This is a genomic window from Enterobacter sp. MGH 37 (genome assembly GCF_000534515.1).
In the GTDB taxonomy this organism is placed as follows: Bacteria; Pseudomonadota; Gammaproteobacteria; order Enterobacterales; family Enterobacteriaceae; genus Enterobacter; species Enterobacter kobei.
In genome coordinates, this window is record NZ_KI973207.1 from 1 (window position 1) to 56957 (window position 56957).

General features: G+C 50.2%; 60 protein-coding genes and 7 pseudogenes (1 of these 67 running past the window's edge). 18 read left to right on the top strand and 49 right to left on the bottom strand.

Features of this window, described 5'->3' with window-relative positions; genetic code table 11:
• From L383_RS26225 to L383_RS26145, 4 genes are all read left to right on the top strand, one after another.
• A partial coding sequence (locus L383_RS26225) for a hypothetical protein (RefSeq protein WP_219810768.1) occupies nucleotides 1-209 on the top strand: 209 nt, incomplete at its 5' end.
• Nucleotides 210-404: 195 nt separating this feature from the next.
• Nucleotides 405-983, top strand: a complete 579-nt coding sequence (locus L383_RS00945; RefSeq protein WP_023332878.1) for a recombinase family protein — start codon at nucleotides 405-407, stop codon at nucleotides 981-983.
• Nucleotides 984-1045: 62 nt separating this feature from the next.
• On the top strand, nucleotides 1046-1399 hold the full coding sequence (locus tag L383_RS00940; protein ID WP_023332877.1) for a hypothetical protein: 354 nt from the start codon (nucleotides 1046-1048) through the stop codon (nucleotides 1397-1399).
• A 229-nt stretch (nucleotides 1400-1628) separates the two neighbouring features.
• On the top strand, nucleotides 1629-2381 hold the full coding sequence (locus L383_RS26145; protein WP_023332876.1) for a HEAT repeat domain-containing protein: 753 nt from the start codon (nucleotides 1629-1631) through the stop codon (nucleotides 2379-2381).
• 129 nt (nucleotides 2382-2510) lie between these two features.
• Here L383_RS26145 and L383_RS00935 read toward each other — a convergent pair whose 3' ends face one another.
• The 5 genes from L383_RS00935 to tap all read right to left on the bottom strand — a co-directional run bounded on the left by L383_RS00935 (nucleotide 2511) and on the right by tap (nucleotide 7790).
• Nucleotides 2511-4241 carry a DUF262 domain-containing protein gene (locus L383_RS00935; RefSeq protein WP_015632415.1) on the bottom strand — a complete coding sequence of 577 codons (1731 nt, stop codon included), beginning with the start codon at nucleotides 4239-4241 and terminating at the stop codon, nucleotides 2511-2513.
• Nucleotides 4242-4255: 14 nt separating this feature from the next.
• Nucleotides 4256-5164, bottom strand: coding sequence for a helix-turn-helix transcriptional regulator (locus L383_RS00930; protein WP_015632416.1), 909 nt, complete (start codon nucleotides 5162-5164; stop codon nucleotides 4256-4258).
• A 163-nt stretch (nucleotides 5165-5327) separates the two neighbouring features.
• Entirely contained in the window at nucleotides 5328-5651 is a 324-nt protein-coding gene (locus tag L383_RS26150; RefSeq protein WP_157833877.1) for a Tn7-like element transposition protein TnsE, read from the bottom strand.
• Between the two features lie 1190 nt (nucleotides 5652-6841).
• Complete coding sequence (gene repA, locus L383_RS00925) at nucleotides 6842-7735, bottom strand: incFII family plasmid replication initiator RepA (protein WP_086538487.1); 894 nt, start codon at nucleotides 7733-7735, stop codon at nucleotides 6842-6844.
• Nucleotides 7716-7790 carry a RepA leader peptide Tap gene (gene tap, locus L383_RS25480; protein ID WP_071594637.1) on the bottom strand — a complete coding sequence of 25 codons (75 nt, stop codon included), beginning with the start codon at nucleotides 7788-7790 and terminating at the stop codon, nucleotides 7716-7718. The genes repA and tap overlap by 20 nt, the downstream gene beginning before the upstream one ends.
• Nucleotides 7791-7872: 82 nt before the next feature.
• Here tap and L383_RS26600 point away from each other — a divergent pair.
• Nucleotides 7873-7983: pseudogene (locus L383_RS26600) on the top strand (replication protein RepA).
• A 23-nt stretch (nucleotides 7984-8006) separates the two neighbouring features.
• On the opposite strand, the gene L383_RS00920 reads toward L383_RS26600, so the two are convergent.
• The 35 genes from L383_RS00920 to traM all read right to left on the bottom strand — a co-directional run bounded on the left by L383_RS00920 (nucleotide 8007) and on the right by traM (nucleotide 41763).
• Nucleotides 8007-8276, bottom strand: coding sequence for a replication regulatory protein RepA (locus L383_RS00920; protein WP_001568069.1), 270 nt, complete (start codon nucleotides 8274-8276; stop codon nucleotides 8007-8009).
• A 136-nt stretch (nucleotides 8277-8412) separates the two neighbouring features.
• Nucleotides 8413-8949, bottom strand: a complete 537-nt coding sequence (locus L383_RS00915; RefSeq protein WP_001568070.1) for a phospholipase D family nuclease — start codon at nucleotides 8947-8949, stop codon at nucleotides 8413-8415.
• A gap of 3 nt (nucleotides 8950-8952) precedes the next feature.
• Nucleotides 8953-9741 carry a DsbA family protein gene (locus tag L383_RS00910; RefSeq protein ID WP_023332874.1) on the bottom strand — a complete coding sequence of 263 codons (789 nt, stop codon included), beginning with the start codon at nucleotides 9739-9741 and terminating at the stop codon, nucleotides 8953-8955.
• 118 nt (nucleotides 9742-9859) lie between these two features.
• A complete protein-coding gene (locus tag L383_RS00905; protein ID WP_023332873.1) occupies nucleotides 9860-10444 on the bottom strand; it encodes a fertility inhibition protein FinO in 585 nt (194 codons plus the stop codon).
• Between the two features lie 98 nt (nucleotides 10445-10542).
• Nucleotides 10543-11265: a type-F conjugative transfer system pilin acetylase TraX gene (gene traX / locus L383_RS00900; RefSeq protein ID WP_023332872.1), complete on the bottom strand. Its 723-nt coding sequence runs from the start codon at nucleotides 11263-11265 to the stop codon at nucleotides 10543-10545.
• An 80-nt stretch (nucleotides 11266-11345) separates the two neighbouring features.
• The gene (gene traI, locus L383_RS00895; protein ID WP_023332871.1) at nucleotides 11346-16601 is read right to left on the bottom strand and encodes a conjugative transfer relaxase/helicase TraI; all 5256 of its coding nucleotides are present in this window, start codon (nucleotides 16599-16601) and stop codon (nucleotides 11346-11348) included.
• On the bottom strand, nucleotides 16601-18808 hold the full coding sequence (traD, locus tag L383_RS00890) for a type IV conjugative transfer system coupling protein TraD (RefSeq protein ID WP_023332870.1): 2208 nt from the start codon (nucleotides 18806-18808) through the stop codon (nucleotides 16601-16603). Before traD ends, traI begins: the two co-directional genes overlap by 1 nt.
• Nucleotides 18809-18992: 184 nt before the next feature.
• Nucleotides 18993-19724: a conjugal transfer complement resistance protein TraT gene (gene traT, locus L383_RS00885; protein WP_001568076.1), complete on the bottom strand. Its 732-nt coding sequence runs from the start codon at nucleotides 19722-19724 to the stop codon at nucleotides 18993-18995.
• A 177-nt stretch (nucleotides 19725-19901) separates the two neighbouring features.
• The gene (locus L383_RS25485) at nucleotides 19902-20432 is read right to left on the bottom strand and encodes a hypothetical protein (RefSeq protein WP_001568077.1); all 531 of its coding nucleotides are present in this window, start codon (nucleotides 20430-20432) and stop codon (nucleotides 19902-19904) included.
• A 2-nt stretch (nucleotides 20433-20434) separates the two neighbouring features.
• The gene (gene traG / locus L383_RS00880) at nucleotides 20435-23284 is read right to left on the bottom strand and encodes a conjugal transfer mating-pair stabilization protein TraG (RefSeq protein ID WP_001568078.1); all 2850 of its coding nucleotides are present in this window, start codon (nucleotides 23282-23284) and stop codon (nucleotides 20435-20437) included.
• Nucleotides 23284-24654, bottom strand: coding sequence for a conjugal transfer pilus assembly protein TraH (gene traH / locus L383_RS00875; protein WP_023332869.1), 1371 nt, complete (start codon nucleotides 24652-24654; stop codon nucleotides 23284-23286). The genes traG and traH overlap by 1 nt, the downstream gene beginning before the upstream one ends.
• The gene (gene trbB / locus L383_RS00870; RefSeq protein ID WP_032160235.1) at nucleotides 24641-25177 is read right to left on the bottom strand and encodes a type-F conjugative transfer system pilin assembly thiol-disulfide isomerase TrbB; all 537 of its coding nucleotides are present in this window, start codon (nucleotides 25175-25177) and stop codon (nucleotides 24641-24643) included. The genes traH and trbB overlap by 14 nt, the downstream gene beginning before the upstream one ends.
• Nucleotides 25178-25196: 19 nt before the next feature.
• A complete protein-coding gene (gene traQ, locus L383_RS00865; RefSeq protein ID WP_001568081.1) occupies nucleotides 25197-25430 on the bottom strand; it encodes a type-F conjugative transfer system pilin chaperone TraQ in 234 nt (77 codons plus the stop codon).
• A gap of 10 nt (nucleotides 25431-25440) precedes the next feature.
• A complete protein-coding gene (traF, locus tag L383_RS00860) occupies nucleotides 25441-26190 on the bottom strand; it encodes a type-F conjugative transfer system pilin assembly protein TraF (RefSeq protein ID WP_001568082.1) in 750 nt (249 codons plus the stop codon).
• A 15-nt stretch (nucleotides 26191-26205) separates the two neighbouring features.
• Nucleotides 26206-26538, bottom strand: a complete 333-nt coding sequence (locus tag L383_RS00855; protein ID WP_001568083.1) for a hypothetical protein — start codon at nucleotides 26536-26538, stop codon at nucleotides 26206-26208.
• Nucleotides 26535-26795, bottom strand: coding sequence for a conjugal transfer protein TrbE (gene trbE / locus L383_RS00850; RefSeq protein WP_001568084.1), 261 nt, complete (start codon nucleotides 26793-26795; stop codon nucleotides 26535-26537). The genes L383_RS00855 and trbE overlap by 4 nt, the downstream gene beginning before the upstream one ends.
• A 12-nt stretch (nucleotides 26796-26807) precedes the next feature.
• Nucleotides 26808-28700: a type-F conjugative transfer system mating-pair stabilization protein TraN gene (traN, locus tag L383_RS00845; RefSeq protein ID WP_032629897.1), complete on the bottom strand. Its 1893-nt coding sequence runs from the start codon at nucleotides 28698-28700 to the stop codon at nucleotides 26808-26810.
• Entirely contained in the window at nucleotides 28697-29323 is a 627-nt protein-coding gene (trbC, locus tag L383_RS00840) for a type-F conjugative transfer system pilin assembly protein TrbC (protein ID WP_001568086.1), read from the bottom strand. The genes traN and trbC overlap by 4 nt, the downstream gene beginning before the upstream one ends.
• Nucleotides 29324-29335: 12 nt before the next feature.
• Entirely contained in the window at nucleotides 29336-30307 is a 972-nt protein-coding gene (gene traU / locus L383_RS00835) for a conjugal transfer pilus assembly protein TraU (protein WP_176602138.1), read from the bottom strand.
• Between the two features lie 31 nt (nucleotides 30308-30338).
• Nucleotides 30339-30968, bottom strand: coding sequence for a type-F conjugative transfer system protein TraW (gene traW / locus L383_RS00830; RefSeq protein ID WP_023332867.1), 630 nt, complete (start codon nucleotides 30966-30968; stop codon nucleotides 30339-30341).
• Nucleotides 30965-31342: a type-F conjugative transfer system protein TrbI gene (gene trbI, locus L383_RS00825; protein ID WP_001568089.1), complete on the bottom strand. Its 378-nt coding sequence runs from the start codon at nucleotides 31340-31342 to the stop codon at nucleotides 30965-30967. The genes traW and trbI overlap by 4 nt, the downstream gene beginning before the upstream one ends.
• Nucleotides 31342-33981: a type IV secretion system protein TraC gene (gene traC, locus L383_RS00820; protein WP_001568090.1), complete on the bottom strand. Its 2640-nt coding sequence runs from the start codon at nucleotides 33979-33981 to the stop codon at nucleotides 31342-31344. Before traC ends, trbI begins: the two co-directional genes overlap by 1 nt.
• 462 nt (nucleotides 33982-34443) lie before the next feature.
• Nucleotides 34444-34842, bottom strand: a complete 399-nt coding sequence (locus L383_RS25745; protein WP_001568092.1) for a hypothetical protein — start codon at nucleotides 34840-34842, stop codon at nucleotides 34444-34446.
• Between the two features lie 4 nt (nucleotides 34843-34846).
• Nucleotides 34847-35260, bottom strand: coding sequence for a hypothetical protein (locus L383_RS26465; RefSeq protein WP_001568093.1), 414 nt, complete (start codon nucleotides 35258-35260; stop codon nucleotides 34847-34849).
• Nucleotides 35261-35373: 113 nt separating this feature from the next.
• Nucleotides 35374-35943 (bottom strand): type IV conjugative transfer system lipoprotein TraV, encoded by a 570-nt coding sequence (gene traV / locus L383_RS25500; protein ID WP_001568094.1) that lies wholly within the window; start codon nucleotides 35941-35943, stop codon nucleotides 35374-35376.
• 18 nt (nucleotides 35944-35961) lie between these two features.
• Entirely contained in the window at nucleotides 35962-36198 is a 237-nt protein-coding gene (locus tag L383_RS00805) for a hypothetical protein (RefSeq protein ID WP_001568098.1), read from the bottom strand.
• Entirely contained in the window at nucleotides 36191-37603 is a 1413-nt protein-coding gene (gene traB, locus L383_RS00800; protein WP_001568100.1) for an F-type conjugal transfer pilus assembly protein TraB, read from the bottom strand. The genes L383_RS00805 and traB overlap by 8 nt, the downstream gene beginning before the upstream one ends.
• Entirely contained in the window at nucleotides 37603-38343 is a 741-nt protein-coding gene (gene traK, locus L383_RS00795; RefSeq protein WP_001568101.1) for a type-F conjugative transfer system secretin TraK, read from the bottom strand. The genes traB and traK overlap by 1 nt, the downstream gene beginning before the upstream one ends.
• The gene (gene traE / locus L383_RS00790) at nucleotides 38330-38896 is read right to left on the bottom strand and encodes a type IV conjugative transfer system protein TraE (RefSeq protein WP_001568102.1); all 567 of its coding nucleotides are present in this window, start codon (nucleotides 38894-38896) and stop codon (nucleotides 38330-38332) included. Before traE ends, traK begins: the two co-directional genes overlap by 14 nt.
• Before the next feature lie 18 nt (nucleotides 38897-38914).
• The gene (gene traL, locus L383_RS00785; protein ID WP_024191986.1) at nucleotides 38915-39220 is read right to left on the bottom strand and encodes a type IV conjugative transfer system protein TraL; all 306 of its coding nucleotides are present in this window, start codon (nucleotides 39218-39220) and stop codon (nucleotides 38915-38917) included.
• Nucleotides 39221-39233: 13 nt separating this feature from the next.
• Nucleotides 39234-39602 (bottom strand): type IV conjugative transfer system pilin TraA, encoded by a 369-nt coding sequence (traA, locus tag L383_RS00780; RefSeq protein ID WP_001568104.1) that lies wholly within the window; start codon nucleotides 39600-39602, stop codon nucleotides 39234-39236.
• Between the two features lie 79 nt (nucleotides 39603-39681).
• Nucleotides 39682-40050, bottom strand: a complete 369-nt coding sequence (gene traA, locus L383_RS00775) for a type IV conjugative transfer system pilin TraA (RefSeq protein WP_001568105.1) — start codon at nucleotides 40048-40050, stop codon at nucleotides 39682-39684.
• Nucleotides 40051-40128: 78 nt separating this feature from the next.
• Nucleotides 40129-40293 (bottom strand): TraY domain-containing protein, encoded by a 165-nt coding sequence (locus L383_RS25505; RefSeq protein ID WP_071594636.1) that lies wholly within the window; start codon nucleotides 40291-40293, stop codon nucleotides 40129-40131.
• Between the two features lie 174 nt (nucleotides 40294-40467).
• Nucleotides 40468-41157 (bottom strand): helix-turn-helix domain-containing protein, encoded by a 690-nt coding sequence (locus tag L383_RS00770; protein WP_001568106.1) that lies wholly within the window; start codon nucleotides 41155-41157, stop codon nucleotides 40468-40470.
• 219 nt (nucleotides 41158-41376) lie between these two features.
• A complete protein-coding gene (gene traM / locus L383_RS00765) occupies nucleotides 41377-41763 on the bottom strand; it encodes a conjugal transfer relaxosome DNA-binding protein TraM (RefSeq protein ID WP_001568107.1) in 387 nt (128 codons plus the stop codon).
• 422 nt (nucleotides 41764-42185) lie between these two features.
• Between traM and L383_RS00760 the strand changes: the two genes are divergently transcribed.
• A complete protein-coding gene (locus L383_RS00760) occupies nucleotides 42186-42671 on the top strand; it encodes a transglycosylase SLT domain-containing protein (protein ID WP_032629900.1) in 486 nt (161 codons plus the stop codon).
• A gap of 32 nt (nucleotides 42672-42703) precedes the next feature.
• On the opposite strand, the gene L383_RS00755 is transcribed toward L383_RS00760, so the two are convergent.
• From L383_RS00755 to L383_RS26605, 5 genes and pseudogenes are all read right to left on the bottom strand, one after another.
• Entirely contained in the window at nucleotides 42704-43012 is a 309-nt protein-coding gene (locus L383_RS00755) for a DUF5983 family protein (RefSeq protein WP_023332865.1), read from the bottom strand.
• Between the two features lie 65 nt (nucleotides 43013-43077).
• Nucleotides 43078-43899 carry a DUF932 domain-containing protein gene (locus tag L383_RS00750; RefSeq protein WP_023332864.1) on the bottom strand — a complete coding sequence of 274 codons (822 nt, stop codon included), beginning with the start codon at nucleotides 43897-43899 and terminating at the stop codon, nucleotides 43078-43080.
• 810 nt (nucleotides 43900-44709) lie between these two features.
• Complete coding sequence (locus tag L383_RS00745) at nucleotides 44710-45918, bottom strand: IS256 family transposase (protein ID WP_015386429.1); 1209 nt, start codon at nucleotides 45916-45918, stop codon at nucleotides 44710-44712.
• A 94-nt stretch (nucleotides 45919-46012) separates the two neighbouring features.
• Nucleotides 46013-46111: pseudogene (locus L383_RS0124400) on the bottom strand (Hok/Gef family protein); the annotation flags it as partial.
• Nucleotides 46083-46145, bottom strand: a pseudogene (locus tag L383_RS26605) (hypothetical protein); the annotation flags it as partial. The pseudogenes L383_RS0124400 and L383_RS26605, both read right to left, overlap by 29 nt.
• 100 nt (nucleotides 46146-46245) lie before the next feature.
• On the opposite strand from L383_RS26605, the pseudogene L383_RS00740 reads away from it, so the two are divergent.
• Nucleotides 46246-47280, top strand: a pseudogene (locus L383_RS00740) (IS481 family transposase); the annotation flags it as partial.
• A gap of 50 nt (nucleotides 47281-47330) precedes the next feature.
• On the opposite strand, the gene relE reads toward L383_RS00740, so the two are convergent.
• The gene (gene relE, locus L383_RS00735; RefSeq protein ID WP_000323025.1) at nucleotides 47331-47618 is read right to left on the bottom strand and encodes a type II toxin-antitoxin system mRNA interferase RelE; all 288 of its coding nucleotides are present in this window, start codon (nucleotides 47616-47618) and stop codon (nucleotides 47331-47333) included.
• The gene (relB, locus tag L383_RS00730; protein ID WP_004196370.1) at nucleotides 47618-47857 is read right to left on the bottom strand and encodes a type II toxin-antitoxin system antitoxin RelB; all 240 of its coding nucleotides are present in this window, start codon (nucleotides 47855-47857) and stop codon (nucleotides 47618-47620) included. The genes relE and relB overlap by 1 nt, the downstream gene beginning before the upstream one ends.
• A 24-nt stretch (nucleotides 47858-47881) precedes the next feature.
• On the opposite strand from relB, the pseudogene ydfV reads away from it, so the two are divergent.
• The 4 genes and pseudogenes from ydfV to L383_RS00715 form a co-directional block, all read left to right on the top strand.
• Nucleotides 47882-47980 (top strand): annotated as a pseudogene (gene ydfV / locus L383_RS26475) (protein YdfV); the annotation flags it as partial.
• 127 nt (nucleotides 47981-48107) lie between these two features.
• A complete protein-coding gene (locus L383_RS00725) occupies nucleotides 48108-48473 on the top strand; it encodes a hypothetical protein (protein ID WP_009651956.1) in 366 nt (121 codons plus the stop codon).
• Between the two features lie 43 nt (nucleotides 48474-48516).
• Nucleotides 48517-49254, top strand: coding sequence for a HupE/UreJ family protein (locus L383_RS00720; protein WP_008460272.1), 738 nt, complete (start codon nucleotides 48517-48519; stop codon nucleotides 49252-49254).
• Between the two features lie 13 nt (nucleotides 49255-49267).
• Nucleotides 49268-49957 carry a hypothetical protein gene (locus tag L383_RS00715; RefSeq protein WP_004196322.1) on the top strand — a complete coding sequence of 230 codons (690 nt, stop codon included), beginning with the start codon at nucleotides 49268-49270 and terminating at the stop codon, nucleotides 49955-49957.
• A 30-nt stretch (nucleotides 49958-49987) separates the two neighbouring features.
• On the opposite strand, the pseudogene chrA reads toward L383_RS00715, so the two are convergent.
• A pseudogene (gene chrA, locus L383_RS0124405) lies at nucleotides 49988-51364 on the bottom strand (chromate efflux transporter).
• On the bottom strand, nucleotides 51321-52298 hold the full coding sequence (locus L383_RS00710) for a chromate resistance protein ChrB domain-containing protein (protein ID WP_004196334.1): 978 nt from the start codon (nucleotides 52296-52298) through the stop codon (nucleotides 51321-51323). Before L383_RS00710 ends, chrA begins: the two are co-directional and overlap by 44 nt.
• A 77-nt stretch (nucleotides 52299-52375) precedes the next feature.
• Between L383_RS00710 and L383_RS26025 the strand changes: the two are divergent.
• From L383_RS26025 to L383_RS00680, 7 genes and pseudogenes are all read left to right on the top strand, one after another.
• Nucleotides 52376-52535, top strand: a pseudogene (locus L383_RS26025) (MFS transporter); the annotation flags it as partial.
• 109 nt (nucleotides 52536-52644) lie between these two features.
• A complete protein-coding gene (locus tag L383_RS00705; protein WP_004196359.1) occupies nucleotides 52645-53016 on the top strand; it encodes a hypothetical protein in 372 nt (123 codons plus the stop codon).
• A gap of 62 nt (nucleotides 53017-53078) precedes the next feature.
• Nucleotides 53079-53999: a methyltransferase domain-containing protein gene (locus L383_RS00700; protein WP_004196315.1), complete on the top strand. Its 921-nt coding sequence runs from the start codon at nucleotides 53079-53081 to the stop codon at nucleotides 53997-53999.
• A gap of 53 nt (nucleotides 54000-54052) precedes the next feature.
• Nucleotides 54053-54811: a hypothetical protein gene (locus L383_RS00695; RefSeq protein ID WP_004196325.1), complete on the top strand. Its 759-nt coding sequence runs from the start codon at nucleotides 54053-54055 to the stop codon at nucleotides 54809-54811.
• 233 nt (nucleotides 54812-55044) lie between these two features.
• Complete coding sequence (gene nirA / locus L383_RS00690) at nucleotides 55045-56343, top strand: nickel resistance membrane nickel efflux protein NcrA (RefSeq protein ID WP_004196314.1); 1299 nt, start codon at nucleotides 55045-55047, stop codon at nucleotides 56341-56343.
• Between the two features lie 105 nt (nucleotides 56344-56448).
• Nucleotides 56449-56718, top strand: a complete 270-nt coding sequence (locus tag L383_RS00685; RefSeq protein WP_004196355.1) for a nickel-sensing transcriptional repressor NcrB — start codon at nucleotides 56449-56451, stop codon at nucleotides 56716-56718.
• A 12-nt stretch (nucleotides 56719-56730) separates the two neighbouring features.
• Nucleotides 56731-56957, top strand: the beginning of a protein-coding gene (locus tag L383_RS00680) for a Ni(II)/Co(II) efflux transporter permease subunit NcrC (RefSeq protein WP_004196366.1). Its footprint extends 904 nt past the window's final position; 227 of the gene's 1131 nt are visible here — the first part of the coding sequence; it begins with the start codon at nucleotides 56731-56733; the stop codon falls past the right edge of the window.

A 56957-nucleotide genomic window follows, 5' to 3' on the forward strand; every position in this document is an offset into this window, starting at 1 on the left:
CGCTGAAAATGCCGGCCTTTGAATGGGTTCATGTGCAGCTCCATCAGCAAAAGGGGATGATAAGTTTATCACCACCGACTATTTGCAACAGTGCCCTGACGACTACAGGCCAGAGCCAGTTCGGATTCATCCAGCGCCAGAAACTCCAGCCGCTGTGTATCATCGAAATCAGGAAGACTATACAGCGCTTCCTGCTCAGCACTGTTTAAAACCGCCAGTCGTTCACTTTTGCCTGTAGCTTGATCACGAGTTGTCATCCTGACCTCGATTAATCGTGTCCGTAAGAGGATCGTTCAACGGACAGTTAAATAAATTTTCGCATCTGCCATAAATCGCTGCTGAAGTTGTCTCATATAACTGGTACGGTATCAATCTCTTTCATGGCCCCTTAAACGTACACATTTATGACTGAAATACGGATCGGCTATGCTCGGTGCTCCACTGATAAGCAGGATTTGACCGCACAGCAGGAAGCGCTGGTGAAACTCGGTGTTTCACCGGACAGGATTTACCTCGACAAAGGGCTGACCGGTTCAAACCGGCAGAGACCGGGTCTGGACCAAGCACTGGCCGCTGTTCGCAGTGGTGACACACTGGTCGTGCCAAAACTTGACCGTCTGGCCCGTTCGGTACCGGATGCGCGTCAAATTGCCGATGCCCTGCAGGCCAGAGGCGTAAAACTGGCACTGGGAACCAGCATCTATGATCCGGTAGACCCGATGGGGAAAATGTTCTTCAACGTACTGGCCACTTTCGCCGAGTTTGAAGGTGATCTGATAAGGCTGCGCACCCGGGAAGGAATGGCCATTGCGCGTGCGAAGGGAAAGTTACGAGGAAAACAGCCAAAATTATCTGATAAACAACAAAAAGAATTGTGCCGGATGCATGAAACCGGGCAGTACTCGATCAGCGATCTGGCTGAATTATTTTCTGTTTCGCGGCCAACTGTTTATCGAACGCTTGCTCGTAAGGTAGTTGGGTAGGTGTGATTTAATGTAATTTCAGACTTAACAATAAAATTAACTACATTATTTTAGAGGTAAAAATGGATTCGCTCTTAGCGATTTTAGGTGGGGTTGGTTTAGGCGCTATTTTAAAATCAATTGTGGATTATTTTTTAAATAAAAAATCCGGAGGAAATAAAACTCAATATGCCGAAACATGTGATACATATATCGGGATTATTTTGGCGTTACATAAGATATCAGTCATAAAAAATCACGAGACATCTAAAGATTTCGGGCTTGCACACATGAAGGTCAAGCTATTTGGTTCAGACAAAGTTGCAAGTCTGATAAGTGAAGCTGTTTATACTGATGATGAAGCTAGGAAAAATGAAATCTTAGAGAAAGACATGATTGATGCGATGAAAGATGATTTACGTAGTAAAAGGACGTAATCAAAATCCCTATCTAAAAGGTGACAAAATTTTGGCAGATTACGGCTTACAACCCTATTTCTTAAATACATTGAAAAAAGCTGGCTACCTTGTTCAGATAAGCGATCGTCAGGCTTGGAATGTGGATGTCGATAAGTTGTAGCGCTTCCACAAAAATCTTATATAATTCAAATTTTAACCTCATGTCAAAGTGGGGTTTGTAACCAAATTTGGTGTGGAGAAAGTGACTATGAGTAGACAACGGGTATCAAAAGGTAGTGTTATACCGAAAAAAGAATTCAAAATAGCAACTGTGCTATCTTCCCTTCCTGTTGGTTGTGATTTCGATTCTTTCTTTTCTGAGTTTAAACGTGTCTATCCGAAGGATTGGGAAAGAGTTAATAAGCGCTACCAGGAGCATGAGAGGTTAACAAAACCTGGTAAATCACACCCGATGGCTCATCCTTTATCTTATATGCGAACTGCATTTCGTAGCTTCCAACAAAATTTAGTTAAAAATTCCATGTCAGCAGCGGATTACTTAGTTTCACTTGAAGAATCTAAAGATAAATATATAGAATCTGAGCCAACAGAAAAAGCAAGGAAAGAAATAATAATAAATAAAAACATCGTATATTCATTTGAGAAAAGAATGCTGGCTGTTCATTTGCTTGGAAAATATAAATGTCAGCAGTGTATCGATACCCTGATTGATTTGATGAATAACGACCATATTTTTGATGTGAGAGAGTTAGCTTATGAAAAATTGATTCGGTTCGGGTTAGACGTCGGCCCTCAATTAAAAAAACCTTCACATCACACGGATCCTCAGATAATGCAAAAAATAGCATCGGTAGGTTTTTCCTCTGAGCAAGTGAAAACAAAAGAAGGGTGTGAGCGAGCAATCAACGAGTTCCGTAAAAAGTACCCTATTGAATACGACCTGTACACTCACTCAAAACGCAATCAGTTCAAGGCTTGGTTTAGAAAGCAGATCAGCTAACTCGGAGGGGGGGCACTATTTCCGTTCTCCAAACAGTCCCTTGGATGCGCTAGCAGGCGGGCTGAAATGGCGTAACGGAAATTTCGGCGGTTCCGGCGTAGAACCCCTTCTTATGCATCGATACTTACCTTAATTCGCCGCTGAGGCGCTGGCATTGTCTGTGGTGACGGCGAGTTTCCAATGATTTTTGAGTTCGCCCATCAGGCGTTTCTGACGCTCAGCCAGAAGGTTGGGTGTCCACTCGTTTTCTGACCTGACTTCCTGCGTTAGCACGAAGGGCGACGCCTTGCCCTTACCCCTGAAGTAGGCATCCTTCTTCTTGGAAAAGTCGTAGTTGCTGGCAGATGAGTTCTTGTTCCTATCCAGCGGAACTAGATTGGCCAAACGGTGCGTCCAGCAATCTCGCTCGTCTTCATCCGGGAACCACTTGATCCAGTCCGAACCGTCAGGCGGGTTTTGCGGCAGCACATGCTCCAGCGACACGGCGTTTTGCAGCTGCACTCCAGGGGCTCGAACCAGAGATTCGAGACGTAAAACCAGTGCCATGCGGGCTTTGGGCAGGTTGCGGTAGATATCTCCGTCGAGAGCAGCCACGAAATCTCGCTTCTGTTTGTCTGTAAGTGCCAGAGTGCCCAAGGTGACTAGATCGCCGTCGAAGGCCGTGGACTCGATGTCTTTAATGAGCGCAGCGTAGGTTTCGATGCGTTCGTTGATACCCACCTTTGTAACCAACATGAAATAGGTAAGGCGTTCTAGTGATTGGAAGAATTCTGCGAGCAATTTTGGTTTTTGCCGGAATCGCTTGAAATACACCAGTGCCGGGGGTACCCAGTCCTTGAAGTCCACGCGGTTGAGCCAGAACAGGTGCTCGTTGATCGTCTCGGCGTGCTCGGTCGCCTCAAAGTCAGCGTCGCGCACGAAGTCCCATACTTCTGCGTAAGGTTTGATGACGGAGTCGATCAGGGCGATAGGGTTATTGTACTCGGTGACGTGCTCTTGGAATTCTTTGACCAAAATGTACTTCTGCTTCTTCTTCGCATAGATGCTACGGATGTGACCGAACAGATCACCAAAGGCGTCACGGCCCAGTGAGGTTTCGATGCGACTCCACTCCTTGGCATAGACCCGACTCTTAATGTCGCCTGCCGTGGTGCGGATTAGGCCCAGAACCTGCGCCTTGATGATGTCGATAGGCGCGAGGTCAAGCCCCCGATTATTGAGCACGGAAAAGATGCGGTAGGCAGCTTCAAGATCGGGCGTGGAGATAACAACCAGCGAGCAGTCGTTGGCCAGGAACTGCCACAGTGCGCTCAGATCGGCGGGCGGTAGCGCCTTGGCTTTGGCAAGCAGCAGCGTGGCGTTTTCGCGGTATCGAAGTCGGCTGTCTTCCAGCTTGTCGGTGCTAGTGACCAACTGTGCGATGCCGCCCGGCTCTTGAATGTTGGTGCGAAAGAAGTCGGCATCCTCCTCGCGGGCGGTCAGGCGGTATTCATTTTTCTCGCCGAGGCTGACCTTGCCCTTCTTGTAGAGGAAATCGGTGATGTCGTCGGCTGCGTGCGGCATGGCCTCGCGCAGCACTGCAAACAGCATCGTCAGCGTCGACAGGCGCTGCTGGCCATCGACCACCGACGATTTGGGCTCTCGGTCGTTCTTGATCAGAACGATACTGCCGAGGAAGTATTGGCTGGTTGCACCGGAGACACGCGCATCCAGCATCGCCGAGTGCAGATCATCGAACAGCTCTGTGGCCTGCTCGGTTGTCCAGGCATAGGGACGCTGGTAGTCCGGAATCTCGAACTGGTAGCTGCCTTCGAAGATCTCGCGGATCAGTTTGTCGTGGGCTTCAAGTGTCTTGGCCATTGTTTTCCTCTTTCCTATGATTCCTTGGAACTGCTCAGGGCTTGGTATCCTGGAGCCAGCTTGGCGCTCTCGACTCCGTACAGCACCAGCGGATCGCTAAGCCATAGGCGATACTGTTCTTCTTTGAGGCGATGGTCAGGCGAGCAGTCCACGCTCCAGTGCAGCAGCATGTAGCCCACAACAGCAGCCCGCACGCGCATCTTGATCGACCCGTTGGTCATCCCGTAGTCCATCTTGATGACCTCGGGACGCGCAAAGCGCGGATGAGGCACTAAGTCCAACTCCACGATCCGAGTCCACTGAATGTCGTTGTCCGAACGCTCGTTAGCCTTGGGTTCTTCATCAAGCAGGATAGGCGCTTCAATGCGGGTGACAACGAAGTCGCGGAACTCGCCACTCTTGCGATCAAAAGCTCGGACGTGCCAGCGCAGGCCGGTATCGACCAGCGCAAAGGGCACAATGATCCGCTCGGTCTCACCGCTGCTCATTGAGTGGTAGCGGATGGCTACTGGCCGCTTGGCGTGGATAGCCCGGCAGATTGGGGCCAGCACATCCATCCGTGGGCAGCTCAAAGCCACTGGAGACTCGCATGGCAGCAGCGGCCGCGAGTCGACGTTCACTCCATCTCCAAACCCAAGCGCGAGTGTCGACAAAACACGTTGCGTCGAGTGCTCGAAAATTGGAACAAACGCCTTGCCTATGCGGTAGATCTTGTTGCTACCATCGAATTCAATGTTCTGCGGTGCGATTTCCCGGTAAAGAGCCAGATCGCGAGTTGCCCCTGCCGGCGCCACACCGAAGCGCTCAATCAGGTCTGGGCGCCCAATATCACCGAAGAAGTAGAGCTGGAAGTCGATGTAGGCCAGCCGCTCGCGCTGGGCAAGGCTCAAATCCTCGACCCGTTTAGAGGGTGAACTAATCATGTGCCGCAGCTATGAAATGAAAGGAGAATGTAGTGATGTGATCCATATAGCGCTATTGTTATCATCAAATTGATTACAATCATGCACCATCTTTACTATAACAACAAGATATAAAGCCTCAAACGTAGACATAGTTCGTCTTGTATTAAATCTCTTCAATACGTTAGATTGATGTCATCCAACTGTGAAATCTTGCCGCCCAGTGCTCTGTCGACTCCTCATGCAACTTGCCCTTATCCACGGATTTGGTCTGCGGGTGAGGAATGCCGGAATAGCCATCCTTGCCGCAGAGCATTTTTAACCGCTGATTTGGCCAGTGCAGTGATTTCTGGGTTAACTCTTCTGCCAACAGCGTAAGCTGCTTGGGCCAATCCAGAGGCGACTTCAGCCGTAATAGCAAAGTTGATAGAGAACAAACACCGTCAGATGTATCGACTTCTAGGATATAGAAGGTGCGGCCCTGCAACTCCACCTCAACAACGGCCAGGCACCTTTAACCTGCTCCCCGTATTTTCACACAGACTGCTGTTAGTTACTTCCGCTTTTGGCACAAAGCAGACGTTAAGACTTACAGCATCGGGAAACTTCTGGATGCCGCGTCAGCGGCATGGAGGCGCCAGATGAGGTTACATGTGTCTGTGGAGTCAAATGGCGCCGAAAGCCCGGCGTAGCCGGTTACCGGGCTATAAATTCTGCCACCCTACCCCCTGCCCTGATTAGCCTTAACCCGCTATCAGCAATGAAGAAATTAAGGTAATCCCTTTTAACCCCGGTGAGCGGGCTTTACGGCGTTTACGACGTAAAGGGCGTGATTTCCGGGGCCTTAGCGGCGGCAGCTTGCTGCTGACGCTTAGGGGGATGTTCATCAACTATTTCAGCGACACCAGGGAACTTAACATGGTAGCTGCAAAGCCATACCCGCGAAAAACATCTCAGACGCCGCTGTACGCGGTCGGAGTGGACCCGGCAAGGCGACAGCCGCAGTCGGGGCGTATCTCCGCGTTAGCGGGCCGCAGGGCCGCTTACGAGCGTGTACTAAACAACTGACCACAGCTCCACCCACAGCGATGAAGAAGAGTAGTTACAACACCCATCATTAAAAGCGATGGTGTTCCCCGGCCTTTGGCCGGGGGCGGCGGCGCTTTTCAGTGGTGGGGAGGGGCACGGGATGTCAGAACGGCGCTGGTTTTCTGCCATAAGGGATTGTTTGTATGTTGTAACTACTGGTTCCGGGGCCCGTCGCAAGGCGACGGGAGGTACATATGTTGTTTCCGAACCGGCGCGACCGTCAGGTCGCTGCAAGGGCGGGCATTCTTAGGAGCCTGTCCAGAGGTCAGGCGATGAACAGGTTATATCTTTATAAGAGAGAAAAAGTCTTTATTTAAAAGAAGTAGAGATCTGGTTTTTAAAAGAAACCACGCACTTTGAAATTACTTCGCCTGGCGCTTTGTAAGCATAACGGTTGTAACCTTATGGAAACTTCCCTTGCAGTTATTTGTGGATAACTGAATTCAGCGGCCGAAAGTGACGCCAGCGATGAAATTTCTGGCTATTCTGATGGTCGGAAAACATGGGATTTGGTTAACAGCCCCGCCACTTAGCTCAGATAATAAGCTGTGGCGGGAAGCAGACGTGCGGAACCCTCCGGCGCCAGCCGGATTTTTCACACAGGAAGGGTTATATGGGGACGGTGGCCAGCCGCGTGTAGTTGTTACCGCGCGACATTAGCATGCGCTCTTTCACTCGCCGCTCCAGCTCCCGCTTCATGGCATCAAGACCACCGGTAAAGCGTCCGCAGGCGTATTCCCGTGTCAGCTGTTGTTTCACCAGGGTCACAATGTACTTGCGGGTTCTTTCCGCGTCACGACGTGCACGGGCACGTTTCAGGCCATGCTGTTTACGTTCGGACTGGTAGCTGCGGAACCGTTCGCGCACAAACCGCCAGGACTTCGCTATCAGCTCGTCCATCTCCAGCGGCTTCAGGTTCTGCTTTTTGCGCTGCTGATTTTCCCATTCCACGCGGCTGCGGCGGGCAGCCACAACAGCCACGTCAGAGACATCGAGCGCCGAGAAAAGTGCTGGTGTGAAGGTGATATCAGTCGGTATATTGCAGCCAATCTGGGGGTCGTATTCGGTCTGGTAGGTAATCAGCCCCAGCTCCGCCATAAACTTCAGCGCCCGTGTGGCACGGGTGATGGACAGATTGCCGGTTTTCGACTCGGTGGCCAGTCCGCATTCAATAGCCAGATTGGTGATGGAACGCTGGACACGGTTGGCCAGCGGGTCATAGTGGAAACACAGTCCCTGGAGAAGGGCATCAATGGCCCGACGGCGCAACAGTGGCGGCATGCGATGACGCTTACCGAGTGAACGCACGAACGCCACATGAACGGAAAAATCAAAACGGGACGTGAAGCCTTCGGCTTTCGCCATCAGCTTACGACAGAACGGTAGTGTCGCTTTCTCTTCATCGCTGCCTTTTTTCTTCGGCACTACGAATTGTGGGAAAGGATTTTTTACCTGTCGGTAATGAGAGAACAGGGCCTTGGCGTCAGTCACACCTTCCCGCACTTATGTTGCACGGAAGGAGCACTGAGCACAGAAGGTATTGCAGTTTTCTGAGCATAAAACTATACTCCCTGCATAGAGCAACAGCTTCTATACAGTTTAAGTAGGCCCCGTTAATCTTCTTCCCGTCGCCAAACTAGATGAAGATTATCGGGGTTTTTGCTTTTCTGGTTCTGGGTAGACACCTCATCAGAACCAGTTCCCTGCCACCTTACGGCGTGGCCAACCAGAAATCTCTAAACGATCAGTAATCTAGCACTCATAGCCAGTAGGATCAAGAATGTGACGTCGTTACGCCTATTCCAAGCTTGGCTGATTCCATTTCGATAAGCCTTTCAATCATTTCCGCTTGGGTGATCCCTTCATTTTCACACATTAACTGAAGCTGGCTTTTAAGCGAGTCACGCACAAACACCCTCACTTCTTTATGCGTGGCTTTTTTACGTGCAACAGCTTTCTGCTGACGCTCTGCAGCAGAAAGCGGATTCCCTTTTCTGTAGGGACGTTTAGATGAGGAAGTAACTGCGTTAACGACCTGTGACATCTCTGCCTCCTCAAGCATTTAACAAAATACTTGGACAAAGATACTACACGTAGCCAGATGCAGCGAGAGTCTATGTTATTTTTTGTTATATAACCTGCCCTTGTTGGCGCAATGAACAGGTTATTCAGCGAGGGGGTTAATACGAAGAACTCCAGTCTTTTCCCATCTCCCAACGAGTTTGCCAGTGCTGCAGGTAGGTATTTGCCAGAACAGGATAATCCCGGATGACCAGAGCATTTTCGGAGTTACTGCGCGCCGCCGCCCGGCTGAAGTTGAACGAGCCTGTTTCGACGTTACGGCCGTCAGTGATGATGACTTTGTCATGCATGATTTTGAACTGGCTGACGGTACGTACCGGGATGCCGGCATTCACCAGCAGATTCATTGCAGCCACACCAGCACTGCCTTTTGTACTGTTCGCTTTCCAGTCAAGAACAGCCTTCACATCTACCCCACGCTGTTTTGCCTGAATCAACGCCCGGGTGACCTCCGGCGATGTAAAGCTGTACCCCATCAGACGAATACTTTCCTGTGCGGTATCGATAGTGTTCAGCACCAGCTGCAGCGCAGAACCCTCGGGTGAAAATCCTGCCTGTACCGTTGGCTGAGCGACTGCACCACCTGAAACTATTAAACAGACCGCCAGGAGACCAGACACTGTTGAACGTTTCATTCTTTATTTCCCCTGCGCTTTATTAATCGCCTGCTGGATATTTTCAGCCTCAGTCATTCCAGCGAAAACCGTCGTATTATCTTCTGTTGCCCCCTTAACGGGCATGATGACAATACCCGGAGTCCCGGTCAAACCAATGGTGGTGGCAATATCATTGATATCGGTCAGCGTGGAATTAATTTCATCGATCGTGTTTTTACTGAACTTCATATTTTCTGAATATTTCCCGATAGCATCCTGGGTTAGTTTTCCTTCATTAAGTCCGGAGCTATAAATGCCATTGTGATATTTGAGGTAAGCCTCCTCGCCTTTTTCTTTCCAGACCTGCAATCCGGTTTTCGCTGCCAGTAAAGATTCTGGCCAGCGGCTGCCAAACACCGGCCACTCCATGAAGAAGTAGCGCACGTTCGTGTTGGCCTTCATGACCTTCTCCAGCTCAGGCGCCAGCCGACTGCACCAGATACACTGATAATCAAAGAACTCGACCACCATGACAGATCCGCCTTCTGCTCCCCAGGAGGGGATACGCTTATCCGCCATTATCCGGGCCTGTTGTGCGATAGCGGCCGATTTCAATTCCCGGGTCTGTTTTTCCTGTTGTTCCTGCTGTAATGACTCACTCATCTGGATAAGAATTTCCGGATGAGCACGCATATAATCTGCGGCTATTTCGCCTATCCGCTTTTCCTGCTCGGGAGTAAATGCAGAACTCGTGTCGCTCGCAAATGAAGGTAAGGAATTAAATAACATGGCGGTAATAAGCGGAGCTGCTAAAACAGTTTTAAGCTTCATAAATATCCTTTTCAATGACAAAGTGTAACGTGCAGATATTATCACTCTGCCAGCGTATTCAATTACGCGGGCAGAGTTAAAAAGGGAATACAGATTAAATAAAAAGAATTAATACAATTTAAATGATTTCATTCTGAATTCTGGCCTGTTGCTGTCGCTGTTTTTCAAGACGCAGCTGAGCATACTTTTCTTCATCCGGGGTCACGACACTCACCGGGTTACCGTGTAAGTCAACTCGTTCAGCACCGGCGATCATCGATGACAGGTAAAGTTCAGACCGTGTAATACTTTTCAGGCATTTAATGACCTGTTTATGGGACAACGGTATTCCCCGTTCGGCAATATCCTCAAAAAAGGCCTCCCGGATGCCGATGGCCAGCAGGTGAGGCGCTTCCCCTTTGAACAGCCCAGGCCACCACACCTTCAGGGTATCAATCGCATCCTGCACCTCCGGCAGGCAAAGATAACGAACTGGACGGACGATCCTTTCCGGTTTGTCCGGTGTCTTCGACACGGGGGCAGCAGGTGCCACCGGTTCCGTTTTTCTGGCCAGTTTCTCTTTCTTCACTTTCCATGCCGGCGGGGTGGTCACATTCACCACCTGTTTACGGCGGACAACACGGGCTGTATCAGCACCGGATTCCGGTGTTTTCTCCCCCGGCTTTCGTTTCAGGCTGAGAGTGGGACGTTTATCTTCCGTCATAGGTTAAGGTTTTCCTGCAGTTAATACTGTGCGGGTAAGATACGCCAGGTTGCCTGCCTGATCATCCTTCTGCCTGTCGCCCGACTACTTTCTGTCCGTCACCCGACCAGAATACCGAGCACCGCAAGGTGAATAGTGTAAAACAGGACAAAAAAATGCGCTGGCCAGAATCGCTTAACCTGCTTCCCGATATCCGAGCAGACTCCCACGACCAGAAGTGCAATTGCCAACCCCGCCACGGCCTGCCCGGCATCCTGGATATTCATAAGCAAAACCATGACCGCCCAGAGTAAAGCATAGCCTGTTCTTTCCACCGGCTCTGTGGCACGACAAAGCCGGTAACTGTTGATCAGCATGAATACTCCGGCCAGACCATAGCTGTCAGTGGAGAGCGGTAACCAGGCCACCACTATCGCGAGCGCCAGCAGCATATCGTTGCGGCTTCTCAGGCTAAACCAGCGCATCGCCTGTCCGGTAACGGCGAACGTAAAGAGGATATTCCCCATATACCAGGGATACCCCACCAGAATAAATGACCCCTGAGCTATCAGCGCCCAGCACCAGAGTTGGTTCAGTTGTGACTGGCGAATGACAGCGTGCCGGGCCAGGTTCATTCCCCAGACAAGCCCGAACAGCGGAAAGCAACCGCGGCCCAGCAGTCTCATGACTTCATTGTTTCCTGCCAGTAGAAGACCGGTATGATCAATCACCATCAGTACCAGAGCGACGGTTTTAATCATATCCGTCTGTCCGGGAGTCCAGGTCAAAAGGCGTTGCAGCCAACTGTCCGTCATGCTGAGAAAGGTACCCTGTGCTCTCATATCATATTCCTTTTTAGCGCTCCGGCAGGTTTCCCGATTTTAATCGGGGAACATGCCGGAGCAGACAAGCCGCAGGCGCGTCAGTCGCCTCCGAGTGTTTTTTCCCGGGTCAGATCCCGGACCATATCCCGTTCAATTTGCTGCAATCTGTCCTGCTGCTGATTATCGGCTACCACTTTCTGAACAGCCTCATTTCTGAGACGGTTTTCTGGTTCATCCGGAAGCTGGAATCGTTCATGCTGCCCCTTCTGTCGTTCCAGACCGCGAACCACATCCGTGATAATGTCCTTGATCTGCTCACCCACTTCGTCCTGTTTACGCTTTTCACCGGTCAGTTCACGAGCCGTTTCCTGTGCCTGCTTTTCAATCTGCTTGCGTTGCAGTTCTTCTGCCGTTTTTTGAGCAAGCAGGTCAGGTGGTAGCGGAATATTTGCACCGCTCCCCCCCGTAACCACGGCGTCTATATCGCCCCAGACCCTGCCGCCGGTGATGGCGCCAGGGTTCCATGGACGGTCGTCGCCGGCAAGGCGAACCACCACGCCACTGTCCGGATTATCCCGGGCAATTCTGACGCCCTCTCCCATGTTCCCGGCGAGCAGGCTTTCCCCATTCCTGCTTCCCTGCAGGGCGACAAAACGGGCCTCTTCATTCCCCATAACCCGCCCTTCCCCACCGATAGCCTGCAATCGCCCATCCTTATCCGTCAGTGGGCTCAGCCATATCCCGGCGGATTTTCCATTACGGTCAAATGCAGGTAACGCGACATGCGGTAACGGATACTTTTTCCCCGGGGAGATAAATTTCCCTGTGGACTGCCCGCGGGCAATACCTGATTGTTGCAGTGCTGCACGTCCGGCCGGACTCTCCGTCAGGGGAATGGCGCGACCAAACAGCTGCTCTGCGCTTTTAACAGCGCGATCATTAAGAGGCTCCAGAACATCATGCGCGCTGGCTTTCTCCTGAGAACGGCTTACCGCATCCGTCCATCCTTTCCGGTCATCGGTATATACCTGCGTATGCTGTTTCATACGGGAGAGCGCTACATACGCTGATTCGAAGCTGACCATCCGCTCCCTGGCGCCAGTCACACCTTCCAGTTCAATTGAAAAGGGCTCGCTTGCCCCCTGCGCACCGTGTGTGGTGATGGCATAAGCCAGATCAACATGCGCTTCAGCTTTATCCGCAGCGGGCGTTACCGTTCGGGTACTTTTTCCGTCATTCAGCGTGACACTGTCACCAGATATGCTTTCTACCCGCCACACACTATTCGCCACGTAGCCACGTTCGGTATCACTTTTACTGAAGCGCATTCTGTCGCCGGGCGAAACGGTAATACTCTCCTGGCGGTATAACGTGACACCTTCTGCAGAAGCCTCTCGCGGTGAAATCAGGCGTTCGGTACCTTCGTCACTACGAAGCGTAATCAGCTGGTCTGCTTTACTGACGCCCACTATCTGGTGATACTGGTTATCCACTAATGCGATGGCACCTTTATGTGCTTCCCAGGTCGAAACCTTACGTAGTTCGCCATCCCGGATATTACTGGTCACCAGAACTGGCAGCGTGACACTGTCTTCCCCGAGCTCACCGTTCCGCATTTTTTCATCATGGATCATACGGTTCAGCACCCGGCGGTCATCATTCAGGTGGGTAATAATCAACGTTTGTGCCTGAGCACTTTCCGTGCGTCCGGTATAGTCCCTTACGATGGCGTCATAGAGACTGACGGGCGAGATATCAGGAAGAACTTCGCCTTCACCGATGGCTTTCTGAATCGCTTTCTCCTGTTCTGGCGTGAATTCCATGACTGAGCTTTCAGGTACCCATGCGTTCTCCTTTCGGGGAACCTGGGCGGGTTCGACTCTTTCAATGGTGGAAAGTGCACTGTGTATATCCCGGTCAATAAGGCTGTACACCGCCGGGCGGAGTTCAGGCACCTGTCGCACGATCTCCTGCATGATGGCCACATCGGCCGCACTGCGCTTCTGCATAAGCCGGAAAGGCTGACCGGGGGCAATAGACTGCAGCTGATCAGTATCACCGCTGGAAACCGCACGGCCACCACCGGCCGCGATCAGACTCATGGCCTTTGCCGTATCGGATAGCCCCAGCATCGAACTCTCATCCACCAGGAAAAGTGTGTTGCTGAAATCCGGAGTCTGGCCGCTTCGCATCAGAAGCTGTGTATCATGCAGGAAAGAGGCTGTGGTCTGTGCCTCCACACCGGCGCTCTGCATTTCTCCCACCGCACGGTGTGTTGGTCCGAGGCCGATTACCTTCGGACGGGAGTCTTCCGGCAACAAATTCACCGCCGACATCACCGCCCGGAACTGCGTGGTTTTACCCACGCCGGCATAACCCTGAACCAGAGTGAACCTGTCCCGGGTTTCCAGGATCATACGGGTGGCATTTCGTTGTCCCGATGTCAGCCCTTCCATCAGCGAACCTGGTACTTTCGCCATTAACGGCGTAACGGCGTTCTTACCCTCAAGCACCATCGTGAGCAAACTTTTCTCTGCATCCCAGGTCTGCCGGGAAATCAGCAGATCGTTGCCATGACCGGCAGCGACAGGAACGTGCAGCAGATCGCCTGATTTAATCTGTTCTCCTATAGTTTTCTCGATATCAGAGAACGGAACGGTACCGTCAGAAAACTCATGAGCGGCGACAAGTAACTGAGGCCGGGTAAACGTGAGCTTATCGCTTTCCAGCGACGGAACCGCCAGATGGATTGCCTGTTCAGCCGGTGTATGCAGCTGGCTTTTCTGGTGAGCAATTGCTGCGCTGATATCCTGCTCGCCCGCACGGGTTTTCAGCTGTTCGGTTACCACACTGAACGCTGTATGGCGCCCGAGTTTCTCAACCGTTTTTTGCTCATTCTGCGCAGAGTACAGTCGAACCTGGCTGCCGCTCTGCGCCAGGGCATTGAGGGTGGCATTGTCCAGTTCACGCTGTGACAATGAGGCGAACACCGTTGCGGTTTCACTGACTGACCTGCCCGGGTTTTCCACCCAGCCGTGACCGACCTTGATCCCTGTAAAGGGCGTATTGCCGGCGGCCAGCTTCTGGGTGGTCTTCTGACCGGGGTGCTGTACGGTCAGGACACCATTCTCCGCTTTCAGCACCTGAACCGTATCGCCCCCCTTCAGCCGGGTTTCCGGAATTTTCCCCAGAATGGCCAGCCGTTCTCCTTCCGCCACAGGCAACTGCTGAGGACGAAACAGCGTCCAGGTATTATCAACGGCGGAGACTTTGAGATTCAGTGATTCTCCCTTTTCATCTTTCAGGGTCAGGGTATTACTGACAGCGGTCACGCGATCGATAATAAACCGGTCATGGATGCGTTTTTCCGGATCCCAGCGCTCCATCACCATTCCCTCACGATAATTATCGCGGATACCCCGGTTTTTACTGTCCAGCCAGACCGGCGTCAGCGCCGTAATGGTTTCCTCATGACTGCCTATCAGGCCTTCATTTCTGAGATTTTCACGGATTAGCCCTGTCAGGATCCCCTGCTCCCGGGGACCGCGTATCTGAACCACGCTTTCCTGACCATCCCGGACGCTGGCAACAAAGTCACTGGCCATTCTGGTAAAGCGTTGATTCCTGTCCGGCTCGCTGATAACCGATGCTGTAGTCTGCTTTCCACCCTGCCATTTATACGCCGTCACACCACTCTCTTTCATGACGGTCAGCGCGCTGCCGGTACCGCTTCGTTTTCCACTGTCTGACATCAGGATCTGAACATTATTACGCATGGCGCCATCGAGCAGATTGATGGTTTCTTTCAGGCTGAGTTTTTCAGCCTGGTCGATTATCAACGTCCCTCCTGGAACAAAGGCAGTACCGTCCTGCAGAGCGCTTTTACCAGTGATGATTTCGCCTGCAAGTTTTTCTTCTTTCAGCAGAAACTCCAGGGAACGGTTATCTGCCGCGATGATATGGACATCCCGTCCCTGCTCACGTGCCATCATGGCCATTTCAGTCACTCGTTCGCGTTGCCCTGCAGCCCCACCTTGACCCGATACAATCCCGATTGCAGGGCGATCCTGAGCCAGAACGGTAACCGCATCACTGAACGACGTCTGACGCGCGGTTGCCTTTTCCGGGACCATACTGACGTGGTTCTGGCGTAATACTTCCTGGCTCAGGGCTCTGACGGATAATTCATCGAGAACATGTATCCCGGAGGTGAAAATCCCTTTTTCCCGGTCAAGCGGGATAAGTTGTTCCCTCCCAATGGCGGCTTCAATACCGGCTCTTGCCGTCTCGATGACACCCGGGCGGGCCTCCATCTGGCTGACCGTTCTGGCCAGCAACTCCGTATAGGTAAACTGAACTTTACGATCGCTTAACCCGGAAATAGCCTGCGTAACTATATCGTCAACATTTGGTCCAGCTGGCGCTTCCGGAGAAGGAACTTCCCGTTGTGTTTTCGCCCGCTGATCGGCAGCCTCACGATATTCCTTAAGGTTAAACCCGGTCTCTTTCAGAGTGGAAAGCCACTCCGTCACCTTCTGTGCCGGGTCGAGAGTTTCCTTCGCTTTGCGGGTATCGAGAGTGGCCACATCCCGAGATTTCAGTGATGCATCGGGACCGGCAGCGGCATTGATTTCCTGGGTACGCGTCGAGAAAGGCTCAACGGGAACGTCTTTCATCTCCCACATACCGTGCTTGCCGACCACCTCTGTTTCATACCCCAGCCCCTCAACCAGGGGTTTCAGCACTTCACGGTATATTTTTCCGAACGCAATCTGGTTGGCATACACGTTTTCGATAAAACCGGTTTTTCCTACCGTATCGGTACCCAGCGACTGCCATTTATCGCCATTCTGTGTAGCATTTATCACCACCGCATGAGTATGAATCTGAGGCTCCTGGTTGCGGTTGGTATCGTGGTTAAATTTCGCCACAATCAGGTTGCCGGTCAGCACTGTTTCAGATTTTCCGTCCACCATCACCCTGGTAGCTGCGAGGGTTTCAACCTGACGAATAGCTTCAGTGACCGCCTGGTTATGCGCCTCGATAAGGCGTTTGTCACCACCCAGCATAGCCATGACGGATACACTTTTTGGCGCGGAAAAGGTCAGGTCATAACCAGGGCGGTGTTTATTCATACCGTCCTGGATCCGGCTCAGGTCGCTGCCATCCGGCAGCTTCCCTTTCAACAGTTCGGTAAACAGGGCCTTATCCACGGTTTTTCCTTCAAGGCCCAGCGCCTCAGCACCTTTCCCCTGCCAGCGTTCATCCATGCTGCCGATAACGTAATAATTATCTTCTTTGGTGTAATAATCTCCGGCTTTACCCGCGGATTTCACTGAACCAATTGACATCATCAGAAGTTACTCCCCAGATTGATATCATCACGATCAACATGATGACTATGGTTGATGTTGACCTCTTCACGACGATGCATATCCCTCAAAACATCAGAACTGGACTGCCACTCATCCCAGGCATTCATATCCTCAATTTCCCCGTCTTTATTCACGCCCGGGGGTAATGGAAGTTGTTCTTCAGGTTTTTCATGAAGTTCCTGTTCAACACCGCCAGCCTGGGTCACCGATGCGCTTGCGGCGGCTGCCGCTGCACTTGCAGGTTTGTGGAACGTGTTACTGGCAGTAACCGGCGGAACTTTTGCCTTATCCTCCTGAGGGGTGGGTACGGCCGCTACCGGTGACGCAGGCTTTTCGTCGGTCTTCTCAACCGGCACAGTTTCAACCGGATCTGGCATAAACAAAATCCGGGCGCTCTGCCCTTCAGCTTCACGCGCAGCAAGCACCGCAGCCAGCTTGTCATCAATAGCCTGATTGAGCTGGCGTGGAATAAAGCCTTCGGCAATTTTGGGGCGGGGTTTATATTTCAGTGCCAGTTTAACTGCCGGATATGGCCCGGGCAGCGTGACGTAACAGGATAAATCCGGCAGGGTCTGGATATCGGAATAGCTGACAATCGTTTCCCGTTTCTGCTCCTTACCGGTGGATACCCCATCACGTACCGGGTCAGCACCGTAGGAGTAGTTCTCACTTGCCTTCTTGATCTCTTTCTCACCTATTTCGCCAGCAGCAAATTCAGCAATACCTTTACTGGGCGAGCGGAAGAATGCGCGAGTATTCATCACGTCGAACAAGGTTGCTGCGGGTTTCACGCCATAGATATCTTCCAGCTGGGCGTAGGACTGAATCCCGAATACATAGCAGCCACCGAATTTTCGGGCTTCCGGGAGGATCTCCACCAGGTCCGGTAACTTATGCAATGTCGGTAATTCGTCTGCAAAAATCCAGACACGACGGTTACGGTTTTCCCCCATTGCCAGCAGACCGCGAATGGCAATCGACAGCCACATCGAGATAACCGGCTTCAGGGAAGCGTGGGTGTCAGCGTTGGAGGAGATAAACAGCCAGCCGTTGGGCTGGTCCTCACGGACACTGCGCATCCAGTCCCGGATGGTGAACGGCTCGCCGTTCTTCTCAATGCCCTGCAGGTAGCGAATGGCCTTAACGTAGTTGGTCAGCACCGCACGGATACTGATGGCGGTTTTCTCAATCTTCTCTTCCACCAGGTTTGCCGCTGGCGTATTCTGCAGATAGGCGCGCAGCTTGTCGATCTTGATGGAGAGCATCGTATCAACCAGCTTCTCATAGCTGCGGTCCTTGTCCTCACGCATCAGGTAGGCACCTTCGGCAAAGATGGTGCGACCGGAACCCTGCCAGAACGGGTCCTCTTTGGTTCCCATCGGAATCAGGGTATTAGAGACGTTGTCGAAATCCGGCAGCGTCAGGCACTCTTTCCACAAATCCCAGGCTGCACAGCGCGAATCCAGCGGGTTGAGAATTTTATCAATAGACGGGTCGTAATAACTTTTGACGAACTCACAGGAGCGGTCGTAGATGATGGCCATATCCCCACGGGCACGGACATAATTTAACAGTCGTCGGATAACTTCTGATTTACCGGAACCAACAGTACCATGAAGACAGAAATTCTGAATTTCGGAGTTTAGTAAAATAGGCAGGTCACCGATTTTAATATCAGAGGCCATACCATCCCGCTTCATCTTTCTGGCTACTTCTTTTGGCTTTTCTGATAGCTGACGGCCTCCCGTCACTTCATCTTCACTTTGTTGTTTCCCCTGATGACCTAATACCCAGCTGGCGACAAAGAAAGCAACAATACAAATAATCAGGGAAACTGTTCCGGCAAAGACAAACCCGGTCCACAACTGCTCCCCACACCAGATAGTGTATTTATCCTTGAGTATTTGCTCCGACGTATACTGCAACTGTTGTCCATAATAATTAATGGTATATACGGGCTGAGACCGGATGATATCTCTCATCGGTCCAAGCGTTGTACACCACCAGTATACGGCACCGTTAACAAAGGTTTGCCAACTCAGGCGATACATTAATATCAGCCCGCAAAGCACCCAAAAAAAGAGGAACAGTACATATAGAATAATATTGGCAATCTGACCAAACATACGAAAACGCATGCTCGCTATTTGACCGCCCTGTGTCATATCTTTGGCGTTAAAACTCATGGCAATAATCCATCAATTAACCACTGAAAAGAATTCCGGCCGCAGCCGGCAACGCCTCACAGGCACACAAAATATTTGCGTGCCTGTGAGGCGTTATCTGAATTTACTGAAGCACCGGCATTACCGGATAGAGACGCAACTTTAATCCAACAGAGAAATCATCTGGAAAATTGGATTGAACACATTACAGAATATTAGAAATAGATTTCGCAAGTTGGTCTTCAAGAACTGGCTGAGCTTCCGGGAATTTTAGATTAACTTTATTGGCATTCGAGACAATACGGGTCTGGTATTTATGCTGATTACCTGTTTCTGAACTGGTCTGTACCTTCGCTCCGGACGTCCCCTGGCGCAATACGGCAACGTTATCTGTCTGAACCTTTGTCGAGGTTCTTTCTGCGATCTGGACATCAGTAACCATCGTATAGTTAACATCTTCCACCATCGCGTCTGCCGCCATTCCAACCAGTCCAGCTGCCAGCCCTACTCCTAATGTAGCCCCTGCTGAATTTGAGTTATAAGCTGTTATACCAGCACCCAGAGCAGCAGCTGTCGCAGCCCCTTCATATCCCTTACTTAACCACCCCTGTGACTCTCGCAAATCCATCTTATCTGCTTTCAGTACATTAGCCTGTATCCAGTACCCAGCAGTATCCGGATTAGTCACCACCTGGTAACCTTTTGCTGTCACTGCGCTGGCAATCTTAGCCTGCAGTCCGCTCATATCTTTATCTGAAGTATTTTTTATTTGCAGAAATACCGTGTGATTATTAGAGGGTTCTAACCAGATAGTCTCACTCATTTGAGTTTTGACATCGAGGTTTCGTTTTTTAATTGCAGTACCCATCGCACCACAACCAGACAACACCAACACTGAACTTATGACAATAATAGCCATAGAATTATTTCTTTTCATCTTTCACCTTCAGATATAAACAGCATCATTTTAAATGCAATGTAAATTAACTATTGATACATATGATAAACAACGACACATCAAACAAAGGGAGAGTTAAGGCGTTAATTATCTGCATCAACGCCCTTTAATCTAAAAAATCCCAATCAATAGTATTAACTTAACTTCAAGAAAAACTTAGCTATTAAGCCTATTGCTTTTAAATGTACTTATTGCGGATGTAAGCAATGATAGTTGATATCGCCCAAAGTCTAAATGCATTACCACACCACAACAAATAGTTGTTAAAATAATCATGAATGCAAAAGGTAATGGTGAGTTATAATACACACGATTGAATAAGGCAAGCAGAACGATCACAACCATATATGTAATCGTGTATACCATAATTTTTTTACCAAAGAATCGATATAAAAATGAATTAAGTCTAAAGGTTCTTGGCACTGACAAAAACAGCGAACGCGCACTAGCGACGCCAAGCATAATTATGAACCCAACACCGCATGGAAAAATCATCGCGCTAAATATATATCTGCTTGAAAAAAAACCACTTTCGACACTAATTACAGAACAAAGTGCATTCCAAGCAACTATAACCAGTCCAGGCCATAAACATGTCCAAAAGGAAGGTATGTCCACTTCCCCTTGTGAAAGTATATGTTTTAACTCTTCCACCTCTTCAAAAATGACTTTATTGTTAATCATCATTCTCATTTCTTCCCATCAAGATAATCCTTTTGAAGTTTAGTAGCCCTTTCCTCAAGCTCTTTGGAAGAGGCTGCTCCCGGCATATTACTTACCTTTCCCTTCTTCTCATTATATGTATTATGGAAGTTATTTCCCTCTGTTTTATGGTTGTTTTCCAGATCTGCATGCTGTTTTTTAACGTCATTTTCTTGGTTGATTATTTCCTGCCGAGTATTTTGGTGAGCCTGTCTGTTCTCCGAAACCAACGTACCCACGCTCTTACCAACATCCTGTTTAATGCCTGCATGTGCGGTCATATTGTCAATACTTCCGGAATGCTGACCATAGTCAGAAGCAACGTCTTCTCTGCCTCCACTGGTTGAAACACCGCCCATATTATTTCCGACCGTTCCTCTGGCTTCCTGGTATGCCCCATCAATTTTCGGCTCTACCTGAGATTTTACAAAGTCTCTGGCCAGGGCCTCTCGTTGTGCGGCAATTTCAGGTGAACTGGTATCCGTCAGAATAGCCTCTGCATTCTGCGGCGCCTGTCTCTGGACAAAATTAGCAAACTGTTGAGTTAGGTTTTCGTTCATCTGTCCGCTCATGCTCTCAGTACGTGAAGCCATTTCACTATATTCATGACTGCGGGTCTTACTGGTTGTATACTGGTCATAGCTGTTTTTCGCGCTGGACAACGATGCTGCAAACTGGTCAACACGGGAAGATGCATTATTATCAGTAACATTTCCAGAAGTTGTAGTTTTGTGGCTAGTAAAGTAATCAGAAGCTTCTCTGAAGTCTTTGGCTGCCTGACTGCTAGTATCGTGTCTACTGTCATGTGACTCCCGCCCTGAAGAACTGACATTATCAGTATCGCCCGAGCTATGGGTCCACCCGGCACTCCCTTTTACACCCGCTTCCGCAGATAGCCCAGTTCCCCACTTGCCTAATTTACCGAATAGTTGATCTCCTGAGCTCCACTTACCAGATGCATGAATATCCGCAGCTTGAGAACTTTTAGTCGAATCATCCATTAATTGTTGGAACGACTCCTCATTGCTGATGTTATTTGCTTTAGCATTAGCAACAACAGCATTCCACATTTTGCTTCTGGCCATCGTATCCTGAGAGGATTCAGTACTGTCTGCCCCCGTCGTCATTGAGGAACTGGTCCCCATATTGGTACCGAACTGCTTCAGGGTATTCCAGGCGCTCGTTACGCTCTGGTTATAACCATGCAGGGCGCTTTCAGCCTGTACTTCTGATTCTCTGGCCATCTGCTGCTGTGCGCTGGCAATTTGACGTCCGACGTTGATATCTACCGGCAGTTTCGACATGGCGCCACTGGTATCCCAGACCATTGAACCATCCCGTGTCTGGGTTCCCATACCACCGTTAGAGAGCTGCCGGGTCATCTGGCCAAATGCAGTGGTGCTGTTAGTATTCCAGCTGTTCCCGCTGACATTATCAGTCTGCATATTGGCGTAAGAGTAATTCCCGTCTACAACACCGGAAGCCGCCTGAGAGGTGGCACTGAGGCCAGAGGAAGCAAAATGGCTGTAGATATTTGAGAAACCTGCCCCCACGCTTTTTATCATCATCCAGGCCAGGCCAGGAATCATCAGCGAGATGTAACCTGCGGTCGTGGCAATATCAGAGTCACGCAACTGTACCTGTGACATTTCAGATAACACCACCGGCGTGGCATTTTTGGCAGCATAGAACGCCATGGCACTGTTCAGGATGGCGTATAAAATCGGCCAACACTGCAGCCACATCAGGGCGACAACATACCCCTTCAGCACCTGCATGGTCAGCATGTTGAACATGGCCGCCATCACAATAATCGGGAACATGCCAATCATCATCCCGAGAATAACGGTCTGCATCATCGGCAACGTTCTCAGTGCCTGCTGCCCCATTGATGCCTGCGCCAGACGCTGTTTTTCCAGTGATGATGTGGTGGCAATATTGATCAGGCTCGCCGAATCTGCACTGCGGGCTGCATAACTCTGTATCCCACTTCTCAGGGCATTGATGGTGACATTCTGACGGATAATCTGGCTGGCAGACTGGCTGTTGTGATAGAACGTCTGGTAACTGTCGCCCAGTAAACTGGACATCAGCACATCCGGGTTCGGACGGCCACCAAAAATCTGGCGGACATAATAGTTCCAGGTTTTTCCACCCGTCTGGGTATCCAGCGCCAGCGCTGACTTCAGATCGACTGACGCTTCAAGACAGGTTTTAAACTGGTTGTTTTTGTCAAATATGCCTCTTAACGGGCTGGGGTTAGAAAAAATCAGCGTATAGGGATCTGTTGAATGCATCAGGTCTTCGAACGAATATTTGTGATTCAGCAGCATATCGCCAATAACGCAGTTCTGAACGTAATCGGAGAACAGCGTGACAATCTCCGGATTCTGCGACATAAAATCGGTACTTTTCGCCACCAGGTTGCTGCCAAAGAGCATGCCCGTTTTGCTGTAGACCGAACTGTCCGGCAGTGTCATCACCATTTCATAGCTCTGTACAAACGCGTTCCCGATGCGCGTCGTAAGGGATGCCGGAATCGCAAGGCCAATCGGCACATTATCCACCTGATACACCGATGAGGGTTCAGAGTAATCGATGACCTGTACTGGGGTTTTTATTAAAACGAGCATCGATACCAGTGTCAGCGAGAATACCCATCCCAGCATATCCATCACGCTGTGTTTTTTAATCCAGCTCCCTGCCACGATCAAAACGGAAAAACCGATACACATTCTCTCGATAATTTTCCAGTTTTCGGTCTGCATAAACGCCGCAACGGCGTTCAGTACATGCCGGTACCAGTCGCCCCCGGCGATAACATACACTTCCTGCATCACATACCTCCGCCAAAGTGGTAATTGTTCTGGTAGCGGGTCATCATCCTTGCTGATACCTGCTGACGCATGTAACTCATCTGGCGATCGACAACCAGTAAGGCATCCTGTTGGACCTGTACGCGCGCCTGGAACGTGGCGATTTGCTGCGTGGCCTGGTCAAGGTTCTGCAGGATCATATCCATTGTCGCCTGCGGGTAATTCCCGGTCGCCATCATGGCGCGGGCCTGCTGAATAAGTTCCTGGATGTACTGCAGCAGAATGTCGTAACCGATATAGTCGGTCAGTTGATAAAGCAGCGAGTTAGACACCCCAAGCATCTGGGGATCTACCAGGTATTTGAATACCGGGATAGTAGTGCTTGAAATAAACCCTTTCTCCTGCTCAGTCAGTTTTTCATCAGCAACGGCCTTGTTCTGGATACTGTTGAGTAGTTTCGAAATCTGGTTCTTCAGCGCCTTATCCGAGGCGATGGTGACGGTGGCATCTGCCACGACCTTGAGGCATTTATCCGAATCATTGCAGTGATAGATTTTAGCGCTGCCCCCTTCCATCATGGCCTTGATCAAATCCTGGTCGGTAGTGCGCGCCGGCAGCGGTGTGATTTCGCCGTTCTCACCGAATATCAGTGTCCCGGTTAAGGTCATGATGAACTCTTTAAGCTCCTTATTACCGTCAAAGAGCCGGTTTTTTGACAGACCGTTCCACATGATGTTGATGTTTTTCATCACGCGTTCCTTGTCTTTATCGCTCGCTTTATCCTGGACGCTGTCCATCTTTCCGCCCACAGTGCATCCCTGTCGGGATGCAGCCCAGTCAGCGAAGATGTTACTTTCACCGGCAATGTCCTGGCAGACCTTCTGCTGCGCAACCTGAGTTCGGGGAAACAGACCACCGACGATGCCTTGCGCAGCCTGGCATGAACTGAGGTTGGTGCTGTTGATGTCGCTGGCCATCTTCTGCAGGAAGTCTTTTGCCGTTTTAATTTCAGGAACTGTGGTCTGCAGTGCCAGATCGAAAAAGTATCCTGCGGAGTTACTCATTATTTGTTTGGCGAAGCGCTGCAGCTGTTCACTGTTGATAAAGCTGAATGAACCGAGATACGCATCGATACCGCCGCAACCGGCATTAATATCCGGCAGAGTCATACTGACCAGCTGGATGGTTTTCACCTGTGTTCTGGCATACAGAGAACCGCCCGAAGCGTAGCCCGCGGCCTGCCCCTGCCATACCTGCGGCTGAGACGTATTTGAGGCAAACCCGAGCTTATTGAAAAAGTTGTTCATGTCGCCGTTGACGTCTGCGGCTGCCGAGAAGGACAACCCGAGCAACAGGCCGCTGAGCAATGTTACCGACTTAACCTTGTCCATTTTTCGGTGTCTCCATCATCTGAAATAAGGTATCGAGCCGGGCCATAAAGCCCTGAGCATCCGTTGCGCCCTGCAATATCGGGAAAGCATCGAGCGTGTTCACGTTGACAAGAAACGTGGTTGGCGTGGCGACCGGAATGTTAGGGAAAAAGGTCTTCATCACTTCAGGTGGAGCGGGTAGCGCCTCCGGGAATGCCTGATCGCCCTGACCATCCAGCGTGTAAGGAAAGACCGAAAACCCATGCTGCGTTGACAGCGTTTTGAGTACCGGATCAAATTGATGACAGTACGGACAGTGCCCCTGCATAAACAGCACCACCTTCCACTCCGCCAGATTCACCTGACGACCGTTACTGAGGCGGTACCAGACAGGAGCCGCTCCGGTCCGGGGTGGTGTGGCGGTTACCACTGGCGCCTGATCTGCCGACTCTCCGGTCAGACCTTTCGGGTTGTACAACGATTTCACCTCATCAAGCGTGCCGGCCTGAGCAAATGTTGACAGCAGCAGGACGAAGAAAAGCATTACCGGCCGCGCGCGGTGATTAATGTTCAGGATGATTTTCACGGTCCTTTTCCTCTTTCTCAGCCTGCGCAATCAGGGCATTAATGATGCGGTAACCACCGAAAATCATCATGGCTATACCCAGTCCTTCTCCCATCTCAACAGCCATCTCCGGTTGTTTACGCACCAGACGGGCAATGAGATGGAAAAACACGCCGACGGCCACCACCCATGTTCCCGTGATATCCAGATCTGGCATGCGAAATTTACGCATCACGCTCTCCTTAAAAATTGGGTTTAAAGTCGTTGGAAACATAGAGAAACTGCTTCGCCAGATCGTCCTGGCTGATGAAGCCGTAACTGAGCGGTTTAACCTGTCCGCTTTTCGGGTCAACCAGCATCATGGCCGGAAAATACTTCACGCCGAGCCGTTCTGCCTGTCCCTGGTCCACGCGTGAGTCCGGTAGTAACGGGTTAACCACGCCATCAACAGAGACGGAGATAACACTCAACCCGTAGGTCTCACGGAAGTTACTCAGCACCTGAACCAGTTGCCCGTCAATTGGCTCCCGGCCGCGGTAAAAGAACATCACACCGAAATGCTGAGCAATGGCCGATATGGCTTTACGCTGTTCCGCGTAATCGGCCGCGAGCTGGTTTTTAACCGTGCCGTTGTAGTGGCTGAACTGTAGGTTGTAATCGAGCTCCGGATGTTCAAGAAACGCTTTCTTGGCGCTCATCGAAAATAAGCCTGCCTGCTGCGTCCAGTAATTCTGGAGGCGGAAATATTTCACAAAAGCCGGTACCGATGGATACATAATGGCTTCGGCTAATGCTTTTTTCGTTGCCTGCTGCAGAGCTGCCTGCTTCTGCAGAATATCCATTTGCTGGGGTGGCTGCGGGTTCGGCTGTGGATCCGGGTCGGTTGTTTTCAGTGGTTCGTTATACCACTGCCATCCCGCATCCTTCCCCCAGGCAGACATAACGGCGCAACCCAGCACAACGGGCAGCAGTACGAGCCGTTTCATTTTCATGGGACACCTTCATCTTTATTTCTGATGTTTATTACCGGACAAAGCGTTATAGATAACGCCTTTATTTATCTGAATTTCGTGACCTGTGTTAATTTGCTTCCCTGAAAAACCAGTGTCATTGCAGAACACCGCATAATCATGAAACGTTAAATCCTGACGATAGTCATTTTTTATTACCCAGGCGATACCTGAACTTTTTTCACAATTAACACCATAAAACTGATTGGTAATATGAAAAAGTACCTCTCGCTTATCCCGGATGAGTCCGTAACACATCATACCCGTCATAAATAAGATAAACACAGCAACGATCGCGATAACCGGCCATTTAGGGTTTTCCTCTTTCATTCCCCCCTCTCTTTTCTTTTTGTTCTGTTTTCGCCAGCGGGTTTCAGCAGGTCTATCAGTGAAGATAAAAAGCCGTACAGAAGAAACCAGAACCCACCGAGGATAGTGATGAAAAACACAGCAGTGATAATATCACTGCCCGTGGTTTGTTTTACCGTATCCCATGACCATATAATTACCGGTGATGAGACAATAACAGTGAGGCATAATCTAATCAGGAAATCCGTAACACAGCCTGAAGAGAATATAACTTTCATTTTACCCCCTGATTATTTCGAGGATTGCTGACTCATAATTTCTTTTATACGCTCTTTGGTTTTATTGGTGAGCGCATCGTTATCCGGAATTTTTTGATTCTTCATCAGGTCTTCCATGAAATTAGTGAAATCGAGTGAGTCGAAATTAATACGCTGGAGTTCATCAACCGTGATACCGCGGCAATTCGGACTGCTGGCGCCACCAAAACTGATATGCAGCTGGCCATTCCGGCCCTGTTGCTGAACAATCTGCGCCAGTTTTGAGTCGAACTGGCAGTAGCTTCTTTTTTTCTCCAGGCAAACACCCAGCACCTTTTTAGAGCAGAATTCCCCCACACTGACGGTCAGCTTATCTTTCTTGGCTTTAGCGAGGGCTTTTTCGTCACTGCTGCAGCGCGCCAGCCCCACATCCTGGCCCCAGCCGCTGTCTTTGCAGCAGTTACTGAAGCCTGCTGCAAATTTTTTACAGTATTTCGCTTTCCCGGTGAACGCCCTGACATCCACCCCGTTCAGTGCCGCAACGTCCTTCCCTGCCGCCGCCAGGGCGGCGAGCTCCGCCACTGCCTGACCAAAATCATTGTTTTTGCCGCTGGCCGCTTTATCGCATTCACCATCGAGACAGAACACGTCCCCGCCACAAATCATCTGTTTACCGGTGGTTCTGGTTTCGCAGGAGTACGTGGCATATTCATGAAGACAGGTTCCGTCATCAGAAGTGAATGCGCATTGCCGGGATGCCAGCGTACAATTATGGTTGTCCATCAGTGTCTGGCATGAACCGTAATCAGAAGGTTGGGTAATATACGTATCACGGTATTTCCAGCAGGCCTGGTAGACCTGGTAAACATTACCATCCTGGTTAACCGTCCGGTTTCCGCCTGGCTCAATGCATTCCGTCGTGGTCTGCTTGCCTTCGTCTTTACTGAATGGACAGAACTCGACCCATTTCACGTCCGGAACCCANTTTTTTTCCGTCACACGCATGGTCAGCGTGACACTCATCCAGGCCTCTGAACCGCCCTGTAACCAGTTTTGTGTCTTGCGGGCATATTCCCGGCAACGACTCTGCTTACCGCTAAGGCAGTTCTTGTTGAGGATGACGCCCTGCGGAGAAGAGCCGCCCTCGGTCAGATAGGCGCCAGTCGCCCCAGGAAGGGACCAGCTGTTGTCCCTCTTGGCAACGGAGTCTTCATTTACTCCCCACCAGGTCATGCGGTAGTACATATTTTTGTCATTAAAATGCAGCGCTGCTGATGCACTCAGGACCGTTCCCGTGGCCGGAGCGCGGAATGTCAGCATCACACTTTTGTTACCGTCATAGCTGTAGCTGAACTGGTTATTCGGCACGGTATACGTTTTGATAACCGTGGTTTCCTCATAGTGTCCGGTTATCGTGGCTGTTCGTGTACAGTACTGCTCAACCTGCAGGTCACGTTCACAGGTGTAGTTTTTAAATTCACTCCGGTTAACGATTTCCGCCTTACACTCCTGTCCGGTATTGCCGATGATAGTGTCGGATCGTGATTCAATATCTTTGGCGTTCTGGATAAACGGGGCGTCCGGAGAGATGCTGTCCGGAGGACGGTTGGTAAATGACTCGGTAATACTTTGTCCGACTTCACTCCCGGCCCACTGGGAAGCAGAGTCATTTTTCAGTGAGCTGTCGCCACCGGCTGTCACGCCACCGTAGTATTTCTTTTGCTCGGGATCTTTCGTATACCCCGGCAGATTCTGCTCGCCGTTGAAGTTTTTCAGGGCATCAAGACCGCCCCCCTGTACCTGTTTTGCAAAGTCAGAACCTGCCCTGTAATCCGTGTTACTGTCCGCGCAGGCTGGTCCTGCAAACCAGATAAACGTCCCCAGAACCAGGGCATGAACAAAGAGAATGGCCGGAAGTGTTCTCATTGGTTACCTCCCAGCATATGACGGGCGATATCCGCACAGTCCCCTTTCTCCGCCACCTTTTCCAGCGCCTGTTTCAGCCGGATATTGCCCCGAACCACATCAAACCCTGCTTTGCAGCGCACCACGAGGGCGGGCACGCTGCGAATGTTGTATTGTGAGTAAAGCGTCGGGTCGATCTGGACGCCGTCTGTAACTCCATCCTTAACCAGCCGCATCACCGCATCGGTGGTTGCCTTCATGTCGTTATTGACCAGTCCGCGCAACGTGGCCGGAATGCCATACTGGCGGGTTTCATGCAGCATGCGTTTCAGACCTTCCTCCGGCACAGAAAACGACACGAAGTACAGCGCACCTTCAGAGGGTTTTCCCTGTGCTGACGCCCTTTGCTGGCTGGCCAGATTATCGATGTACTGGCGATCGGCTTTCGCCAGGGGGTTACGGTTAATCTGCGCTTCCAGTTCCTGCTGCAGCTGCTTGTCCGGGTGCTGGCGTAACTGCTCGCTGAAGTCTTCCTGGTGCTTCAGCCACTCCCGGTCAGCCGTTGTCGGGCTCCCCGGACTGCCAGCTGCCACAGCGGTACCGGTGAGTAAAAGCGTGAGGATAAAAATATTCAGTTGTGTCACAGAAGACTCCTTTCAGAGGAAAACACAGTTACGTTTGCGCCACATGAGGTAACCAAAATTCTTCCGGGTATTAGGCGGGTTGCGACCGGCCTCCCAGCGCATCACACTGCGCCCGAGGGGATGGCACTGCCCGCTGTCCGGATACATATTCACCATCTGATAGCGCCAGCGCTCTTTAGGGATAATCGGCGACGGATATTCGTAACAGACTGCGGTATCGGCGCCGACCGTTTCCATAATCTGGCCCTGTCGGTGAAGCTTGTAGGCCATACGCTCACTGAGCAGAACCGAGGATTGCAGCGGGCTGGATTCGTTACTGGCCCATCCACTGAAGGGATACATGGAGCCCTGCGAGCCGGCACACCAGAACAACGGGTCAAGTGGTAAGTGGAAAGCACTGGCAATGGCATCGGCCGCACAGGCCCCCTGAGCGATCGGGTTGGCAAACAGTACGGCTTCCGGATTCAGGATCGTGGTCAGACTGCTGTCCACCCAGGTCGGGTCAATCTCAGAGAGATAGGCGATGTCCATATCTCCGCCTTCCAGGCAACCTGCTGATGTGATGATGTTCAGCCAGTACGTCAGTGGGTATTTGTACCAGTGCACGTGATAGAACGCCCCGTTGACCTGTTTGTCGTCCTTTTTGGCCGTCCCCATCCCTGTTTTACCGAGATTGATACTGAATCCCCCCAGATTCACCATGCAGCCAGGTGATCGGCTGACGTCGGTCATGGCCATCGGTTCCCAGTAACCGATAGCCAGACCAATGCGTACAAAGATTGGGGGTGGGGCCGGGCAATACTGTATCGGGCTGCCGGGATTAGGCGTGTCCGGCTGATCTCCTTTCCCCACCTGCACACTCCCCAGCGATAAGGGGAAAATGCAACGCCAGCAGACATCTGTAATGGGATTTACAAATCGTCCTTCACACGACGGGTCGGCAGCGGCATTCATACTGTGGCTCCATAGCAGGCAGGCCACCATGAAAAACAAAATACGTTTCACAGAAACATCCTTATCGCGTGGGTGGAAAGTATTCGATGTTCAGTCGTTCTCCCGAGGGGGCCGGGGTGATCCGCGCGGGTACTGCCGTCAGTCCAAAGCGCTGGCTCAGCACGCCGTTCTGGTCAAAATAAATCCGGCTGTCGAGCGCCGCCGATGTATCCGGGACGCTGCCTTTAACGAGGATAATCTTGCTGATTAACGTCTCAGGTACCTGGCGTTTCATCCAGGCCAACTGGTCCGGATCATCACCGTCAATGAAGTAAAGCGTCTGCATAAAAGGAACGGTTTTAAGCGGATTAAGCACCTGCCCTTTCCGGGCGAACAGCACACCGTTCTGATCCTTCAGGTCTTCAGTTAATTTGATGCTGGGATCAAACCAGCGCTGCTCATATTTATCCGCTTTCTTTATCCCCTCGACGGGAGCCGGGCGCTGGCTGTTGGTCTTCACCCGCTCCTTAAAGGCCTCCATCTCCTGCCCCCATCGCCCGGACTTCTCCAGCGCTTCAAGGCGCTGGGTTATCAGCGATAACATATCCTGTTCCTGTATGGGCCACAGGTCGCCCCATGTACCCAGATCAGCTGCCCGGGTAAGCGGGGAGACAAGACATACAGCAAAGAGCGCCCCGCGGATCATTTTCATTCCCTGCCTCCCTGCATCCGCTTCGCAATATCACGCTGAATACTCAGCGTGACGTCAGGCGCCCCATTAACCACGGCAGGAGAAACAAGAATCAGCACATGGTTTTTCTGCTGCCAGTCATCCAGACTTTTTTCCAGCGCATCGTTAAAACGATCCGACAGTGCCTTAGACTGGCTTTCCGTCAGTTGCTTACGGCTGACACTGTCCATGAAGTTATCGAGCGTTTTCTTCATATCAAACGCGACAACACGAGGTGTGCTGTGCGCTATCATGATCCGGGTCACCACGGCATTGGCGGCAAGAATGGCAACCATCAGCCCGCCAGTGATAAGGGCACGTCGGGTAAACAGACGATTTCTGATATTTTTTTCCATCAGGCAGCACTCCTTGTATTATTCATGGCCACCCGGGCCTCCAGGTCTGCCATTTCATCCGGGAAGTTACGGCAGGCCAGTTCGTACACGGCATCGTGAATACTCACCCCGGCGCGTTTTCGTTGTGTGATGTACTCAAAGTCAGCACCACTGGATGAATACATGGCGCGGCTGAGTGGATCGACAAACAACCGGTGCCACGATGAATGCGCCTCCACCGACAGCATGAAGGAGGAGAACCACTGGTCTTTAGCCGAACCAAAACGGTTAATCATGTCGCGCTGCAGCTGCGTGAACTGGTCGGGGTAAAGCTGGTTGTACTTGGCAAACTCTTTGGCAGACTGTTTAAGGATGATTTTGTATGAGGAGTTCCCCCAGGCGGCACGTGCAGCACTGGAAGCCGTATCTGAGTCAAAATCGACAATGTTCTGTGTAATAGTGATATACGAACCCAGGTGACGGCGTGCGGTACGGTAGCCCTTCTCGATAAAGGTGCCGACCTTCTCATTTTTGAAGTCCAGCAGGCGCCAGCCTTCGTCAATGACGTTCAGTTTTTTCAGGTTACGGGGTGTCTGGTACATGCGGTTCTCGATATAAATAATCAACGAGAACATCACAGCAACCAGCAGAGATGGCCGGGACTCCAGCCCCCCCAGCTCCAGCACAACCATACGGGCATCATCATTGAGTGACGGTTCATCAGAGTTGAAGTAGCTGCCGTAAATCCCGTTCACCGTGTACTGGTCGAGCAGAATAATCATTTCGTCCAGACGGCTGCGGATCGTCGGTGAGTCTGCATAGGTTTCGCTGTCTTTGGCTTCCTGCAGGAAATCCACCACATCGTCAATTCGGGCTTTGTTATGCTTGGTCAGCCAGGCCGCTTTGACCGCCTGAAGCAGCAGGCCTTCATGGACTTCATCAAGATTCCCATTGGGACTGGCCATGACGGAAAGCTGGTCACGGATACGCTCTGCAGATGCATCGAAGTTATTGTCATCGAGCACGTTCGCAAACGGGTTAAATTTCAGCGTATCGCCATCGAGATACACACCCCCCATGTTTTCGCACAGTGATTTGTAACCATCCCCCATATCGAATACCCAGGAATAACCACCGGCATCAATGACGCTACGGATAAGCGGCTGTATCAGGCCTGTTTTCCCCGCACCGGAAGTACCGCATACCGCCATGTTAAAGTTGGTGTTATTCATGCCGGTGTAGAAGAGATCGATAAAAGCCAGCTGGTTACGATATGTAGGCGCCAGCAGACCGGAAGGAGCCAGTGGACTGTCGGCCACCACCGGCATCAGGTTTGCCACATTAAAGCTTTCAGCACGGCGAACTACCCCCGCCGCCTGCAGTTCCTTAAATATCCCCTCTCCCGCCTTAAAAGGCAGAATCGACAGGAAATTACGCATCTGCTGATAGCGAGCGGCGATGAGTTCAAAGCCCCCCTTACGGAAACTGTTCAGTATTTCCTGTTCAGTGGCCAGTGCCGCTTCCGGATCGTCTTCGGTATACGCCGTAACGTTGAAAAAATAGGACACCAGTGAAGAGGAATTGGAAGACAGTCGCTGGCGAATATCCCCCCACTCCTTAACTTCTTTCTCAACTGAGGGGAAATACTTCGCGTATGACGTTTTGCTCTTTTTCTCCAGGTCGAGAAACTTCAGGTTCGCTTCGTTCTGTGATTTAACCTGGTCTTCCACCATCAGGGTAAGCGTAATGACAAAGGGACAGGAAATAGACAATTCCGGGTTCAGCAGGTTGGCGTAGTTGTCTGCACTGGTCCACAAAAACGCAATTTCCGGGTCGCGTGCAAGATGATAGTTGAGCACCCGGGTATGACGTTCCACCCCATTTTTGTCCAGCAGGCCAATGTTGAGATGATTCGCCATCACTTCCATATCAAAGCTGTCATCAACACACTGGTAATTCAGCTCCTGGTAAGGATCCAGCTTTTTAGGCCTCCGGTACATCTCACCTGGATTTGGATTAATCAGTTCACTGACCATTTCCACAAGGCCCTTCTCATCCAGTGCCTTAGTCGGTATTTGCGCGCCAAGCAGTGAGGCCCGGATTATCTTGACCTGGTTCTGAAGCTCGATGATTTGCGCATTCGAATTTTTCTTACGCGGCATGCTGCAGGAGATAAATACACGGTAGTTTCTGAGCGTCAGCGGTAAATCCATTCCCGGTGGCAGCGCAAAATGCTTCTCTGCTGCACGCACATAATAGGCTCGCGTAATGGCGTTAAACTTTTCTGCCTGAGGACCACTCCAGCTGAACTCACGGAGGCCATATTCGATATCATCGCCAACCAGCTTGCTGGAAACCAGATTAATGGTGACCGGAACATTACGCGGTAATTTCGTTCTCAGCAGGTTCTCAAGCGAACCTACAATATGTTCATTGGCGCCTGGTAGAGGCCTGGCTTCCAGAATAAAACCGACTGTCTTCTGGTTAATAAACAACCCTGTTTCACTGTCGTAATCCTTATATGGCAGAACGCGACTGAATTGAGGGAAATCCATACTGGCCAGAACATCATTTGCTTTTGCAGATTCATCAGGTAGCTTCAGCGCTGTGAGTAATGTATTAACTGCTTTGGCTACCGACTCAATAGGGTTCAGACTCACAGGTTAACTCCTTCTTGAGGAACAAAAATAGATTTTCATATTTTTTTGAGGGGGAAAGTCAAGATGCTCGATATTTATCTTTCCCGATAATAAAATAAAGTAAACGGCATAAAGAAAAGAATTATTCTTGCCGCCATCAACTGTGCAAATATCACCTCACCCATAACAATCTTTCCGTTCCAGAGTGATACCAGAAGCGTGATAATGAGCAATGCACTATGAATAATCAGTGTTGATAAGATACCGAGACGAAGAACCTCATAATAACTCGTTACCGACACACACAAGAAATAATACACACCAAGGCTACATATAATAAAAACCAGCTCACGACGCAAAGTGGTATGAAACTCCTCTGTACTTTGATCTGGAGATTTAGTTAGCAGATACCTCAAAGTGAGATAAACAGACCAGTACATTAGAGGATAAATTAGAAAGCCATATCTTTTCAGGAAAGTCATTTTATTCCCCACCTTTTTTCTTTTGTAATAACTGCCACTGTTCAGTGTAGGCCTCATAGGCATACACCGGAACATTAACAATAACTCCCTCACACCTTAATTTGTTGACGGCGTCATTCAAAAAACCGGTCTGCACATTGGCTTCAATAAGTGAGCACTCTGTTTTCCAGTGCCGGCCAGCATCGATCTCGCTGGCACTATAGGTTAACCTCACCATAACGAAACAGATTGCAATGCCAATAATCGCAGTGAACGCGCCTGTCAGAAAAAGCTTGCCCCTGAATTGATAATGTTCGGGAAGAATAAGTGCTAAGAACACCCCGATGATCCCTGCAATTAACATCACCAGATCAATGACTAAAATCCACCACACATCCATACCGTTTATGTAAGCATGCATACCGTTACTCCTTTTTATCAGAAAGGCTGTGAATGCCATTATCCCTGTATTTCACATCCATATACCGTGTTACGCTATCCGGACAAGACCAGGCATCTTTTGCACTGGTAAATGGTGTTTCTGGCTGCGCGTTAAATGCCGATACTTTGCAGTGTTGTAATGTATATTCAGTATTTTGCTTATTGATTAATATTGCTTTGTACTTACTTTCTGGTTGGAGCAATGAAAGAGTTCCAAATGAAACCACCATAATAATGATTAACGACAGGAAGCGCTTCGTTCTGTTTTTAATCCGTAATACGCTTGACATCAACAGTGCTGGAATCACCCCAAAAAGGGCAATGCTCAGAATGACATACGATGAATCTTCTTTCATCAGTAAATACAGATACTTTATAAAATCAATATTTAACACCATAAACTGAAATCCCTGACATCACAAACACGCTACCGCCCATCCCTTTCAACGCAGAGGGCACTCGTTTTAATCCAGCAGTAGCATTCCAGCAGCGCCAGTCATGGCGCTGATAATTAATTAAGACGAGGTTGTCCCCAGGTTGATGGGGTCACCACAAATAACACTGTCGTTGGTTGATGATATACATCATCGGAATCCACATAGGGAGCGATCCATAATGATGTTGTCTGCTCACCTTTTCTTAATGGTCTCGGATACTGGCCCGGTACAGTTTGAGGTGATGTAAATGTTGATACTGTCACCGGACGCATAACCTGGGGTGTAACGGGTTGTATATACCCAGGCTTATTTACCGACCCCCTGACATTTAATAATGACGGGGTACTTTTATTTACTACTACAGCCGCTGGGGCTTTCGCCTGTACTAAATCAGGTTGTGGCGGCAACGGGTATGAATTTACTGACGTCGTTCTGAAATTACCGTCAGCCAGTCGAGGCAACCCGGCCGCAACCGGCTTTGCCTCACTGCGTTCCTCTTTCGCCTTAGCTTTTTCATTGGCCTGTTCCATCGTCATACAGGTATCCGATGTTGTTGCGTTACATTGAAAATCAGTCTCCGTTCCTGCGCATCCGGTTAAAAGCAATGCGCTGCCCAGAGGAATTAACAGAATTAATTCCTTCATAATATTCTCCGCCTGTTATTAGCTCTTTTTCAGGTTCATCCTGAATAGGGTGTTAGCTTTAATTTCCTGAGTAAATCTGTCTCTCTCTTCCGAACTCATGGCACCATAAACTTTCTCCAGTTGGTTTGTATCTGACAAGGCAAATACCATTTTCGACATAATGGTTGTTTTGCCGGCCCCCGTATCTCCGACAGGAACGGTATGACCAGACGTTTCCGGGAGCGGATTACTTTTCTCCATTTTCTGCCTAGCCATTGTTGTTCCCCTCTGACATGGCACCAGGTGAAAACTGGTGGGGATCTAATTTCCCGAGTTGTTTCAGCATCTGGTCAGTACTGAAGCCGTTCAGGGATGCACCTGCCTGCTGAGGTTGTTGCGGCTGCTGTTCCTGATTTTGTTCCTGCTGCTTACCGTTTTTCTCTGCATCCAGTTCTTCAATCGTTTTCAACTGGAATCCATCCTGGAACACAACGGTCACCTCATTACCGGCACCAATTGGAATGACAGGGTGATACTGTTCTGCACGTTTGATGTAATACTCACTCAGTGTCTGCGCTGCTTTAGATGCACCTCCTCCAACGCCCATTTTGAGCACATCACCGGCTCCAACGGATGCCGTCGCACCAATTCCAACAGAAGGTTGTGCCGCACGTTCCATCCCTTGACCAATACCATCAACAAAACCAGCTCCCCACGCCCAGCCGAGGATTTTTCCGTTACGCATCACGACTTCACCTTTCACACCGTTTTTCCCCATAAAGGAAACGTGGCCTGAAATTGGCTGATCGATAGTCTTATCACCTTTGATGCAGCTGATATTTCGGGTACGGACAATCGCGCGCTCACTTGAAACGTCACCATATGCTTCGAGGCCAACAAAACAGCCAGTCAGGTCATAAGTTTTGCTGTTAGGCATTTCCACACGGCCGACCAGACGGACCTGCATCGGAACCGTAGATTCATTACCGGTGACAGAGGCATTCGCATCCGCACCTTCAATCAGAATGCTTTTCGCAAAACTACCTGAAGGAATGTACGGCAGTGTTTTTGCCTTCTTACCTTTGTCATAACTGAATGTACGTCGTTGGATCTGGTTAGGGGCCGGTACAGGTTGATAACTGACCTGTGGCGCCGGTGTAGTCCCGTTACCCGGATAGAATGACGTGGGTGGTGGAACAGCACCTGCAGGTTGCGGCGGGAAATTCGCCGGTTGCGGCTCACCCTCCGGTCCCGGTGCAGGGATCGGTGGTTTCGGAACAGGCTCACCACTGGTCGTGGTCGGCTTCACACCCAGCTTGTTTAACTGGTCCTGCATTGCCTGGTTTTCCGTAGTGAGTTGCTCAATACGCTTCTGATCTTCACCGCGACCTTTATTCAACAGGTTCACTTCGTTCTGAAGTGCATCAAAACGCTTTGTCAGATCAGCTGCTGTCGCCTGCATTTCAGTTGTCGCATGTTGCTGAACTTTGGTATCGAAACGACTGTCCACTACCCCCGTCATGTCCGGCGCGGGTTCGTTCTGCGTCTGGGCGGCATCATCGGAACCAACCTCGAGATCAGAGAGATACATACCGCCACCGATAATGGCGACAGCAGATACGGCGATGACACCCAGCCACATAAACTGTTTGTTCTTGACCAGCTTATTAATGTTGGCCATCAGCGATCTCCCTCTGCTGTGGTGACCCAGACCTGCAGGCGTCCGCCACTCAACAGGGGACCCGCTGTCCCGCTGATCATGATGGCGCGCGTACCTGGCTGCCAGAAATCACTTTCTTTGACCATACGTGGAGAAAGCGACACGTTATCCACGGCATAACGAACCACTTTCAGGTGATGCCCTGTCCACACTTTTTCTGCCTTTGCACTCAGCCCTGCTGGAACGGTTAAGGTTTCCGACGTGACAGGAACGGGCTGGTACCCTTCAGGCATTCCACCCTGACGAACGGCACGATTTAGTGATACCAGGAGGCTTTCATACGGTGAAGACTCTTCCCAGGACTTCGCCGGGCCGGGAGTACCGGCCAGTTCGGAGACCAGCTGAATAGTCCGGCCTGCCCCCGCGCGCGGAACGGCACGAATTGAGAAATTCAGTCCGCGTTCTGTCTCAACAATGAAAGTGAATGGTTTTTTACTGACGGTTGCCAGGATGGCTCCGCCACTGTCTGTCTGCTCCTGGTTCGTCAGACCGCCATCCAGACTGTTAATGGCGGTGATGCGATCGCCCGGAACCATAAACAGATTAGGATCCGTGTTGCTGACCGCGATGTTTGCCTGACCACCATTTGTCAGTGGTACCACTGTGGGTGCAAGCGTTCCGCTTACCGTGGCAGACATTGCCGGTGTCATCAGACAAAGGCTCAGACAGGCGGATACACACAGGGGTTTAACGATTTTCATCAGTCACCTCTCCAAAACGTGTCAGCCAGCTGATCCCATCTAAACGGTTAAACTGAATAACATAATGTTTAATTTCTGAATAAGGCCTGGAATCCCCAATCCAGGTCTTCAGCTCCCCTCGAATTTCAACACGGTTTTCTACCGGGTAGGCACGGACAAACGTCCAGTAAAAACTGGAATTAACGTTATTGTCCTTAATCCGTTTTGCATCCTCAGCAAGCTGAATTTTCAGGTTGTTCTGCGATGCCGGATACACATACTTCAGCAGCTGTTCGTGTTGAGCATCCACGGTTTCAGGGGTGACATTCAGGCGCAATGAAACAAAACTCAGGCCCATCTGTTCCAGATAGGATGCATCAGACTGGTTCTGTGATACCGCGAAAGGGGCGTTATATAACATGGGCGTCACCGCAACCTTTTGCTCATTTTGCAGGCGGTAGTTATTGATGCCCTGAATAACATTGGTGGCCAGGCTCAGTACTGTGACGGTACCGAGACAGATAAACCCCAGACCAATGACACGGGTGGTACTGAGACGAGCGCCGTGTTCCATGTTAGTTACTCCGTACTATTATTTAATCCACTGCCGGAAACAGGAGTCCGGGACATCATGGAAAATCCCTTTAAGAAGGGACGTAGGCAGATACCAGTAAATCAAATCGCGTAACCAGGCACTGCCCCGCCCTTTTTTCAGTTTTTTGATGCCCAGGAAAACCAGAATTGCCGCTACCAGACCGAACAAAAACTTACTGGTCCAGAAACCCCAGCCGAGACAGATTACGGCCGGGATTAGTTCATCGAGATACAGACCGAACCAACGGGACTGGTTCGTCAATGTTTCCGGGAAACGGTACTTTTTGAGTTCGTCCCCGGTCATCATTCACGCCCTCTTAGTAACCAGCGACCGACATTCCGACGGTGACAAAAACCGACAGAATGGCGAAGCCAGCCAGGAACTTAACGTTTTTGGTCATCATGTACATGATGCCGCCAACGATAACTTCCGCCAGGATCACCCACTTGACGACACTTGACCCTTTACCAAATGTGGCTTTAACCGTACCGTCACCTGACTTCATCAGATCGGTACCGGTGGTGGTGGCCATCGCTACTTCAGGGAAAGCTGCCGCAAGAACAGCAACAGGGAGAACGGCTTTTGCCGCCTTCAGCATTTTGGCCTTGCTGAAGAGACGGGTACGCAGAGAAGGCTTAACACCCTTACTCATTTCAGCACTCTGAATGGATAATGCTGTAGTCATGTAAAAATCCTTCTTTAATAACGAGTGGTATTACATCTGCCGGAGAACGACAGACAGGGGAAAATCTGCCGCAGGAAAATTAATATCCAGCAACAGACATGCCGACGGTAACGAATACCGACAGGATGGCAAAACCGGCCAGGAACTTAACGTTTTTGGTCATCATGTACATGATGCCGCCGACAATAACCTCAGCCAGAATCACCCATTTCACGACACTGGAACCTGAACCAAAAGTTGCTTTTACAGTGCCATCACCGGTCTTCATTAAATCCGTACCGGTAGTAGTGGCCAGTGCTGCTTGTGGGAATACAGCAGCCAGAACGGCAAGCGGCAAAATTCCTTTAGCAGCTTTCAGCACATTCTTTTTATTAAAGATGCGCGAAAGAACAGACTTTTTGTTTTCAACAGCTACAGAGCTACCCTGCACAGTTAATACAGTATTCATGTTTATACCCAATGAATAAAATGGATTTAAATATCAGACATAACCTGTTTAGAACAGTCCATTGATTTTAAGAAAGTTTTATTGTGCTTTTTTTCCCTCCACAGTTTCAGAATTATAGAAGTCTGGAAACCTCTCTAAATGGTCTCTAAGACGCATGTAAGCTTCTGCAGTCTTACTTCTTGAACTTCTGTCTTTTGCTTTTATTAAAAGACGATTTGTATCTTCATCAAGACGAAGAAGCACATGAAGCCCTGGTGCTGGTCTTGAGTTACTCCTAACCGCTCTTGCCAATCATGCCTCCCATAGAAATATTAATATCACATAATAAATCTTTACATTACGAACGACTAAAGTAAACAAATAATCCAGGGAATGTGAGTAAATTATTTTTACATTCCCTTACCGGAAATGTCCCTATCACTTTAACAAATCATTAACACAAGGCTTTAATATATCCATGATATTCATTGCCAGCCTGTAATAACTTACAGAATAAAATAACGAGAGTATAAGGTTATCCCTGCTATCGAAAGCAAATTCTTTATTAAAATCACTCACAACATTTCTTGATGTTTTTTCTGATACGCCAGTGATAGCAGAAATTTTTGAATGTGTTAAACCTATGGCATACAAATTGAGTATTTTCCATTTATCATCCTTTCTTGAAGACAAACTAGAGATATACTTTTCAATTTTTCTCCCCACGTCAGCAAAAGGGTTAGAAATAAATCCAACATCGTAGGTTTCCCTGACAAAGACCCATTTACTGTAGAACTCATTATTAACTGATAGGCTTTCTATAAAAACATCCCATACGTAGCCATCGATGCGAACATCTCTAACAATGCAAGCAGAACGTTCTGATAAAACATTAATCTCTGACTTTACCAACTCCATACCTGTTTCAAGTGGAAGAGAGGAAAACCATGAGTCAACATCGGTACGTGTTAAGAAAACCTTGTCAAAAAGTGGGCTGGTGTGAATTAACTCACCACGGGCATTACGAATAAATGACAGGGAAGATGAAATGTTAAGCATCTCACCTAAAGAATGAATGGAATCCGTTTGACTGACAAACGTATTTTGACTACGATCCTTCGCACACATAGGCGCCTCCACTAAAGGACACTATGGATAGTTGGCGTCTGGGGGGGCAAACCCCAGGCGCTAACGCTTCAACAAATTTTAATCACTGCACTAATTCCATTTTATAACTCCTGACTCTCCGTGTCACTTCCAGCGCCTAGATCATTATTCTTTTTTATTAACTTTAGACAGGCACAAATACTAAAGTTAATTAGTCTCTATACAGAGACTGGAACAATCTTATTCCTCCTCATCCTGTGATGGGAAAAATCTTTCCACAACCTCTCTGGCATCGTCTCGTATATTCATAACCATTGATTTGAAATCAAAACGATCATCGCCATTTATATGTGGGCTAAGAGAGTCCATCGCCAGTACTTTCGAAATAGTAAACTGAGTTTTCATAACATTCTCAAGCAATACTTTATTGAACTCCTTCTGATTAAATCCGGACTCCTTCCGTTCCATCTGGGCTTCATAAACCCTAAGACCAAGTTCAAGGAGCATTGTGGCCACACTGGAAAAACTAATATCTTTTTCCTTCGCACCCTCAGCTCTTCTCTTTTCAACTATGGCATTGATTTTATCGACTACCTCATCACTGGGATATGCCTGAACCCTAGCCATATGAACTCCTTTCTTAATATGGTGACAAGAACAATATTCGCCACAACGATATCGTGATCATTCAATTAAAACAACTCTAAACTTAAGTCTAGAGTTCAAGCAACTTGCAATACAACTCACTCAACAACTTAAGTCCCGACTTAAGTCTGGTTAACCCACTGATTTTTAATAGACGAGTTGTAGGCGAGTTTTATATGACTCATACAAAACTCACCGAAAAGTCTTTGACGACTTGCATATATATAACAATATATAACACAGCATAATATAACTAACCATAAGCAACTGAAACCAAAGAACAATCTGCAAAATTTTAATTTTGCGTGGGGTGTGGTGATTTTGTGGTGAGGAGTGCATATTAGTTGAGTCTTAGCCTGGGATGGGTTAACGTATTTCCGGAAATTGGCCTCGGAGGGAAAAGCATGAAGGGAATGGCGCTGGCGATCACACTTTTATTATTTTCGGATATTACTTCTGCTTCAGACTGTTTTGACATGGCTGGAAGGGATTACAAAATTGATCCTGATTTACTACGCGCAATTTCCTGGCAGGAGTCGCATTTCAAAATTGACGCGATCGGCCGCAATCCTGTCTCAGGTTATGGGTCAGGTCTTATGCAAATTGATTCACAACATTTCAACGAACTGTCGCGGTATGGAATTAAACCCGATCACCTTCTCACCGATGCATGCATGAATATCTATACCGGAGCTTATTATCTTGCGCAGGCGTTCAATAAGTGGGGTGTTTCATGGGTAGCAGTGGGGGCTTACAATGCCGGGTTCAGAAAGACACCACGTCAGGCAGCCAGGCGCTATGAGTATGCAAAAAGGATCCACCGTTACTACTCAGCAATAAAAGCGAGTAAACAGCAAAGGGCTAATGAGCAGAAAACAGCGATGAACTAAAAAGCCTTCTCGCAAGAGAAGGCTTTTATTTTTCAAAAATCTACAGATTCAATACCTGGGTAATAATCTGCATCACTGTCGAAATGGAAAAGAAGATACCCTCTTTCCTGATTCATCCGAATGAGATTTTTACGCAATAGTCTTGATACGCCACCTCTCTTTAGCGCCAGAATATGCCGTTTAAAATCATACATTCTGATTACACAACCATACGGTGTATCGTGAATCCACTCATTATAACCATCGTAAGAATGGTTATTAGATGAGAGCACCTGAAGTACCCTGATGTCACTTTCTTCCATATGACTAATACTGATACATACGCCGGAAAACTCGAACATATAGATTCTGCCTGTGTTATCAGATGAGATAACCCGGGTAAAACTCACCCGGGCTCTATTGCTATTTACCCTTTAAACGCCCGGAACTGTTCAGCAATAAGCCACAATGCTTTATTCAGTTTTACGTCGCCATCGATTCCCTGTACGGGTCGTGTTGTCGTTCTCTTTCCTTTCTGGGTGCGACCAGGCAATCCACCTTTTATCATATTTTCCTGAACACGTTGATATGTTGTCCAGATATCATCCTGTTTATCTTCATAACGACGTGGGTGAATGATTTGTTCAATACTCACAGGCGCTTTAGTTTCGTCATCATACTTATATGTCAGAGCAGCCAGGCCAAAAAGTCGTTGCTCTTCTTTTGTTAAGGTAATGGATTTCATCACATCAACACTTTCCGCGACTTTATCAAAAATACCAAGAACCTCATAAGCACCTTCGATAACCTGCCCGACAACGTCACCTTTATGAGGCACGCGGATTTCTCCGAAGGATGTTCCGCATACAAGACCATTGGTACACACAAAACGAAACATCCCTGGGATCATTTGGTAGCTTGATGACCCATCATGAGAGTTAAGCAGAATAATTTCGGGTACTTCTTTTCCTTTGCTTCCGCCTTCCCGGCGTAAACGTACCATGTGTTTTGTATGTCCCCGTTTATCCTCGTCCCTTACTCTTGACTGACAAGCAAAGAACGGTTGAAAACCTTCATCCCTTAATTTATCCAGCAATGTGATTGTTGGGATATAGGTGTAACGTTCACTACGGGAGTTGTGTTTTTCTTCAGAAAAAATAGAAGGCACGACCTGGATCAGTTCATCGTTTGTTAACGGACGTTCCTGGCGAATTGAATTAGTACGACCAAAACGAGAAGCCAAACGCATAATAATCTCCTTATCTATTTTCAGTTACTGTTTAATAAAAAAGTGCCAAAAAATAACTTCTGGTGATTTGGCATTAACGATTTCCAGCTTTTAAAACCATCACCCGTTGAGTTGCCGGGGCCGCGGTTTTGACGTTTTGCGGGGACCTGCTGAACCTGCCCCCTGGTTGTTACCTTCACCCGTTTGAGAGCCGTTCGCCGCAAGGGCGTAAACGAGCACGGCCCGACGCAGATGTCCGGGGTGAGCGGGAAATTTTTTTCGGTCTAATGAAGCGCAGCGGAATGGCCGGGAAAAATTTATTGCGAAAGGCAGAGCCGTCCCTGGACAGCCAGGCGGGTTGTGCTTGTCTCAGCCCCGGCGAAAGGACTCAAATGGGTGATACGGCACCAGGGCGGATATGAGCAGGAACCCGCCGCAACGACGGAACGCGCGGGCGCGAAACGGCGTTGCCCTTCAGAGTGACGGCAGCTGTATCGCCGGCACGGTGAAAGCGGCGTGGCCGGAACGGCCGCAGCAAGCGCGCCGTTGACCTCAGCCATCAGACCCTAGCCGTATGGCCCGAAACCCGAAGGGGTTCGGCGGAGCCCGGCAGGTGCGCAGCAGCTGCCCTGGCGGAGTGGGGCTCGACGACTGAGCAGCGCAGCTGATCAGGAGCCGAAGGGGGCCAGATGTTATTAACAGACAGGAAAAAGGGGCTACCGGCGAACCGGTAACCCCTTCATAAAGGCGCTTCAGGCATGTCAAACCAACTCAGCCCTGAAAAGGCGGGGCTTCCCGACCCTGTACACGATTCTGTGTAAATGCCTTTTCTCAGAAGTGACCGTCCAGGCGGTCACCGAACTCGATAATAAAGCGGCTCATTGCCATACGCCAGTCCCTCAGCGGCATCGTCCATTTCTGTGAGGCCGCCTGGATTGCCAGCCACACCACCTTTTTCACCGCGTCGTCCGTCGGGAACACCTTACGCTTTTTGATAGCATGCCGGATCACGCTGTTCAGTGATTCTATGGCGTTGGTGGTGTAGATGACTTTGCGGATGTCTGCCGGGTAAGCGAAGAACGTCGCCAGGTTGGCCCAGTTTGCCTGCCAGCTTCGGCTTATCTGCGGATAGCGGCTGTCCCAGGCTGCGGCGAACGCTTCCAGCGCCTGCTGGCCTGCTTCTTCCGTCGGTGCCTGGTAAATCGCTTTCAGGTCGCGGGTGACGGCTTTGTAGTCCTTCCAGGAGACGAACCGCAGGCTGTTGCGCACCATATGCACGATGCACAGCTGGATGCGGGCCTCCGGATACACCGCGTTGATGGCGTCCGGGAAACCTTTCAGGCCGTCAACGCAGGCAATGAGGATATCGTTCAGGCCACGATTCTTCAATTCTGTCAGCACATTCAGCCAGAACTTCGCCCCTTCATTTTCGGCCAGCCACATCCCCAGCAACTCTTTCTGGCCTTCGATATTAATGCCCAGCGCCAGGAACACTGATTTATTGATGACACGACTATCCTGTCGGACTTTCAGGACGATACAGTCAAGATAAACAATGGGATAGACTGCATCCAGCGGACGATTTTGCCATTCGACAACCTGCTCCATGACCGCATCGGTGACCTTTGAGACCAGCGCGGGTGAGACATCCGCGTCATACAACTCTTTGAACGCGGCGGCGATCTCGCGTGTGGTCATCCCTTTGGCATACAACGATAAAATCTGGTTATCCATGCCGGTAATGCGGGTCTGGTTTTTCTTCACCAGTTGGGGTTCGAAGGAGCCATCACGATCGCGTGGGGTACGTAGTTCCAGAGGGCCATCGCCGGTGGTAACGGTCTTTGTGGAATAGCCGTTACGGGAATTAGCCCCCAGTTTGGGCTGATTTTTATCGTAGCCCAGATGGTGGGACATTTCGGCGTTGAGAGCCGCCTCAACGCTGATTTTCTTCAGCAGGCGATCGAACTGGTTGAGATCGTCAGGGGTTTTGAGATTTTTGGCCAGTTCGTTAGCCAGAGCCTGCAACTGTTTTTCGTCCATAAATTAACCTGCTTTTGATGTTGGATTGAACATATCAAAATCAGGCAATTACACAAATTTATGTACAGACTCGGCTTCCCCCGCCTCCAGGTTGCTACTTACCGTTGGATTCGTAAGCCAGAATTGCAGCGACCTCCCGTTGTCCGTCCTTCAGGCGAATTTCGCAAAGCGATTTTCGCGTCAGGTAAGTGAATATCAGCAGTGTGAGACACACTATCAGTACGCACCAGATAACGGTACTTCGCGGCAGTTTCACGGTTTACTCCTCCTGTGTAAGTTCACACAGATATTGCAATTGCCTCAGAACACTAAAGGAGGGATTGCCAGATGTTGATGCAGCATATCGGTGTCGGCTATTTTGGGTATTACCGAGCAACTGCTTATGCGATGAAACACTCTCTTATGCCCGAGATTGCGAAGTTAAGAATGAAGGCTCTGAACTTCTGGGATAAGCACGGGATCCGTGCCGCAACTGATGCTTTTGACGTATCAACGCGAACACTCTACTGGTGGCGCCGGTTACTGCGCACCGGTGGTCCAGAAGCACTAATTCCAAGAAGCAAAGCCCCTCTGGTTCGCCGTTCAAGGCACTGGCATCCTGATGTACTCAAGGAGATCAGGCGTCTGAGAACTGAGTTACCCAATCTCGGCAAAGAGCAGATTTTTGTCAGGCTGAAACCATGGTGTGAAGCGCGGCATTTTACCTGTCCCAGCACGTCAACCATTGGAAGAATCATTGCTGGTGCTCACGATAAAATGCGGATGATCCCCGTACGCCTCAGCGCCAGGGGCAAAGCCCGGTTGATAAAAAAACGCTCAGTGAAGCCCAGAAGACCAAAACAATACCGCCCGGTAAAAACAGGCGAACTCATAGGGATGGACGCGATTGAACTCAGGATGGGGGACCTACGCCGCTATATCATTACCATGATCGACGAGCACAGCGACTATGCGCTGGCCCTGGCGGTCCCTTCACTCAACAGCGATATTACCAGCCATTTCTTCAGCAAGGCCACAAAGCTCTTTCCTGTCGCTATCAGACAAGTTGTCACTGACAACGGTAAGGAGTTCCTCGGTAACTTTGATAAAACGCTACAGGAAGCCTCGATTAAACACATCTGGACCTATCCGTACACACCGAAAATGAATGCGACCTGTGAGCGATTTAACCGGACACTTAGAGAACAATTTATTGAATTCAATGAATTGTTGCTTTTTGAGGACCTGAATTTGTTTAATCAAAGAATGGCTGAATATCTGGTGCTGTATAACAGCAAAAGGCCACATAAATCACTCGAACTGATGACGCCAGTGGACTATATTTTACGTGAGAGTAAAAATTGCAATATGTGGTGGACCCATACAAGCAGAAGTGTCACCATCGGTGCGAAACAGAGATGTCATGCTTTGGTTCAGAGAATGCGTTTGACCGCCTCGCTATATACTTCCGAGCGTTCTCTTTTCCCAACAGAAATCACGAAAACGACAACTTTCTCGTCTATAACCTGGTATACAAGGCGATAGCCTGAAGACCGGAGCTTAATCTTGTAACAATCAGGCATACCACGGAGCTTGTTTGCTTCAATCCGGGGTGACTCAAGTACTTCAACCAGCTTCTTTTTCAACTGTTCACGTACCGTCGAGCCCAGCTTTCGCCATTCCTTTAGTGCCCGCTCGTCAAAATCCAGAAAATACGCCATCAGAGTTCATCCAGCGTCACACGTACTGGCTTAGGATTACAAAGTCGTTCTTTCACTATCTCCACAAGTTCAGCATCTTCATCACTCAGGAGTGTCTGTTTGAACGGCAAGCGTTCATTGTCAGCGATATACTCGAGCATGAGACGAAGCGCTTCAGAAGGAGTTACGCCCATTTTTTCAAGCGCGGCGTAAGAACGCGCTTTAAGTTCATCGTCAATACGTAGGTTAATGCTACCCATGTCTTACACCCCTTGTAATTACAAATGTCATTACAAGTATCGCACTACAACATGCTTAGGGCAAGTCACGAAGTAAGTCAGAAAGTAGTCGTAAGAACGGTGATCACTGTCCGCTTTGTGCCAGAAGTGGACGGCAGGATTTGTTGAACATTTCAGACAAAACCAAACTCAAAACAACTATTGAAATCAAGCCAGCATAGCGGATACATTACGCACGTTGTTACTTTGTATCATCAGGATGCCGTTAACTGTGTTTATCAGCCGTGAAGTCATTTCCAGAATCGTGCTTATCATCATGGCTGTTGCCGTGCTGAGCAGTTCGTTTATGGCAAAGCCACAGGCTGCATACAGCGTTCAGGAAACAACGTCCATCAGTGACCATCAACACGACAGCGATGAACCACTGAATGAGCACGATCCATTGTTGTTTCACTCCCACGGTAGCGTGCATCACCTCAATGCCGATCATTCCCACGATCTGAATAAACTCTTTGCTCTGCCTACTCTGCACGCATGGAATCCGGGCATGCGGGTGATATATGCGTTGAGTTCAGAACAAATACTGCAAATGCCGCAGTCCACCCCCGAACGCCCTCCGAGAATCCTGTCTGCGTAATAACTTCTGCTAATTCGTTATTATTCAACATGTAAGGATTTTTATGTATACCAGCCTTGATACACAGGGCCGGTTGAGCGCTCGCCTGCTTTCAGCTCAGGCGCGTTCGGCTTGTCTGTTTTTCCTGTTGTTACTGCTTTTCTACAGCCAGGGCGCGTATGCGCACGGCGTGGCGGAAGGCGACAAAGGGTACATCCAGGAAATCACCGGGGTGAACATCATCCCGTTTATCTACCTTGGCGCGAAGCACATGGTGACCGGTTACGATCATCTGCTGTTTCTGTTCGGGGTGATTTTCTTTCTCTACAAAATGCGTGATATCGGGCTGTACGTTAGCCTGTTCGCTATCGGGCATTCAACGACGCTGCTCATCGGCACCTTCTTTGATATCAGCGTCAGTGCTTACCTTATTGACGCCATTATCGGGCTGTCCGTGGTCTATAAAGCGCTTGATAACCTCGGGGCATTCCAGCGCTGGTTTGGCGTTCAGCCCAACACGAAGCTTGCGACGCTCATCTTTGGATTCTTCCACGGTTTTGGTCTGGCAACCAAAATCCAGGAATTCGAAATCTCTCCCGATGGCCTGTTTGTCAACCTGATTGCCTTCAACATTGGCGTTGAGATCGGCCAGCTGCTCGCGCTGAGCGCCATCCTGATCGTTATGAGCTACTGGCGGCAAACGGCGAGCTTTTTCCGACACGCTTATACCGCCAATGTGGTGATGATGAGCGCGGGATTTCTGTTAATGAGTTACCAGCTTTGTGGCTACATTTTAGCCTGAGGGAGACAAAACAATGTACAACACTGATTTACCAACACGCGCAGAATTACCTTCTGCCATCAAACTGATGCAGTCCACTATCCTCGCCGCCATCGTGGCGCTGACGCTGCTGATCACCGTCGTCATGCCTTCGGAATACGGCATTGATCCTACTGGCGTGGGTCGTTTACTGGGGCTTAAGCAGATGGGAGAAATCAAAACGCAGCTTGCCGAAGAAGCTGATGCCGATAATCAGGCCAGCGCTGTTCAGCAAGGACAGCTGGCTGCGCCAGTTAATGAGCGACCGATCCCGGATAATCCTCCGGCAATAACGCAGAACACCTACCCGGAGCTGAGCGTTCCGGCGACCACGCGCGCGCCGGAAGTACCATCGGCTGGCTCGCAACGTCATCAGATGCTCATCACCCTGAAGCCTAACGAAGCTGCTGAAGTTAAACTGGAAATGCGCAAAGATGCCCGCGTGACCTATCAGTGGACAAGTTCCGGACCGGTAAACGTGGATGCGCACGGCGATCCGGTCAACGCCCCGAAAGGCTTCTACCATGGCTATGGTAAAGCCCGGCAGATCACATCCGGAGACGGCGTTTTACAGGCCGCGTTCGAGGGTAAACATGGCTGGTTCTGGCGAAATCGTGGTTCTGAGACCATCACGATCCAGCTTGATACAACCGGCGACTACCTGAACATCAAACGGGTTATCTGATAAATCAGGGGCAGGATAACCTGCCCCTTTTCACACAGCTGACAGCCCGGTCAGGCGGAGTATCAGCCCGGCGAGAGCCGCCATGGCAATAACGTGCGTAACCTTCCATTTTAATCTGAAAAGCGCAAACGCAGCGGCGACGGCAATCAGGGCGGCAGGGATATCGATCCCTCCCTTTGCGCCTTCCGGCCATACGGTATGCCAGATAAAAAACAGCCCCAGATTAACAATGACGCCCACTACGGCCGCTGTGATGGCGGTTAAAGGTGCCGTGAAACCCGCCTTGTTGTGGGTCGTTTCGATAAACGGCCCGCCTGCCAGCACGAAAATGAAGGACGGGAGAAAGGTAAACCAGGTCACCATGCAGGCGGCAACGGCGCCGCCGACAAACAGCATATCCGCGCCAAAAACGGCATGGGTATACCCGCCCACAAATCCGACAAACGTGACCACCATAATCAGCGGGCCGGGCGTGGTTTCTCCCAGCGCCAGCCCGTCCATCATCTGCCCGGCAGTCAGTCAGCCAAAATTGACGACAGCACCCTGATAAACGTATGGCAGGACGGCGTAGGCCCCACCGAAGGTAAGGAGCGCAGCCTTGGTAAAGAACCAGCCCATCTGCGTCACCGGATGCGCCCAGCCCAGCCCCAGCGTCAGCACCGTCATGGGAATAAGCCAGAGCAGTGCACCCGCTGCCACAATCCTTAACAGTTTCGCCCAGCTGAACAGGGCATGCGCCGGTACGGGCGTATGATCGTCAATAACCGCAGCATCAACGGCGGCTTTCTCCTGTTTGTTATGCCCGCTGCCGCTGTGAAATTTTTCCGGCGCGATGCGTCCGCCGATAAAGCCAGTTATCGCTGCTGAAATAACGATGACGGGAAAAGGAACGTTCAGGGCGAAAACGGCCACAAAAGCCGCAGCAGCTATGGCCCAGTGGGCACCGTGTTTCAGCGCACGGGAGCCGATGCGATGCGCCGCCTGCAGCACGATTGCCGCCACGGCGGGTTTAATGCCGTAAAAGATACCGGCAATAATGGCAACGTCTCCCCAGGCGATATAGATCCACGACAACGCGATAAGAATAAAAAGTGAGGGAAGGATAAATAACAAACCCGCTATCACTCCGCCCAAGGTCCTGTGCATCAGCCAGCCAATGTAGGTGGCAAGTTGCTGAGCTTCCGGACCGGGCAGCACCATACAGAAATTGAGTGCGTGGAGAAAACGGGACTCGGAAATCCAGCGCCGGTTCTCGACCAGTTCCTGATGCATGATCGCAATCTGTCCGGCAGGACCGCCAAAGCTGATAAAACCCAGCTTCATCCAGAACCAGAACGCCTCCTTCAGGGGGACCGGCTTGGGCTTAACGTTTTCCTCTGCCAGCGTCAGCAACTCCGTTTTGTTCATCATGGCCGGACCTCATTTCAAACGTCGTTAACAGACCGTCAAACAGCGAACAGGCCGCTGTGAGTAATGTGTCATCATCCGTAATGCTTTCACGCAATCCTGCCAGTACACTTTCAACGCCAGCGGCTTCGGGGGGCTGAACCCCGCCAACATCAAGGTAATGCACAAGCATCCCCAGACCATTCAGGGCATCCCCCGTCAGCCCGAAGCGGACCATCAGCACTTCAAAGGTCACACGATTGTCGATGTGGCTGAAGGTCGCGCCATCAAAATCAAACCCCACCGCCTCTTCCGGGCAATCGTTGCCATCCTTAAGCCAGAGAAACTGCGCATCCTGGTCGATAAAACGCCGTATAAGCCAGGCGCTGGCAAGCCTGTCAATCCATGGCCGGCGACGCGTAGCCCAGATCCTGTTATGAAAATCCTCAGGCTTCAGCCGTGTCAGCAAGCCACTGACGGCATGAGGCTCTCCGGGAGAGATGAACCTGTTAATGCCAGCTTCCAGTTCTGACAAGGCAAAAATGGCCTGCGCCTGCGCTTCACCAGGAAAGAAATCAATCGCCACAATCCGATCCAGCTCGCGACGAAGTTTTCTTACCATCTTCAGTTGGCTGACCGCGGTTTCCTCATTAAGGTCGTTTTTACAAACCTGAAGGCTCTCCATCAGGATCAGGTACTGCTGAGAGCGATCGAATAACGGGCGAATTTTCTCTTCGTCGGAAGTCTCTGCGTCAAAAACAAAGGCCGTTCCTCCCTCACCGCTGATTTCACGACTCATCTCGTTAAAAATCTCATGGCTCTGTTGCGCTTCAGGCAACAGATAAACGCCGTCGCGCAGCATGGCGGCACCGGTATTTTTTAATGCCCGCCAGACACGCATACGTAATGTGGCCTGCTCAGTGGGCAGTGTCAGAATAAGGATATGTAGTTTCATAGTGTAGAGATTAATACATATGGTAGAGATTGCTACATATTTTCAGTCTTTCTAACCGTACATATCGCTATCTTTTTATGGTGCTCATAATTGCTCTTATCGGTACCGGTCTTGCTACCGTTGCACTGGGCCTGCTGGCGGGCGACAGGGCAGGGGGAGTCGGGAACGGCGCTGGCAATGAAGATGCTTGCTTATATTCTGGTCGCCCCGGTCGCTGATGCATTATGCGGGCCTTTTTATTCATATCGCCAATACAAGACTTTACATTCCAGCCCTTACATCCTCCCCGGGGGGATGCTAATCTTTTTATACCGTTGTCATTGTCTATTGAGGAAAGCAATCAGCGATGTACCCGATGTTTAAACGTTCGCCCCGTTATGTTCTGATGATCGTCATCATGGCCATTGGCATGATGATGTCGTCGATGGTGACGTTTGCGTCGCACGGTACAAACGGCCTGACAGGCTACGAGATGAATCTGCATGACGCAGAAGTCACCATGTCAATGCAGGATCACTCTCACGATTCGGATATCCCTCAGTCTGGCCACGCAGGCCATCATCAGACAGACCATTTCCATGAAACCCCTGAGCAGCCGCCCTCTGTAGAGATTTCCCTCTCTCCTGTAACAGACAGATGGTTGCCGCTTGCCGATCTTCGTAGCCCGGTTAAGGCCACGGACATCATTTACCGTCCTCCCAGCATCCGCCAGATCTGATCGCTGTTACCGGCAGTTTTTGCTGCCCGGCTTTAATCAACTTCAGATTTAGCGGAGAGGCTATGTATAAAGACTCTATCCAGGCGCGTCGAGAGATTGCGCGTAATTTCACTGCACTCAATTATCGTGTTGATCCCCTGCACTGGCAGACGCTCTGCATGGGCGTTAATCGCGACCTTCAGGCCAAAAAAATGCGTCCGAATGTCCCGGTTCCTTCACGGCGTAAAGTCATTCCGTTCCTGAAAATGATGCATCAGGAAACGGGCTCGATGCTCAAAGCGATCCTTGCCTTTGGCTTTGATGGCCCCTGGACATCCAGCGGCGGTTCATTTCGCCTGGCGCGAGAAATTGGGTTCGACATCGCCCACTATGCGAAAAACATTCACCACAAAAACGGGAAAGTCACCTTCCTGGAAATTGGTGCCGCCTGGGCGGGTTTTCGCGCTGAGGAATGTGCCGGCCATCAGGCGACGATTTCCGGGCTTTCCGGGGAGTTCAGGGAGCAACTTGGGGAAAGCGTATTCCTGCACTTCACTAATCTCACACCGTGGCATGCATCGCTGCCAAAAGGCGTGACTGAGCATCCTTACGTGACAGCAGCCGGGCTGGGAGCGCTGGAAAACAGAGGTGTTCAGGCAGGTGAGGTCGATATTATCTACTCCCAGGCAGCGGCCTATTTCGAACAGGATTACACGGCTTTCCTTCGCAGCGCTGCACGCCTGCTGAAAGAGGATGGCGTCCTGATCTTCAACCATGACCCTGTTCTGGCGAGCGCGATGGATGAAGTCGCCTGGGAGCACGGACTGCGGCTGGTCAGACGTAAGCAAATGGGAGGAATGAATGGCGCGATTGCCCGTTATCACCGGCTTCGTTCGTCCCCGGTAAGTCAGATGGTCTTCCCCGGCGTAAAGCGGGCAGAGGATGAAGAAGTGGTCTGTGAATCACTGGTTATGTCGGCGCTTCGTCGCAACGTAGAGGTGTAACGCCCGATATGTTGACGCGCAGACATTTTCTCACCACCACAGGAGCGTTGCTGATGACAACATTACTGCCGGGGGAAACCCTGGCAGCCTCTCTGGCTGAAAAAGTCAGTGAAACATGGCAAAAAATAAACACCCGCCGCAATCAACAAGAGGCGATAACGCCGGGCTGGGTTTTGCAGTCGCTCGGGCTTAAACCTGGCTCAACTGAACTGCGAAGAGCCATTTTTGAGCTGGTCAGGCGGATACCCTATCAGCTCGGTGCATGGAATGGCGAAAGCATGAGTCTGTTTCAGCAGGGCTTTGGCGACTGCCGTCATAAAGCCGCTGCTGCCGAACGACTGCTGACCGATGGTGGCATTACGGCAAAGCGAAAGCTGGTGCGGTTTGACTGGGCTGATTTGCCTGTACCTGCGGATATTCTGGCAATTTTGCCGCAAACACAGGGATTTCATGACACTGTGGCTTTTGAGCTACAGGGCAAAACATACCTGTTTGATGCCACCTGGGATATGGCCTTGCGCGGAGCGGGTTTCCCGGTGATGCCTTCCTGGGATGGCAACTCTGATACCTGGCCGGTGACTTCCCGGATGTCGACGCAGCAAACCGTACTAATGCCGCAGCCAGGGCAGGACATTTACAGCACTAACCAGATGAGCTGGCCGCAGCGCGAGAAAACCATGGCGTTTAATCAGGCACTGAATAACTGGCTGGAGGTCATTCGGGCTAACCGTGATGACTGGTGCACCATTATCCATAGTGATATTGAAGCCACCCGGTTGAGCCTGAAAACCTGTCTGGGACAACTGAGTTAATTCCCTTCTCGTCAGGAGGGGCTGCGCAGGGAAGCGGCGATAACACCTTCGACACTTTTTATGCTGCTTCAGGTATAACGCTGGGATACCTGAAGCTTTTTTATTTAACATCCAAGATAACAGACGAATCAGTATCCTCCTCACCCGGATAAAGCTTGTCATTTTTTTCAGGTCCCTCTATGCTTTGAATATCCCCCTGGGGGGGATGTGATTTCAAACCAAGAGATTTCCTGATGCTCAACATTCTTTCTAATCGTACCTATCGCCACCTGTTTATGGCACAGGTTATCGCCCTTATTGGCACCGGTCTGGCGACCGTTGCGTTAGGGTTACTGGCCTACGATCTCGCAGGTGACAGAGCCGGGGCAGTGCTGGGTACCGCGCTGGCTATCAAAATGAGCGCCTATATTCTTGTTGCGCCCGTGGCGGCGGCTTTTGCCGATAAATTCCCGCGTCGCACCATGCTGGTAACACTGGACCTGGTTCGCGCTCTCGTGGCTATCACGCTGCCTTTTGTCACCCAGATATGGGAAATCTACATCCTGATCTTCATTCTTCAGGCTGCCTCGGCGGCGTTTACGCCTACTTTCCAGGCAACTATCCCGGATATTCTTCCTGACGAACGTGAATATACCCGGGCGCTGTCTCTGTCACGTCTGGCCTACGATCTTGAAAGCGTCATCAGCCCTATGCTGGCGGCTGCACTGCTGACGGTCATGAGTTTCCACAACCTGTTTGCCGGTACGGCAGTCGGGTTCCTTGCTTCAGCAGCTCTGGTTGTTTCCGTGACACTGCCGAAGATGAAAGCGTTAACGGTCAAACGCAGCATCTATGACAAAACTACACGAGGTATGCGCATCTTCCTGAAAACGCCCAGACTGCGCGGCCTGCTGGCACTCAACATGGCCGTAGCGGCAGCGAGTGCAATGGTTATCGTCAACACCGTCGTTCTGGTTCAGGCGGACTTTGGTTTCTCACAGCGGTCTACCGCTATTGCGCTGGCCTTCTTCGGCGTGGGGTCCATGGTATCGGCCCTGGTTCTCCCCAGACTCCTCGACAACATGAGCGACCGTATGCCGATGCTTGCAGGTACGGCGCTTTTAGTCATTGGCCTGGGGTCAGGCATTTTCCTGAAGGATTACATCACGCTGGTTGTGCTCTGGGCACTGCTGGGGGTGGGCTATTCACTTTCTCAGACACCGGGTGGTCGCCTGCTGCGCCGTTCGTCAACAGCGGAAGACAGACCGGCGCTGTTTGCCGCCCAGTTTGCACTGTCACATTCATGCTGGCTGGTGACTTATCCGCTGGCCGGATGGGTTGGTGCGGCATGGGGGACACAGGCTTCATTCATCGCCCTGACTGTTGTGGCAACATTGTCGCTGGTCACCGCCGTACTTATCTGGCGTCCTGAGCATGAAGTGTACGCTCAGGTTCACAGCCACAAAGACCCGGAAACAAACAACGAATCGACCCATGAGCATGATTTCGTCATTGACGATGAACATCCGTCCTGGCCGAAGAAAGAGAAGTAATTTCCCAAAAAAAGACAACGTATCAGGAGAGGATAAGCCGATAAAAAGTGTGACCATGGCGTTGATACACATTATCTTATCCCTTCCACCTGGAGAGGATAAACCATGACCGTTCATGCATCACACCCTGACATTATTAAAAGACTTAAACGTGCCGCAGGGCACCTGAAAAGTACCATCCAGATGCTCGAAGATGAGAAAGCATGTCTGGATATCGCCCAGCAACTGCACGCTGTGGAAAAGGCGATAACGAATGCGAAGCGTACCTTAATTCATGACCATCTGGATCACTGCCTGGAGGATGCCCTTCATGCTGACCACACGGAGTCTGATAAGACGCTTAGCGAATTTAAAGAGATAACTAAATATCTTTAAGGCAAGCGAAACATGACTGATTTTTCCACTCTTTTACAGCAAGGCGTGGCCAATGCCTGGCTGTTCATCCCCAGCGCTATTTTGCTCGGTGCGCTTCACGGACTGGAGCCAGGGCATTCCAAAACGATGATGGCCGCCTTTATTGTGGCCATCCGGGGAACGGTCAAGCAAGCGGTATTACTGGGGCTTGCCGCGACAATTTCTCATACGTCTGTTGTCTGGCTCATTGCGTTCGGCGG

Excerpts from the sequence above, each read along its gene's own strand:
- trbE (WP_001568084.1), bottom strand. The coding sequence starts at position 26,795 with ATGAAAGTTATATTCTCTTCAGGCTGTGTTACGGATTTCCTGATTAGA.
- traQ (WP_001568081.1), bottom strand. The coding sequence starts at position 25,430 with ATGCGTAAATTTCGCATGCCAGATCTGGATATCACGGGAACATGGGTG.
- L383_RS00685 (WP_004196355.1), top strand. The coding sequence starts at position 56,449 with ATGACCGTTCATGCATCACACCCTGACATTATTAAAAGACTTAAACGT.
- L383_RS00905 (WP_023332873.1), bottom strand. The coding sequence starts at position 10,444 with ATGACGGAAGATAAACGTCCCACTCTCAGCCTGAAACGAAAGCCGGGG.
- traE (WP_001568102.1), bottom strand. The coding sequence starts at position 38,896 with ATGGAACACGGCGCTCGTCTCAGTACCACCCGTGTCATTGGTCTGGGG.
- traH (WP_023332869.1), bottom strand. The coding sequence starts at position 24,654 with ATGGACAAGGTTAAGTCGGTAACATTGCTCAGCGGCCTGTTGCTCGGG.
- L383_RS25745 (WP_001568092.1), bottom strand. The coding sequence starts at position 34,842 with ATGCATGCTTACATAAACGGTATGGATGTGTGGTGGATTTTAGTCATT.
- L383_RS00745 (WP_015386429.1), bottom strand. The coding sequence starts at position 45,918 with ATGGACGAAAAACAGTTGCAGGCTCTGGCTAACGAACTGGCCAAAAAT.
- L383_RS00945 (WP_023332878.1), top strand. The coding sequence starts at position 405 with ATGACTGAAATACGGATCGGCTATGCTCGGTGCTCCACTGATAAGCAG.
- traA (WP_001568104.1), bottom strand. The coding sequence starts at position 39,602 with ATGACTACAGCATTATCCATTCAGAGTGCTGAAATGAGTAAGGGTGTT.
- traB (WP_001568100.1), bottom strand. The coding sequence starts at position 37,603 with ATGGCCAACATTAATAAGCTGGTCAAGAACAAACAGTTTATGTGGCTG.
- traW (WP_023332867.1), bottom strand. The coding sequence starts at position 30,968 with ATGAAAATGATCCGCGGGGCGCTCTTTGCTGTATGTCTTGTCTCCCCG.
- L383_RS00715 (WP_004196322.1), top strand. The coding sequence starts at position 49,268 with ATGTACAACACTGATTTACCAACACGCGCAGAATTACCTTCTGCCATC.
- trbI (WP_001568089.1), bottom strand. The coding sequence starts at position 31,342 with ATGGAAAAAAATATCAGAAATCGTCTGTTTACCCGACGTGCCCTTATC.
- L383_RS25485 (WP_001568077.1), bottom strand. The coding sequence starts at position 20,432 with ATGATGATTAACAATAAAGTCATTTTTGAAGAGGTGGAAGAGTTAAAA.
- L383_RS00930 (WP_015632416.1), bottom strand. The coding sequence starts at position 5,164 with ATGATTAGTTCACCCTCTAAACGGGTCGAGGATTTGAGCCTTGCCCAG.
- L383_RS00720 (WP_008460272.1), top strand. The coding sequence starts at position 48,517 with ATGTATACCAGCCTTGATACACAGGGCCGGTTGAGCGCTCGCCTGCTT.
- L383_RS00755 (WP_023332865.1), bottom strand. The coding sequence starts at position 43,012 with ATGTTCGAGTTTTCCGGCGTATGTATCAGTATTAGTCATATGGAAGAA.
- traI (WP_023332871.1), bottom strand. The coding sequence starts at position 16,601 with ATGATGTCAATTGGTTCAGTGAAATCCGCGGGTAAAGCCGGAGATTAT.
- relB (WP_004196370.1), bottom strand. The coding sequence starts at position 47,857 with ATGGGTAGCATTAACCTACGTATTGACGATGAACTTAAAGCGCGTTCT.
- traA (WP_001568105.1), bottom strand. The coding sequence starts at position 40,050 with ATGAATACTGTATTAACTGTGCAGGGTAGCTCTGTAGCTGTTGAAAAC.
- L383_RS00705 (WP_004196359.1), top strand. The coding sequence starts at position 52,645 with ATGTACCCGATGTTTAAACGTTCGCCCCGTTATGTTCTGATGATCGTC.
- L383_RS26145 (WP_023332876.1), top strand. The coding sequence starts at position 1,629 with ATGAGTAGACAACGGGTATCAAAAGGTAGTGTTATACCGAAAAAAGAA.
- traK (WP_001568101.1), bottom strand. The coding sequence starts at position 38,343 with ATGAAAATCGTTAAACCCCTGTGTGTATCCGCCTGTCTGAGCCTTTGT.
- traF (WP_001568082.1), bottom strand. The coding sequence starts at position 26,190 with ATGAAAATGAAACGGCTCGTACTGCTGCCCGTTGTGCTGGGTTGCGCC.
- traT (WP_001568076.1), bottom strand. The coding sequence starts at position 19,724 with ATGAAAAGAAATAATTCTATGGCTATTATTGTCATAAGTTCAGTGTTG.
- L383_RS00770 (WP_001568106.1), bottom strand. The coding sequence starts at position 41,157 with ATGTGTGCGAAGGATCGTAGTCAAAATACGTTTGTCAGTCAAACGGAT.
- L383_RS00935 (WP_015632415.1), bottom strand. The coding sequence starts at position 4,241 with ATGGCCAAGACACTTGAAGCCCACGACAAACTGATCCGCGAGATCTTC.
- traX (WP_023332872.1), bottom strand. The coding sequence starts at position 11,265 with ATGAGAGCACAGGGTACCTTTCTCAGCATGACGGACAGTTGGCTGCAA.
- nirA (WP_004196314.1), top strand. The coding sequence starts at position 55,045 with ATGCTCAACATTCTTTCTAATCGTACCTATCGCCACCTGTTTATGGCA.
- traG (WP_001568078.1), bottom strand. The coding sequence starts at position 23,284 with ATGCAGGAAGTGTATGTTATCGCCGGGGGCGACTGGTACCGGCATGTA.
- L383_RS00750 (WP_023332864.1), bottom strand. The coding sequence starts at position 43,899 with ATGCGTTTGGCTTCTCGTTTTGGTCGTACTAATTCAATTCGCCAGGAA.
- L383_RS00710 (WP_004196334.1), bottom strand. The coding sequence starts at position 52,298 with ATGAAACTACATATCCTTATTCTGACACTGCCCACTGAGCAGGCCACA.
- L383_RS00760 (WP_032629900.1), top strand. The coding sequence starts at position 42,186 with ATGAAGGGAATGGCGCTGGCGATCACACTTTTATTATTTTCGGATATT.
- L383_RS00695 (WP_004196325.1), top strand. The coding sequence starts at position 54,053 with ATGACAACATTACTGCCGGGGGAAACCCTGGCAGCCTCTCTGGCTGAA.
- trbB (WP_032160235.1), bottom strand. The coding sequence starts at position 25,177 with ATGCTTTTCTTCGTCCTGCTGCTGTCAACATTTGCTCAGGCCGGCACG.
- L383_RS00940 (WP_023332877.1), top strand. The coding sequence starts at position 1,046 with ATGGATTCGCTCTTAGCGATTTTAGGTGGGGTTGGTTTAGGCGCTATT.
- traV (WP_001568094.1), bottom strand. The coding sequence starts at position 35,943 with ATGAAGGAATTAATTCTGTTAATTCCTCTGGGCAGCGCATTGCTTTTA.
- traU (WP_176602138.1), bottom strand. The coding sequence starts at position 30,307 with ATGGTGGCCTGCCTGCTATGGAGCCACAGTATGAATGCCGCTGCCGAC.
- L383_RS00920 (WP_001568069.1), bottom strand. The coding sequence starts at position 8,276 with ATGTCACAGGTCGTTAACGCAGTTACTTCCTCATCTAAACGTCCCTAC.
- L383_RS00805 (WP_001568098.1), bottom strand. The coding sequence starts at position 36,198 with ATGGCTAGGCAGAAAATGGAGAAAAGTAATCCGCTCCCGGAAACGTCT.
- traM (WP_001568107.1), bottom strand. The coding sequence starts at position 41,763 with ATGGCTAGGGTTCAGGCATATCCCAGTGATGAGGTAGTCGATAAAATC.
- L383_RS00915 (WP_001568070.1), bottom strand. The coding sequence starts at position 8,949 with ATGAAACGTTCAACAGTGTCTGGTCTCCTGGCGGTCTGTTTAATAGTT.
- L383_RS26465 (WP_001568093.1), bottom strand. The coding sequence starts at position 35,260 with ATGGTGTTAAATATTGATTTTATAAAGTATCTGTATTTACTGATGAAA.
- L383_RS00700 (WP_004196315.1), top strand. The coding sequence starts at position 53,079 with ATGTATAAAGACTCTATCCAGGCGCGTCGAGAGATTGCGCGTAATTTC.
- relE (WP_000323025.1), bottom strand. The coding sequence starts at position 47,618 with ATGGCGTATTTTCTGGATTTTGACGAGCGGGCACTAAAGGAATGGCGA.
- traD (WP_023332870.1), bottom strand. The coding sequence starts at position 18,808 with ATGAGTTTTAACGCCAAAGATATGACACAGGGCGGTCAAATAGCGAGC.
- L383_RS00910 (WP_023332874.1), bottom strand. The coding sequence starts at position 9,741 with ATGAAGCTTAAAACTGTTTTAGCAGCTCCGCTTATTACCGCCATGTTA.
- traL (WP_024191986.1), bottom strand. The coding sequence starts at position 39,220 with ATGACCGGGGACGAACTCAAAAAGTACCGTTTCCCGGAAACATTGACG.
- L383_RS00855 (WP_001568083.1), bottom strand. The coding sequence starts at position 26,538 with ATGAAAGAGGAAAACCCTAAATGGCCGGTTATCGCGATCGTTGCTGTG.